Genomic DNA, 55,766 nt, shown 5'->3' with positions numbered 1-55,766 from the left:
CATCCATGGGGGCTCGTCGGCGCCATCCATGGCGCCAACGGTCCCGAAAGGGCCCCGCCCCCGCAGACCCCACAGATCACCACGACCGGACGACAACATCCAAAGCCGCGCACCCCAAGCGCGCCGCCCGCCCACTCCTCTACTGGAGCGGCATCAGCCGCGACCGGAAGAGCAAAGGCAAGATGAAATTTGGAGAGATGAAGAAGGATCAGAGCAAGGCTTTTGCTTTTGCTCTTCTCCCTTCCAACTCTCCGCGCGTGCCTATCGAAGTGGGATCAATGATGCGCCTAGCGCCGGGCTGGCCTATAGGGGCGTCAGCGGGCCATGGATGGCCCGCGTGCGGCGAGTCAGACAGGATGTCTGCCCGAGCCGTGACGACCCTATAGGCCAGCCCGGTGCCCGCACCGTAAGGCAACACAACTGACCGCACACCCCGACCGCACCACCAAAAAAATCCAAACCGCCATCCATCAGAGCCGACATAAAAGGCAGGAACCTAGATCACGCGCCCCCCCGCCGCCCATCCCTCGCATACCGCTGCGCCACCACCGCACACACGATCAGCTGTATCTGGTGATAGATCATGATCGGCAACACGATCGCCCCCAAACTCCCCGCCGAAAACATCACCTTTGCCATCGGCACGCCCGTCGCCAGGCTCTTCTTCGACCCGCAGAACACGATCGGAATCTCGTCCTCGCGCGAAAAACCCAACCGCCGCGCTATCCACGTGATCAACGTCATGGCCACGGCGAGCAGCGTCACCGCAAACCCCGCCACCGCCAGCAGCGCCGGCACCGGCGTCTTGTGCCACAACCCCTCGTTCACCGCCGCGCTGAAAGCCGTATAGACCACCAGCAGGATCGTGCCCTGGTCGGTATAGCGCAGGATCGCCCGCCGCCGCTCCACCCAACCGCCGATCCACGGCCGCAACAGGTGGCCCGCCACGAACGGCACCAGCAGCTGCAGCAGGATTTTGCCGATCGCCTCCAGCGGATGCGCCATGCCGCCCTGCGCACCCACCAGCACGCCCATGATCAGCGGCGTCAGGAACACACCCAGCAGGCTCGACAACGAAGCGCTCACCACCGCCGCAGGCACGTTGCCACCCGCCATCGAAGTGAAGGCGATCGACGACTGCACCGTCGACGGCAACGCGCACAGGAACAGCACGCCGATGAACAGCTCCGGCGTCAGCAGCGAATGCGCGAGCGGCTTCGTCAGCAGCCCCAGCAGGGGATACAGCACGAACGTGCAGGCCAGGATCGTCAGGTGCAGGCGCCAATGCAGCGCGCCGGCGCGCACCGCTTCGCGCGAGAGGCGCGCGCCGTGCAGGAAGAACAGGGCGGCGATCGCCAGGTCGGTCGCGTCGTCCATCACCGCGGCGGCACCGCCGCGCACGGGCAGCAGGGAGGCGAGGGTAATGGTGCCGAGCAGGGCGAGGGTAAACGGATCCAGGCGCAGGCGCGCCAGCCATGACTTCATCGTGATACCAGCAGCGTGGGGGAAAAGAACATCTAGATGACTATCGGCGCGCGTCTTGCAGCTGCGCGCGCACCGCCGGTTCCAGTGAGCCCAGGCCGGCGGCGTGGCCTTCGGCCAAGGCTTCTTCGTCACTGGCGCCGCGCGCGTGCGCCGAGAGCGCCAGCAGCGCGCCGACCCGGTTGCCCGACGCGCAGTGCAGCAGCACCGGGCCTTGCGCGGCATCAAGCGCGTGTTGAAGCGCGGCGGCCTTGGCGGGCGTGATGTCCTGCGCGCCCGTCACCGGCAGCGCGACATAGTGCAGTCCCAGTTGGCGGGCGGTGTCCGCTTCCGCATAGCCACGCGCTTCATCCGCGCCACGCAGGTCGATCACCGTCGTCACGCCCTGCGCAGCCAGTGCGCGCAGTTGCGCTTCATCCGGTTGGCCGCCGGCGTACAGTCCGGGGCGCAGTAGTTGCACTTCTGCACAAGCGCCGACTTGATGTGCGACAGAAAGGAGAATGGCAAGAAGGAGTCTGGGCACTATAGCGGTCATCTCTACGTCCGCTTGCGTGTGGCGCCGGGCGCGGCCTTCAGAAGTTCACGCAATTCAAATCGCGCTACTGGGTCAAGCTCGCTCCAAGGCTTGGATTTCAGTTCCTCGATGCGTTGTTGCACAAGCTGTTCCTCCAGCTGCACGGCGACGTCATGCAGCTCCTGCGCCCAGATCTGTGCATCGCCCGGCAGTTCCTGCGCGGCCAGCTTGTGCAGCGCCGCCTGCTCCTCGCGCTCGGCGTAGTGTTCGAGCAGGGCGCCGGTGGTGATCTCCGGGCGCTGGCGCACCAGTTCGATCAGCTCCAGCAGCAGCTCCACGCCCGGCAGGCGCAGGCCGGCGAAGTCGTGGTGGTTCTCGATGCCGGCGGCGAGCGAGGGCTGCTGCAGCAGGATCGCGATGGCACTGCGCACCAGGCTGCGCTTGTGGGTGGGCGTGACGGGGCGCGGCGGCGCGGCCACGGCCGCCGGGCTGTTGGACGCGCCCGCACCCACGCCGGTCATCCGGGCCAGCTGCTGGCGCATCAGGTCGCCGAAGGCGCCATCGGGAATCTGCGCCAGCATCGGGCGCGCGCGCTCGGCCAGCCGCGCGCGGCCGTCGAGCGTGTTGAGGTTGATCTCCTTCGACATCTCGTCGAAGAAGAACTGCGACAGCGGCGTGGCCTGCTTCAGGCGCGCGTCGAACGCTTCGGCGCCTTCCTTGCGCACGATGGTGTCCGGGTCCTCGCCGTCGGGCAGGAACAGGAAGAACGCCTGCCGACCATCCTTCATGCGTGGCAGCACCGATTCGAGCGCGCGCCAGCCGGCCTTGCGGCCCGCGTTGTCGCCGTCGAAGCAGAAGTAGACGTCCGGGGCATTGCGGAACAGCAGTTCGGCATGCTCCGGCGTGGTCGCCGTGCCCAGCGTCGCCACCGCCTGGGTGACGCCGAACTGGAACAGCGACACCACGTCCATGTAACCCTCGACGACGATCAGCCGCTCGATCTTCTGGTGCGCCTGGCGCACCTGCCACAGGCCGTACAGTTCGCGGCCCTTGTGGAACAGCGCGGTTTCCGGCGAGTTGAGGTACTTCGGGCCGTCGTCCTTCTCCAGCACGCGGCCGCCGAAGGCGATGACGCGACCACGGCGGTCGAAGATCGGGAACATCACCCGGTCGCGGAACTTGTCGTAGACGTGGCCGCGGTCGTTCTTGGAGAACAGGCCGGCGCGGTCCAGCAGCTTCATGCGGCGCTCGTCGGTGCCCAGCGCGTCCTTGAGCGCGCTGTAGCCGTCCGGCGCGTAGCCGATGGAGAAGCGCGCGCGGTTGTCGGCATCCACGCCGCGGCCATCGAGGTACTCGCGCGCCTTGGCATTGCCTTCCAGGTGCTTCTGGAAAAAGCGCGTGGCGGCATCGAGGGCGGCGTAGAGGTCGCGGCTGTCGTCCTGCTGGGCGGCGTTGCGCTGCTGGGTATCGCGCGGCACTTCCATGCCGGCGCGCTTGGCCAGTTCGTCCACCGCATCGAGGAACTCGAGGCGGTCGTAGTTCATCAGGAAGCTGATCGCCGTGCCGTGCGCGCCACAACCGAAGCAGTGGTAGAACTGCTTGGTCGGCGAGACGGTGAACGAGGCCGAGCGCTCGTCATGGAACGGGCAGCGTGCCGAGTATTCCTTGCCCTGGCGCTTGAGCGGCACCCGACCGCTGATCACCTCGACGATGTCCGTCCGGGCAAGCAGGTCGTCGATGAAAGCGTCGGGAATGCGGGCCATCCGCATAGGATGCCACGGGCGGCGCGCGCGGGGCGGGCCGGGGGCTTCAGGTTTCCGGCGAAGGGCGGTGTGGCGCGGGTACGGTGGCCGGGTCGATGCCGGCGGCGGCGAGCTTGTAGCGGGCCCGCGTGCGTTCGTCGATGACGGCGGTGATCAGCGCGCCCACGAAGAACACCACGCTGGCGTAGTACATCCATACGAGCAGCACGACCAGCGCGCCCATCGAGCCATACGCACTGCCCGGCGCGGCTTCGCTGATGTACAGGCCGATGCCGTAGCGGCCCAGCGCGAACAACGCGGCGGTGATGATGCCGCCCAGGATCGCCTGCCGCCATGACACCAGCCGGTCAGGCAGGTAGCGGTAGAGGAAGGCGAAGGCCAGCACGTACACCAGCAGCGTGGTCACGTAGCCCACCGCCGGCAGTACCGAGGGCAGGCGCGCGAAGGCGACCTGCAGCGCGGTGGTGGCGATCATCGACACCAGCAGCAGGAAGCCCAGCGCCAGCACCACGCCGAAGGAGAACACGCGCTTCTTCAGCCACGGCACGATGCCGGCCAGGCGCTGGCGGTCGGTGTGGAAGATCAGGTTCAGCGCGTTCTGCAACTGCGCGAACACCGCCGTGGCGCCGACGAACAGCAGCAGCGTGCTCCAGCTGCCGGCCATGGTGCCCATGCCCGGTTGCGCGGTGGCGTTGTCGATCACCGTCTGCGCCACCATGGCCGAGCTGCCACCGGCCAACTGGCCCACCTGCGTCACCAATGCCTCCTGCGCCGGCGGGTACAGCGAGGCGGTGAGCCACAGCAGCAGCACCAGCAGCGGTGCCAGCGAGAGCAGGGCATAGAACGACAGCGAGGCGGCCTGGGTCATCACGTCGATCTCGACGAAACGGTTCGCCAGGGCCATCGGCAGGCTGTGCTGCACACGGTCGATGTATTTGCGCAGGTGCGGGTCAAGATCCATGTGGGGGCGTTATCATCGGCTCGGGGATCATCCGAGGGAAAGACAGCCCGCGCAGGCGCGGGCCGTGGCGGATGGGCTTTCGGAGTCAATTAACGCAAAGGAGATGTGATCGTGAAGAGAACTCTGTTGGCGGCCGTGTGCCTGGGAATGGCGTGGACGGCGCAGGCAGCGCCCACGTGCGAGGACAACTTCAAGTCCGTCGGCGATCCGCGCAACGGCCAGGCGTTCCTTTCCAGCGTGACGGTTGCCGGCCTCACGCCGCGCAGCGCGCTGGGCCAGGTGCGTCGCTACGCCAAGGACGAAGGTTTCGAAACTGGTGGCGAGGTCTACGACGCCAAGGGCAATGGCGAATTCTTCTACGTGCAGACCGGGCTGCGCTTGCCGCTGGTGTTCATGGCCAATGCCGAGAACGGCGGCAATGTCGCCATCACCGTGAAGCTGGCCCGCGGCCAGGCGGTGAAGGAAGAGGACGCGCGCAAGGGACTGTGCGACATCCTGGGCAAGGTCAAGGGCGGCAAGGAAGGCGAGTCGATCGCCAACGCCGCGCGCGAGGCCGATGGCGTGGACCGCTACGAGAGCGTGGACGCCACCGAGCTGTCGGCCAAGCTGGAGAAGGAAGCCAGGAAGACCGCCTCGGCCGGTGCGGGCACGCTGTCGTTCAAGGACATGATGCTGGGCGGCAGTTCGAGCCGTGAATCGAGCGAGCAGGTCGCGCAGGCGCTGCTGCCGTTCTACGCGCGCTACATCGGCAAGAAGTACCGCGTCGACGGCCAGCTTTATACGGTCTCGCACAACCAGTACAGCGGCGCCGACCAGGTGGCGTACCTGGTGACCAAGAGCCGCGGCATCTTCAACGTGCGCGACGGCGCGGACATGAACGGTGCGCGCTTCCAGATCCAGTGCAACCTGGCGCCGGACCAGAAGGCGTTCTTCAGCACCTTGAAGTCGCAGGACTACGCCACGCTCGAGGGCACGGTGATGAACGTCACCGGGAGCAGCATCGAGATGAAGGACTGCCGCCAGGCGCGTCGCTGAGCGCCTGACGGGGAGCGGTCGGGCGATCGATGATCGCCCGGCCTGCCGGATCAGCCGGCGAGCTGCTGCTTCACCAGCGTGGACACCAGGCCCATGTCGGCCTGGCCGGCGAGCTTGGGCTTGAGCACGCCCATCAGCTTGCCCATGTCGGCCGGGCCCTTGGCACCGGTTTGCGCGATGGCGGCCTGGATCGCGGCGACGATCTCCGCCTCGCCCATCTTGGCCGGCAGGTAGCGCTCGATCACCACGATCTCCTCGCGCTCGACCGAGGCCAGGTCTTCACGGTTGGCGGCCTCGTACTGGGTCACCGAGTCCTTGCGCTGCTTGACCATCTTGTCGAGCACGCCGACCACGGCGGTGTCGTCCAGCTCCACGCGCTCGTCGACTTCCTTCTGCTTGATGGCGGCGTTGATCAGCCGGATCACGCCCAGGCTGTGCTTGTCGCCCGCCTTCATGGCGGCCTTCATGTCTTCGGTGAGCTGCTGCTTGAGGGTCATGGAGCACCTGATTGGATGAATGGGCGGGGCATCCCGCCGGGGAAGGGCGCCGGTGAGGGCGTCCAAAGCAAAAAGCCGGCGACGCTCGCGCGTGCCGGCTTCAGGCCCTGCAACCCAAGCCGCGCCAGAGGCGCCGCCCGGGTCAGGTGAAAAGCGCTATCAGTACAGGCGCTGACGCTTGGTGACGTCGCGCGACGAACGGCGCAGCTGGCGCTTCACCGCAGCGGCGGCCTTGCGCTTGCGCTCCTGGGTCGGCTTTTCGTAGAACTCGCGCTTGCGGGTCTCGGCCAGCACGCCGGCCTTCTCGCAGGTGCGCTTGAAACGGCGGAGCGCAAACTCGAAGGGCTCGTTCTCGCGGACTTTGACGCTGGGCATGGAATCTCCGGGACTATGATGACCGGGTTCGTTCCCGGTGAGCCGCGCATTATAACGGCTTGCCGACGACGCGCAACCCCCGGGCTTGCCTCCTGCGCTGGCGGGGCCACAATGGGCCCCATGAAAGTCCTTGGCATCGAATCGTCCTGCGACGAGACCGGCGTGGCCGTGTACGACACGGGCCTTGCGCCGGACCAGGCCCTGCGCGCCCACCACGTCTACAGCCAGATCGCTCTGCACGCCGAATATGGCGGCGTGGTGCCCGAGCTGGCCAGCCGCGACCACGTGCGCAAGCTCCTGCCGCTGGTCCGCCAGACCCTGGCCGACGCCGGCCTGGCGCCCGGCGAGCTGGACGGCGTGGCCTACACCGCCGGCCCCGGGCTGGTCGGCGCGCTGCTGGTCGGCGCCGGCGTGGCCCGTTCGCTGGCCTGGGCGCTGGATGTCCCGGCCATCGGCGTCCACCACATGGAAGGCCACCTGCTGGCCCCGCTGATGGAAGACGACCCGCCCGAGCCGCCGTTCGTGGCCCTGCTGGTCTCCGGCGGGCATACCCAGCTGGTCGCGGTGGACCGCATCGGCGCCTACCGCCTGCTGGGCGAGACGCTGGACGACGCCGCCGGCGAAGCCTTCGACAAGACCGCCAAGCTGATGGGCCTGCCGTACCCCGGTGGCCCGCAGCTGGCCAAGCTGGCCGAGCAGGGCACCCCGGGGCGATTCCGTTTCGCCCGCCCGATGACCGACCGCCCCGGCCTGGATTTCAGCTTCTCCGGCCTGAAGACCCAGGTGCTGCTGGCCTGGCGCGACAGCGACCAGAGCGAGACCACCCGCGCCGATATCGCCCGCGGCTTCGAGGACGCGGTGGTCGACACCCTGGCCATCAAGTGCGAACGCGCGCTGGACGCGGCCGGCTGCGACACCCTGGTGGTGGCCGGCGGCGTCGGCGCCAACCGCCGCCTGCGCGCCAAGCTGCAGGAAATGGCGCAGCGCCGTGGCGGGCGGGTCTGCTTCCCGCGGCCGTCGCTGTGCACCGACAACGGCGCGATGATCGCCTTCGCCGGCGCCCTGCGCCTGGAAGCCGGCCAGCACGACGACGCCTCCGTGCACGTCACCCCGCGCTGGGACATGGCCACGCTGGCCCCGCTGGCACCGGACAAGGGAGCCCCCGCGGCCCATGGATAAGGTTTTCATCGAAGGGCTGGAGATCGACGCCCTGATCGGCATCTACGACTGGGAACGGCGGATCCGCCAGACCCTGCGCTTCGACCTGGAAATGGGCTTCGACAACCGCCGCCCCGCCGCCAGCGACGACATCGCCGATACCCTCAACTACAAGGCCGTGAGCAAGCGGCTGGTGGAGTTCGTGGGTCAATCCGATTTCGGGCTGGTCGAGACGCTGGCCGAACGCTGCGCGCAGATCGTGCTGGACGAGTTCGGCGTGCGCTGGCTGCGGCTCAAGCTCAGCAAGCCCGGCGCGGTGCGCGGCGCGCGCGCGGTGGGCGTGATCATCGAGCGCAGCCGCGACTGACCTTCCCGCGGGCGTGATCCGCTTTCCCGACCAGGAGACCCCTCGCCTGATGACCGCTTTCGCCATCGACACGTCCCTCCGGAACCTGCAGCGGGTCCTCGACCCGTATCCCTGGGCCTACGACGTGCTGGTGGTGGCGGGGCTGGTGCTGGCGGCCTGGCTGGCGAATTTCCTGACCAAGCGCGTGCTGCTGCGCGGCCTGCGCCGCGTGCTGCGGGCCAGCCCGCTCGGCGGGGTGCAGCACGATCACGAGGTCAAGCTCACCGTCATCCCCCGGCTGGCCAACGTGATCCCGGCGCTGGTGTTGTACTGGGGCGCGGCGGCGGTGCCGCACCTGCCGGCGGAGATCGTCGCCGGCATTCGCGCGATCTGCCTGTCCTTCATGGTGCTGACCGTGGCGCTGGCGATCGGCCGCGCGCTGGACCTGGTCAATTACGTCTACGAGCGGCGCCCGGAGGCCGGCAGCCGGCCGATCAAGGGCTACCTGCAGCTGCTGAAGATCATCATCGGCGTGATCGCCGTGGTGCTGGTCATCTCCGTGCTGGTCAATCGTTCGCCGCTGCTGCTGCTCTCCGGCGTGGGCGCGATCATGGCGGTGCTGATCCTGGTGTTCCAGGACACCCTGCTGTCGCTGGTGGCCAGCGTGACCATCGCCTCCAACGACATGGTGCGGGTGGGCGACTGGATCGAGATGCCGCAGCAGAACGCCGACGGCGAGGTGATCGACATCGCGCTGCATACGGTGAAGGTGCAGAACTGGGACAAGACCATCAGCACCATCCCGACGAAGAAGCTGATCAGCGATTCGTTCAAGAACTGGCGCGGCATGAGCGACGCCGGCGGGCGCCGCATCAAGCGCTCGATCTACCTGGACCAGCACAGCGTGCGCTTCCTGGAGGAGGCGGAGGTCCAGCGCATCGGCCAGTTCACGGTGCTGCGCGACTACCTGGACGACAAGCACCGCGAGATCGCCGAATGGAACCGCGGCCTGGCCGAGCGTGGCATCGCGCCGGTCAACGGGCGCCGGGTGACCAACCTGGGCACGTTCCGGGCCTACGTGGAGCAGTACCTGCGCGCCAATCCGCGCATCCACCCCGGCATGACGCTGCTCGTGCGCCAGCTGCAGCCCACCTCCACCGGCCTGCCGCTGGAAATCTACTGCTTCACCAACGACATCCGCTGGGCCGCCTACGAACAGATCCAGGCCGACATCTTCGACCACCTGCTCGCCACCCTGCCGGTGTTCGACCTGCGGGTGTTCCAGGAATCCAGCGACGCCATGCTCATGGCCGGGGCCCGCGTCGGCGGGTCGCCGGCACCGGAGCCGTCCGCCGCCGGCTGAGCGGCCGCCGGGCCGCCGTTGCCTCGATTCGCTGGCGAATGGAGAATGCCCACTTCACCCTGGACGGCCCGTCGGAAGCTATGATGGGCGGCCATGTAAACGTTTTCTCAAGGACTCCATGGCCGCCGACCGCCTCTCCGACCTGATCGCCCGCATGACCCTCGAGGAGAAGGTCGGCCAGCTGGGCGTCTTCGCCGACATGGTCCGGCCCTTCGCCCCCGACGTGAACCCCGACGCGAACGTGCGCAATGCCGAAGAGGTGCTGGCGCAGGTGCGTTCGGGCCGGGTCGGCACGCTGTTCAACGGCGTGGGTGCCGCCCTGGGCCGGCAGATCCAGCAGGTGGCGGTGGAGGAAAGCCGGCTCGGCATCCCGGTGCTGCTGGCCGCCGACGTCATCCACGGCATGCGCACCGTGTTCCCGATTCCGCTGGGCGAGGCCGCCAGCTTCGAGCCGGACCTGGCCGAGCGCACCGCGCGCGTGACCGCCATCGAGGCCACCGCCGCCGGCCTGCACTGGACCTTCGCCCCGGCCGTGGACATCGCCCGCGACCAGCGCTGGGGCCGTGGCGCCGAGGGCGCCGGCGAGGACGTGGTGCTGGGCTGCGCGTTCGCCGCCGCCCGCGTGCGCGGCTTCCAGGGCGCCGACCTGAAGGCCGCCGACAGCCTGCTCGCCACGCCCAAGCACTTCGCCGCCTACGGCGCGGTGGCCGCCGGCATGGAATACAACTACGTCGAACTCGCCCCGCAGACCCTGCGCGACGTGCACCTGCCGCCGTTCAAGGCGGCCTTCGAGGCCGGCGCGCTCACCGTGATGTCCTCCTTCAACGACATCAACGGCGTGCCGGCCAGCGCCAACCACGAACTGCTGACCGGGATCCTGCGCGGCGAATGGCAGTTCCCCGGCGTGGTGATCTCCGACTACACCGCCGACATGGAGCTGGTTGCGCACGGCTATGCCGCCGATGACCGCGACGCCACCAAGAAGGCTTTCCTCGCCGGCCTGGACCTGAGCATGCAGAGCGGCTTCTACGCCGCGCACCTGCCGGACCTGGTGGAAAGCGGCGAGGTGCCGATGGCCGTGGTCGACGCCGCCGTGCGTCGCATCCTCGAACTGAAGGAGGCGATCGGCCTGTTCGACGACCCGTACCGTTCGCTCGACCCGGCGCGCGAAGCCGATACCTCGCAGCTGGCCGCGCACGATGCACTGTCGCGCGAGGCGGCGCGGCGTTCGATCGTGCTGTTGCGCAACGAGGGCCACGTGCTGCCGCTGCGCAAGCAGGGGCAGAAGATCGCGCTCATCGGCCCGTTCGCGCGTGACCGCGACAACATCGAAGGCTGCTGGACGCTGTTCGGCGACAAGTCGCGTTACGTCGCGTTCGATGACGGCCTGCGCGGCGCGCTGGCCGATCCGGCTTCGCTGGTGGTCGTGGACGGCTGCCAGCTGGAAGCGCCGCTGGAAGGCGGCATCGAGGCGGCCGTGGCGGCCGCGCGCGCCGCCGACGTGGTGGTGCTGGCCGTGGGCGAGCCGCAACGCTTCAGCGGCGAGGCGCAGTCGCGCACGGAGATCGTGCTGCCGCCCGCGCAGCAGGCGCTCGCCGAAGCCGTGGCCGCCACCGGCACGCCGGTCGTGGTGCTGTTGCGCAACGGCCGCGCGCTGGCGCTGCAGGGCGCGGTGCGCAACGCGCAGGCGGTGCTGGTGACCTGGTTCCTCGGCACCCAGACCGGTACCGCGGTGGCCGATGTGCTGTTCGGCGACTACAACCCGTCCGCGCGCCTGCCGGTGAGCTTCCCGCAGGTGAGTGGGCAGCAGCCGTATTTCTACAACCACCCGCGCACCGGACGGCCGGAGCTGCCGACGATGTCGGAGTTCAAGGCGCGCTGGCGCGAGATCCCGAACGAGGCGCTGTATCCGTTCGGCTTCGGCCTGAGCTACACCACGTTCGCCTACGAGGCGCCGCGCCTGGATACGCCGGCGCTGGGCTGGGACGACACGCTGACCATTCGCACGACCGTGCGCAACACCGGTGCGGTGGCGGGCGAGGAAGTGGTGCAGCTGTACGTGCACGATCGCGTCGCCAGCCGCGTGCGGCCGGTGCGCGAACTGAAGGGCTTCCGCAAGATCGCGCTGTCGCCGGGCGAAAGCGCCGAGGTGGTGTTCACGCTGGACCGCGAAGCGCTGGCGTTCACCAACCCGCGCGGGGAATTCGGCGCCGAGCCGGGGCTGTTCGATGTGTGGGTGTGCGCGAACGCGACCGCCGGTGAGGCGGTGCAGTTCGAGCTGTTGGCGCGTTGAGGGGGTTGGCGCCCCACCTTGCCGGTCGCCGCTGAAGCCGCTCCCGCAGGGTGGGGTTACGCAGGGGTGGGTTTGACGGGCGTGGCCGCCTGCTTGCCCACCACCGTCGTCCAGGGGCGCACCTTCCATTCGCGCACCAGGCCGGCACGCACGTACGGGTCGTTGCGCGCGAACTCTTCGGCCACCGAGGCGTCCTCGCCCTGGAACAACAACACCGCGCCATCTACCGGCGCATCGAGCGCGCCGCCCAGCACCAGTTCGCCACGCGCGGCCGCCGCCCAGGCCAGCCGCAGGTGCTCGTCACGGAAATCGCCCCGCCGCTGCAGGTAATCCGGCGCGGCGTCGTAGAACAGCAGGAAATGCGCCATCGTCGTGTGCCCCTCAGGTGCGCGGCGCGAGCCGCAGCAGGCGGCCGGCGCCCGCGTCCTTGCCATCTTCCAGCAGCCAGATGGCGCCATCCGGGCCTTGCTCCACCTCGCGGATGCGCTCGCCCATGTCGTAGCGTTCCACTTCGCGCGCCTGCTCGCCCTCGAGTGCCACCCGCACCAGCGTGTGCGACGACAGCCCGCCGATGAAGCCATTGCCGCGCCACGCCGGAAACTGATTTCCGCTGTAGATGATGAAGCCCGCCGGCGAGATGACCGGGTTCCAGGTGATCTTCGGTGCAGCGAATTCCGGCCGCGTGTCGTGGTCGGGAATCGGCGTGCCGTCGTAGTGGTCGCCGTTGGAGACGATGGGGTAGCCGTAATTCGCGCCGCGCTCGATGAGGTTGAGTTCGTCGCCGCCCTTCGGGCCCATCTCGTGTTCCCACAGCCGGCCCTGCGCATCGAAGGCGATGCCCAGCGCGTTGCGATGGCCCAGCGTCCACGCCTGCGCCGCCACGCCACCCTGTTTCGCGAACGGGTTGTCGGCCGGCACGCTGCCGTCGTCGTTGAGGCGAATGATCTTGCCGAGGTTGCTGGCCATGTCCTGCGCGGGGTCGAACTTCTGCCGCTCGCTGGAGGTGATCCACAGCTTGCCGCCCGGCCCGAACGCGAGCCGGTGCCCGTAATGCCCGCGCCCGCTGACCTTGGGCACCTGCCGCCAGATCACCTGCACGTCCGACAGCGCGCCGCCGCCGCGCGTATCGAGCACCAGTTTCGCGCGCGCCACCGCGCCGCCGCGCGTATCACCTTCACCGGCTTCGGCGTAGCTCAGGTAGACCCAACCGTTGCGGGCGAAATCCGGATGCGGCAACACATCGCCGAAACCGCCCTGGCCGCCGTAGTCCACCCTCGGTACGCCGGAAACGCGGCCCTTCCGCCCGGTGCGCGTATCGATGCGCTGCAGTTCGCCGCGCTTCTCGCTCACCAGCGCGGTGCCATCCGGCAGGAAGGCCATCGCCCACGGCTCGTCGAACTTCGCCACCTCGGTGGCGGTGAACGGCCAATCCGCGCGCTTCAATGCGGCGGGTGCATCGGCCGCCAGCGCGGGCAACGGCAGGGCCAGCGCCAGCGCGATGGCGGAAGCCCACCAGGTGCGGGCCGGACGATGGAAGGACATGGGCGAACTCCTTGGATCGTGGTCCCGCACCTTAACCCGGGAAAGGATCAGCCGTTCTGGCGGCCCCAATGGCCGGCGCTTTCCCAGGCGCGGCGCACCGCATGGCGCGCCTTGCTCCAGGCCAGGCTGTCGCTGCCCTTGTCCGTTTCCCAGCGCTGCCGCAGCTCGGCTTCGACCTGTTCGTAGGCCTGCTCGAAGTTGCGCACGCGCGCCTCGTGGCCGGCGAGGTAGGCCGGCTCGTAATCCTCGTAACGCTCGCCTTCGGCGTAATACGGCTCTTCCGGGAACTGGTCGCGCCAGTAGCGCGATACCGCGTCGCGCTCGTTCTCTTCCGGCGCGCGCCCGGGAATCTGGTAACTCACGTTCATGCTGTCGCCTCCTCTTGGACGCCCCCACCGTAGGCCGCGGGCCGTTAAGGGCGGCGGCAGGCGCGGTGACGGCGCCATTAACGCGGCGTGTGCTTGCGGTTACGATCCAGCTTCCATCCAGGGGGAATGCCGCATGGCCGTGCAGACGCTGTCGCCGTTGATGCCCTATCTCACCGCCGCCGGCATGGGGCTGCTCTATTACCGGCGCATGCGGCGTTACTTCGGTCGCCAGCCCTGGCAGCCCAAGCGCACGATCGCGCGGGTGGTGTTCCTGTCGATCATCGCCGCGATGCTCGTGCTGCTGGCCTGCGTGGTGCCGCACGTGGCGCTGGGCATGGCCGGCGGTGGCGTGGCCGGCGTCGCGCTGGGTTTGTTCGCGCTGCACCACACGCGCATCGAACTGGATGACGGCGTGGCCAGCTACACGCCCAATCCGTGGATTGGCGGCGGCCTGGCCGTGCTGCTGGTGGCGCGGCTGGCCTGGCGCTGGAGCCAGGGCGCGTTCTCTTCGGGCATGGGCCAGACCACGCAGCAGGCCAGCCCGCTCACGTTGGCGATCGCCGCGGCGCTGGTGCTGTATTCGCTCACCCAGGGCGTGGGGCTGATCCTGCGGATGCGCGCGCTGCACGCCCGCACGTAAGGCATCAAGTGGCGGCGCTGGTCGCCTCGTAAGGCAGCGGCACCGCACCGGTCGCGAGGATCGCGTGGTCGGCCCGCGACAGCTCGGGCTCTTCGGCGTCGAGGACCAGCAGCACGCGGCCGGCCGCGATTTCGTCCTCGAAACGCCTGCGCACGGGATCCGGCACGCTGGCGCCCACCAGTGCCGACGACCACGAGCCCACCAGCGCCCCGGCCAGCGTCGTCACTGCCACGCCGGCGAGGGTGATGCCGAGCGGCGGTATGGCCACGGCAATCAGTCCACCGAGCAGGCCCGCCGCGCCGCCGCCGGCTGCACCGCGTGCGATGGCGGGCAGGAAATCGGTCTTCGCTTCCTTGCGGTCGTCGGGAATATCCTGCAGCTCGATGTCCGAGCGTGCGATCAGCGACAGGTCGTCGTTGTCCACGCCGCTGTCGCGCGCGGCCTGCAGCGCGCGCTGGGCATCTTCCACGTGCAGGGTGCTGTAGACATGACGCGTCTTCATCTTCGCTCCGGGCCGACGAGTGTGCGGCCCAGCGTCGGCAGCCGGCGGTTATGCGCCGGTGAGCAGGGTGAGAACCCGGCGCGAATGCCTACCGGCGCTCGCGCGGGAACAGGTAGATGCCCGCGCCGATCAGCAGCGCCACGCCGGTCGCGGCGAGGTTCTGCCAGCTGGCGCTGGCCAGCAGGGCCAGCGAGAGCAGCAGCGCCGCCAGCGGGATGAGCGGGCCGCCGGGCAGGCGCAGCACGTCCGGGCGGTCGCGGAAGCGGCGCGCCAGCACGAGCACCGCCGCCGCCGTGCCGATATAGGCCAGCAGGCGCGTCACCATCGACAGCAGCGCCAGCTGCACGAACGAACCGGAGAGCGCCAGCGCCAGCGAGATCACCCCCTGCGTCAGCACCGCCGCGGCGGGCGTGTGGTAGCGCGGGTGCACCTGGGCGAGGAACGCCGGGCCGTAGCCGTCGCGCGCCAGCGCATAGAGGAAGCGCGGCCCGAGCATCACGGTGTTGCTCGTGGTGCCCAGGATGGAGATCGTCGCGCCGACGGTGAGCACCAGCGCGAGGAACTCGCCGCCGAACCGGCTGGCCGCGTCCGCCAACGGCGCCTGCGAGGTCGCGATGCCCGGCAGGTTGCCCTGCGCCACCAGTTGCACCAGCGCGTAGATCAGGGTGACGGTGATGATCATCGTGGCCAGCGCGAACGGCAGGTCGCGGCGCGGGTTGTGGTACTCGCTGGCGGCGGCCGGGATGTTTTCGAAGCCGGCGTAGGCGAACAGCAGCAGCAATGCGGCCTGGCCGAGGTTGCTGGCGTTGTGCAGGTCCGGCGCCTGGCCGGAGAACGCCCACGACCAGTCGATGTAGAACACGCCGATGCCGATGAACAACAGCAGCGGCACCAGCTTGCCGATCGCCAGCGCCACGCCGGTGCGCGCGGCCGAGCGCACGCCGATGACATTGATGCCGGTGAGCAGGGCCAGCGAGCCGGCCACCACGGCCACGCGCGCCAGCCCCTCGCTGCCGGCGGCCGGCCAGAAGCGCGCCACCGCGTCGGCCAGGCCGTTGCTCAGCGCCGCCGCCGAGCTGATGCGGGTCAGCCAGATCATCCAGCCGATCTCGAAGCCGATGAACGGGCCGAACGCTTCGCGTGCGTAGAGATAGCTGCCGCCGGGCTGGTCGAAGCAGCTGGCCGCCTGCGCGTAACAGGCCACCAGCAGCGCCACCACGATGCCGGCCAGCACCACCGCCCACAGGCTCATCGGCCCGAGCAGCGCGGCGGTGGCGGCGGGCAGCAGGTAGATGCCGCTGCCGATGACGTCGTTGATCGACAGGCCGACCAGCTGCCAGCGGCCGACCGCGCGGATCAGTTTGGGTTGCGGTGCGCTCATTTCGCCTCCGGCAGCTGCCAGTCGGCCTGCAGGCGCGCGTACTCGGCACGCGGCAGCAGCACGAATTGCGGATGGGCGTCCGGCCGCAGCCAGCGCAGCAGCCGCTGCATGTCGGCCGGCGCCATCGCGGTGCAGCCGGCGGTGGTTTCGCCGGGCGTGCGCCACAGGTGGGCGAAGATGCAGCTGCCAGCCTGCGGCACGTTGCCCGGGTTGTTCTGGATGACGAAGCCTTCGCGGTAGCGGCGGTCGCCGTCGTGGTGCAGGTCCAGGCGCATCGCTTCGGTGGAACCCTTCACCGCGTCGGCCCCGACCTCGCGGGCGTCGACGATGCGGTTGTAGAGCGGCGAGGCCGGCACGTCGATGCACCAGCTGTCGGCCTGCATCTGCTGGTAGGGCATCGCGCTGTCGATGCGGGCCTCGTAGCCGAACGCCGGCCCGATGGCGAACATGCCGGCCGGGCTGCGGCCATCGCCCTCGTGCTTGCGCGGCTCGCCTTCGCTGCTGGCCAGGCCCGTGCCCCATGCGCTCCCGTTGCGGCCAATGGCCACGGCAAAGCCCGGCCCGCTGGGCTGCCAGCCTTTCTGCGTGCGTGCGTAGGCCTGCAGGTGGCCCTGGTTGGCGTCCCAGCCCTCGGTGACGACGACCACGAGCTGGTCGGCCGTGGCGGTCGCGGCGGGCGCGGCATGTGCGCCGCCGGCAAGCGCGAGCGCGGCGAGCAGGACGGTAGCGGTTCGGAAGGACACGGGCGGGCTCCGGGATCAGGACGCGAGCAGGTGCTGCACCCGCTCCAGGTTATGCGCGAGCTGTCGATGCCGTTCCGGATTGCTCTGGCACAGCAGCACGAAGACGAAATCGAGCAGGTACTGCAGGGAGGAGCGGTAGAGCAGCTGCTCGATGTGCGGCGCCGGGTCGTGCGCGGAGATCGCCAGCGAGGCGTCGGCCATCGCGCGCAGCGGGTTGGCGGTATGGCGGGTGATCGACACCAGCTTGCCGCCGGCGCCCTGGAATTCGCGTGCCGCATGCCCGAGCTGAGGCATCTGCCCGAACTCGGAGAACATCAGCAGCACGTCGCCGGGCCGCACCGCCGAGAGGTTGGAGATCAGCAGGATCGGGTCGGCATGGTGCACCGTGAGCACGCCCAGCAGCGAGAGCCGCATCGCGAACTCGCGTGCGTACACGCCGTCATCGCCCAGCCCGCAGACGAACACCTTGGGGGCCTGGTCGAGCAGGCCGACGATGGTTTCCACGTCCGCGCGCGGATTGAGCAGGCGCGTTTCCTCTTCGGCGGCCGCCTTGCTGGCGCGCAACGACGCGTCCAGCGCGGCGTAGGCGTCGTCGCCGGCCGCGGGCTGGCGCGCGGCTTCGGCCTGGCCATTGCCCGCGCGCGCCACCGCTTCGCCCACCGAGTATTTCAGGTCCGGGTAGCCCTTGAAGCCGAGCTTCTGGCTGAACTTCACCACCGAGGACTGGCTGATCCCCAGCGCGCTGGCCAGCTGCTGCGAGGAGTAGTCGCGCAGCAGGTGGGCGTTGTCGAGGATGAAGTCGGCGATGCGGCGTTCGATGGCCGACATGCTGTCGCGTTCGGAGCGGATCTTCAGCAGGGGCGGCATGGAGGGCGGTGCTGGGCCTGTGGGTGCTTTCGGTGGAATCTAGGACGCGCCGGACGACAAAGCAAAGGCTTACAGGTCGAGCAGCTCGAGCCCGCGGATTTCGCGGATGCCCAGCCCCGGCGCGTCGGTGATGGTGATCTCCGATTCGTTGAAGATCACCCCCCCCTCGACCGGGTTGAACAGGCCCAGCGAGGGGCCGTCCAGGTCCACCTTGGTGATGGCGTCCGACTTGGCCACCGCCAGGTGCACCGCGGCGGCCACGCTGATGCTCGACTCGATCATGCAGCCGATCATGCACGGCACGCCATACAGCTGGGCGATGTCGGCGATGCGGATCGCGTTGGCGATGCCGCCGGTCTTCATCAGCTTGATGTTGATGATGTCCGCGGCGCGGCGCTGGATCAGGTCGAACACCTGCGAGGGCGCGAACACGCTCTCGTCGGCCATCACCGGCGTGTTGACGCGGTCGGTGACGTACTTCAATCCGTCGATGTCGGAGGCCTTGACCGGCTGCTCCAGCAGTTCGAGCACCACGCCGGCTTCTTCCAGCGTGCGCATCGCGTGCACCGCCTGCTTGGCGGTCCAGCCCTGGTTGGCATCCAGGCGCAGCAGCGCGCGGCCCTCGACGGCGGCGTGGATCGCCTTGACCCGCTCGATGTCCAGCCCGATGTCCTTGCCCACCTTGATCTTCAGCGACTCGAAGCCGCGGTCGATGGCCGAAAGCGAATCGGCCACCATCTTGTCGATGTAGTCCACGCTGATGGTGATGTCGGTGGTGATCACCGGGTCGCCGCCGCCGAGCATCTGGTAGAGCGGCGCGTCGTGCAGCTGCGCCCACAGGTCGTAGACGGCGATTTCCACCGCCGCCTTGGCGCTCGTGTTGCGCTCCATCGAGGACTGGATGAGCGTGCTGAGGCGGTTGAGGTTGGCCACGTCTTGGCCGATCAGGCGCGGGCCGATGAAACGGTGGATCGCCTCGATGATCGAGCCGAGGGTGTCGCCGGTGATCGGCGCGGTGGCCGGCGCCTCGCCGTAGCCGGTGTGGCCGGTGTCGGTATGGATCAGCACCACCACGTCCTCCACCGTCTCCACGGTGCGCAGCGCGGTCTTGAACGGGGTCTTCAACGGCACGCGCAGCATGCCGAGCTGAATATCGGTGATCTTCATTCGGGTTTCCGCGGGCGGATGCGCTGGATGTTGGTGATGCGGTCGACGTAGGTGACGGTGTCGCTGGCGAGCATCGGCTCCAGCGGCGTGACCGACACGCCGTTGAGGTGGGCCGACAGGCGCTTGCCGTCCGGGCCGGCCCAGCCGCCGCCGGCGGTGTCGTGGATCATGTAGGCCAGGCCCTGGTCGTGGCCCAGCGTCACCATGACGTGGCCGGGGATGTAGACCAGGTCGCCGACCTGCAGTTCGCGCACGGCGGCCAGCCGCCTGGCCGCGCTGTCGCCCTTGTCGAAGGCGATGCGGTCCAGCGCCGGGCTCACCGCCTGCGCGCTGGTGTTGCGCGGCATCAGCACGCCGAAGCTGCGGTAGATCTCCGAGACGAAGCCGCTGCAGTCGCGGGTGTCATAAGAGTGCCCCCAGCCATAGCGCTCGCCGAGGAACTTGAAGGCCTGGGTGATGAGGTGGCGCGGGGTCAGCGGCAGGTAGTCCGACGCGGTGTCGGCGGTGCGCGGCAGCAGCGCCGGCACGAGGTCGAGGCTGCCGTCGGCCTTGCGGATCGGCAGCTGGATCACCCAGGCGGTGTACGGATGCTGGCCGTTCACCGCGTCGCTGGGTGGCCATTGGGCGAGCAGCGGCACGCGCACGCCCATGTCCAGTTGCAGGCGCGAGACCTGCGGCTGTTCCGGCGTGTAGGTGGTGAAGGCGGTGGCGCCGGTGACCACGCGATAAGGGCCGTGCGCGCCGTAACCGAACACCTGCTCGGCCGGCCCGGTGGCCACGGCGGTCTTCTCGATCCAGGCGTTGTAGCGCTCGCTGGCGACGAACAGCCAGTGGCCGTCCGCGCTTTCGTGCAGCACGGCGACCGCATCGCCCGGGAACAGCGCCGATTCCTGGAAGCGGTCGATGTCGGTGTCGTCAGTGCTGCTGAAGACGCGCGTATCGGTGGGGAAGGTGCGCAGCGCGGCGCGGCGCGTCACCAGTCCGTATTGCAGCGGGCGCTGGGCGGGGATCGCGCCGAGGGCGAGGTTGGCGCCGAAGGCGTCGAGCCGCGCGGCGTCGATCGGCTGGCCCTGCACGTCGTACAGCGGGCGCTGCGGGCGAACCGAAAGCTGGTCGATCTCCCCGCGCACGAAGCTGGCCGGCAGCGGCGAGGGCAGGGCGTGCAGGTCGTGGATCGCCTTGTCCTGCGCGCGCATCCGCGCGTTCTGCGCGGCGATGCCGGCGGTATCGAGGATCACGCGGTCCGGCTGCGACTGGCGGGCAATCCAGTAATCGGGCGAAAGCTGCTGCGGCTGCACGCCGACCACGCCGGTGACCGGGTCGGTGGCGACGACGGGCGGGGCGGCGAAGGCCCCCAGCGCGATGACGCACAGCGCCAGTACGGCGCCGGCACGCAGCGGCGCAAGGACACGACGCGCTGCGTCGCGCGGAAAGACACTCATCGGCGGACTCCCCGGAGAACGTTCAAGAATATTTATTCCTTTGGCTCGTCTTTGCAAGAATAAATTATTGACCCTCTGCCACCGGCGTGTTACACAGCGATGACCCACCTTCACCCGGGAAGTGTCGTTGTGGATGTGCGCCCTGACCAGCCTCGATCGCCTGACGCCAGCTTCGCCCGTCTCCATGTGGCGCGAAAGCCCGTGCGCGTGGCGGGCCTGCTGGTCGGGTGGCTGCTGACCTTTCCCGCCGCGGCGCAGGCCCCAGCGTCGGCCGCGCAGGTGGGTGCCGAAGTCGATGCGGGCCGGTTCCGCCAGGCCGAAGCCGACATCGCCGCCGCGCTCGCCGCGCCGGGTCTGGACGCCAGCACGCGCGAGGCCTACGCATTTGAACGCGAGCGCATGCGCCGCATGCGCCTGGACTTCAGCCTCGACGCCGAAGCCGCCCGACAGAAGCTGCGCCGCACGATCCCCGACCTGCGCGAAGACGAATTCGCTGCCTGGGATCAGGCCGGCCTGCTCGAACACCTCGACATCGACGGCACGCGCTACTACTTCAACCGCGCGCCTTCCAACCTGTTCCGCCTCAGCGCCGAGGCCGCCGCGCGCCAACGCCCCGGCACCCCGCCGCCGAAGGATGGCCCCTACGAGAACCTCGGCCCGCACCACCGCGCGGTGATCGCCGCCGCGCAGGCGCATCCGGGCCAGACCAGCCTGCTGCCGCATCGCGTGCGCATCACCCAGTCGCTCACCGTCAACGCCGATGCCGTGCCGGCCGGCGAGAGCGTGCAGGCGTGGATTCCCTATCCGCGTGCCATCCCCGGCCAGCAGGAAGACATCCGTTACCTGGGCAGCGTGCCGTCCGGCGCGCAGGTGGCGCCGCCTTCCACGCTGCAGCGCACCGCCCACCTCGCCCGCAAGGCCGTGGCCGGCAAGCCCACCGAGTTCTCGGTGAGCTACGAAGTGACGATCTACGCGCGCCATTTCGATATCGACCCCGCGCGCGTGCAGCCCACGCCGAATGATCCCGCGCTGGCGCCATACCTGGCCGAGCGCCCGCCGCACATCGCGTTCACCCCGGCGATGCGCGAATTCTCGCGGCAGGTGGTCGGTGACGAAACCAACCCGTACCGTATCGCCCGCAAGCTGTTCGCCGCGGTGGACCGCATCCCGTGGGGCGGCGCGCGCGAATACGCCACCATTCCCAACATCAGCGATTACGCCCTGCACGCCGGCCATGCCGATTGCGGCCAGCAGACCCTGCTGTTGATGACCCTGCTGCGCATGAACGGCATTCCCGCGCGCTGGCAGTCCGGCTGGACGTTCTCGGACAACGACGTCGGCTACGCCAACCTGCACGACTGGGGCTGGCTGTACCTGGCGCCGTACGGCTGGGTGCCGATGGACGTGACCACCGGCGCGCTCGACAGCAGCGAGCCGGCCCTGCGCGACTTCTACTTCGGCGGCCTCGACAGCTACCGCATCGTCTTCAACGACGACTACGCGCAGCCGCTGGTGCCGGCGAAACAGCATTTCCGCTCCGAGACGGTCGACTCGCAGCGCGGCGAAGCCGAATGGCGCGGCGGCAACCTCTACTTCGACCAATGGGACTACCACTTCGACTGGCAGATCCTGCCGGCCGCCGACCGCCGGGAGGGCGCGTCGAACGCCGCACGCCAGCCCTAGCGGATCCACCACCACTTCAACGAACTGCAGGAGAGAGCAGGGGATGAACGGCAAGCATGTGAGGAAGGCGGCGCTGTGCGTCGCGTTGGCGGCGTGTCTGGGATCGATCGCGCCGATGGCCCTGGCCCAGGATGGCGCCGTCACCGGCCGCCTGGTCACCGAGGGCGGGCAGAAGCTCAGCGGCGCCACGGTCACGGTACGCAACCCGCAGACCGGCTTCGCCCGCTCGACCACGGTCAATGCCGATGGCAGCTACCGCATCCCGCTGCTGTCGCCGGGCACCTACCAGATGGAGCTCAGCGTGGGCGGCGGTGCGCCGACCCCGGTCGGCGAGGTCGTCGTCACGCTGGGCAACGCCACCACGGTGAACGTGCCGGTGGGCGCGATCAACACGCTCGGCGCGGTGGAAGTACGCGCGCCGCAGGTGGTGTCGATGGTGGACGTCACCTCGACCGAGTCGGCGATGAACATCAGCCGCCAGGACCTGGCGCGCATGCCGGTGGACCAGGACCTGAAGTCGGTCGCGATGCTCGCGCCGGGCGTGGTCTCGGGCAAGTCGTCGCTGGGCGGCCAGGGCATCTCCTTCGGCGGCTCCTCGGTGGCCGAGAACGCGGTATACATCGACGGACTGAACGTCACCGACTTCTACAACCGCGTGGGCTTCTCCTCGGCGCCGTTCGCGTTCTTCCAGGAATTCCAGGTCAAGACCGGCGGCTACTCGGTCGAATATGGCCGCACTACCGGCGGCGTGATCAACGCGGTGACGCGCTCGGGTACCAACGAGTTCCATGCCGGTGCCGAACTCACCGCCGAGCCGAGTGCCTGGGGCGCGAGCGGCAAGGACTACTACCTCGCCAATGGCGACCCGTACATCATCTCCAGCCACGATGGCGGCACGCATAACAAGCTCAACGTCTGGGGTTCGGGCGCGATCGTGAAGGATCGGCTGTTCTTCTTCGGCATGTACGAGGCACGCGACAACCGCGCCTTCAGCACCAGCAACGACGGCTCCACGTTCAACAACGGCAAGGCCGATGACGGTTTCTGGGGCGGCAAGCTCGACTGGCAGATCACCGACAACCACAGCCTGTCGCTGCTCGGCTTCTCGGACAGCAACCAGAACGTCGCCGACGTCTACCGCTACGACTACCTCACCGGCACGCGCGGCAGCCAGACCAACACCATCTTCACCGATACCGGCGGCGACAACTACGCGCTGACCTACAACGGCCACCTCACCGATACCTTCGCCATGAAGGCGATGATCGGCCGCAACACGCGCGACTACGCCAACTACAGCCAGACCGACATCGAGTGCAACCGCGTGGTCTCCGAGGCCGGCATTGCGCCGGCGGGCATCCCGCTGGGCTGCACCACCAACTCGGCGGTGGAATCGCGCGAGGACGAACGCAAGGCCGGCCGCCTGGACTTCGAATGGACCCTGGGCGACCACCTGCTGCGCTTCGGCCTGGACCGCGAGGAGAACACCTCCGACTACGAGCGCATGTATCCCGGCCCGGGCGGCTACTACTACAACGTCTACAAGACCACGCCGGGCGCCACGCTGGTCAACGGCGGCCAGGTGCCGGCCGGCACCACCGCCTACGTGCGCGCGCGCCGCTACGAGATCGCCGGCACGTTCGAAACCGACAACTCGGCCTATTACCTGGAAGACAACTGGTCGGTCACCCCGAACCTGCTGCTCAACCTCGGCCTGCGCCTGGAAGCGTTCGACAACAAGGATTCGGAAGGCCGCAGCTACATCAAGATGGACGACATGGTGGCCCCGCGCTTCGGCGCCTCGTGGGACATCAAGGGCGACGGCACGATGAAGCTGTTCGGCAACGTCGGCCGTTACTTCCTGCCGGTGGCCAACGTCATCAACATCAAGCAGGCCGGCGGCCTGCTCGACGAGCGCACCTATTACGCGCTGGCCGGCTGGGAAACGCGCGAACTCAACGGCTCGCAGTACCAGGTGCCGGTGCTCGGCGCGCAGATCGGCCCGGTGGACGACTCGCAGGGCGACGGCACGGTCGGCGACCTGCGTTCGGAAGTGGACCGCGACATGGACCCGGTGTACCAGGACGAGGCGATCCTGGGCTTCCAGCAGTCGATCAACGAAGCCTGGTCGTACGGCGTGCGCGGCATCTACCGCAAGCTGCACAACGCCATCGACGACATGGAGATCAGCGCCACCGGTGCTTGCGGGCCGGACGGCTACATCGGCTGGGTGATGGCCAACCCGGGCAAGAAGGTCACCGTGTGGGGCGACACCAACTGCGACGGCGACGCCGATGGCTGGGTCACCGTGGACACCGCGAAGGAAGGCTGGGCGATGTACCGCCAGGACGGCGTGGATGCCGATGGCGACCCGATCATGACCTACATCGGCCAGCGTGGCTGGGAGAAGCCCAAGCGCGACTACAAGGCGCTGGAGCTGCAGCTGGACCGCGCGTGGGACGGCAAGTGGTCGATGAACGCCTCCTACACCCTGGCCTACGGCCGCGGTAACGCCGAAGGCCCGGTGAACTCGGACACCGACTTCTCCGATACCGGCCGCACCGAGAACTTCGACGACCCGTGGGTGAACTACAACGGCTACGGCTACCTCGCCAACGACCGTCGCCACCAGGTCAAGCTGCGCGGCGCCTACGCCATCACCGACAACTGGCTGGTCGGCGCCACGCTCGATGCGCGCTCGGGCGGGCCGATCACCGGCTTCGGCGTCGGCAACCCGTATGACGCCACCGCCTACCACAGCTACTACGTGTGCGTGGAGAACTGCGATTCCGAATTCTCCGGCGAACGCGTCTACGCGCACAACTCGCGCGGTGGCTATGGCCGTCTGCCGTGGAGCTACGAGCTCGGTGCGAGCGTGACGTGGCTGAAGTCCTTCAACGAGACGAACCTGAAGGTGAAGTTCGCCGTGTACAACCTGACCAACCAGCAGAAGAAGCTGTCGGTGAACCAGGAGTACGAAGGGGCCATCGGCAGCCCGAACGACCTGTTCCTGTATCCGGAAAGCTTCCAGGCGCCGCGTTACGCGCAGCTGGTGGTTTCGCTGGACTACTGATGGGGACGCGGGGCCGGCGGGCGCGTTATCGTCCGCCGGCCCTGCCTTTGTCGCGGAGATCGCGTTGAAACTGTCCGCTCGCGCCGCCTGGCTGGCGCTGCTCGTGATGCCCCTCGCGCATGCCGCGGCGCCGGCGGGCGATACCGCCGCCTACGACCACCTGTTCGAGCAGGCAATGGCGCAGTACCACCTGCCCGGCCTGGCGGTGGGCGTGATCGAGGATGGCCAGGTGGTGTACCGGCGCGCGGCCGGCGAACGCAGCGCCGGCAGCGGCGAGGCGATCGACGCCGATACGCTGTTCAAGATCGCCTCCAACAGCAAGGCGATGACCACCGGCCTGCTCGCGCGGCTGGTGGACCAGGGCAAGCTCGCCTGGGATGACCCGGTGACGAAGTACCTGCCGGCGTTCCGCATGTACGACCCGTGGGTGACGCGCAACATCCAGGTGCGCGACCTGCTGGTCCACAACAGCGGCCTGGGCCTGGGCGCCGGCGACCTCATGCTGTGGCCCGAACCGAACGATTTCACCCGCGCCGACATCATCGCCGGCCTGGCGTATCTCAAGCCGACCCACAGCTTTCGCGCGCATTACGCCTACGACAACCTGCTGTACGTGGTGGCCGGCGAAGTCGCCGCGCGCGCGAGCGGCAAGCCTTACGACCAGCTCGTGCGCGAGCAGGTCTTCGCGCCGCTGGGCATGGCCCGTTGCCAGGTCGGCGCATGGCGGCCACGGGAGGTCGGCAACATCGCCCAGCCGCACATGCGCCAGGACGGCGGCAACGTGCCGGTGCGCGAGGATGGCGAGCGCGTGGCCGATGTGCCCTCGATGGCCGCCGGCGGCATCCGCTGCAGCCTGGACGACATGCTGCGCTGGATGGACCGCGCGTGGCTGCAGCCCGATCCGAAGCAGCCGTGGCTGTCGGAAGCACAGCGCCGCGCGGTGTGGTCGCTGCACACGCCGATGCCGATCAGCCAGCGCATGCGCGATTGGGACGGCACCCGCCTGTATGGCTACGGTTACGGCTGGCGCCTGTCCGACGTGGACGGGCAGTGGAAGGTCGCGCATACCGGCACGCTGATGGGAATGTATTCCTCGCTGGTGTTGCTGCCGGATCGCCGCAGCGGCTTCGTCATCCTGATCAACGGCGAAGGCGAGGCCGCGCGCACCGCGCTGGGCGAGGCCTTGCAGAAACACCTGCTTGGCGCCGATCCGAAGTTCGACGTGGCGTACTACGCCGCCGCGATGGCGCGCGACGAGGCCAAGCCCAAGCCGCCCGCCGCGCGCAAGCCCGATACGTCCCGTCGCCAGCCGGTGGCGTCGCAGGCGGCTGCCGCGCGCAGTGGCGTCTATCAGGACCCGTGGTTCGGCGAAGTGCGGCTGTGCCCGGTCGATGGCGCCCTGGCCTTCACCGTTGCGCGCTCCCCGCTGCTGCGCGGCAAGGTGATGCAGTCCGGCGGGCGCTGGCTGGTGGACTGGGACGATGCCAGCGTCGATGCCGAACCCTGGCTCGATTTCGCGCCCGATGCGCAGGGGCATGCGACGATGCGCCTGAAGGCGATCGATCCCGATGCCGACTTCAGCTACGACTATGGCGACCTGGCATTCCTTCGCAGCGGCGACTGCCCTTAGCCTCGCCGCGGCATCGGCCCTTGCGGCGGCGCCGGCGGTGTCGCCCGCGCGCGATCCCGGCGAAGCGGGCATGGTGGATGTCGCCACGCTCGCGCCCGGCATCGAGATCGACATGCGCTACGCGGGCGCGGACAACTTCACCGGTCATCCGGTCGAGGGTTACGACGCACCCAGCTGCCTGCTGTTACGCCCGGTGGCCGAAGCGCTGGCGCGCGTCCAGGCCAGGCTGCATGCAGAGGGCTACACGCTGCACGTCTACGACTGCTACCGCCCGGTGCGCGCCGTGCAGGCGTTCGTCGCCTGGGCCGGCGACCTGCAGGACCAGTCCACCAAGGCGGTGCACTATCCGCGCGTGGAGAAGTTCGCGCTGATCCCGGATTACATCGCCGATCATTCGGGCCACAGCCGCGGCGCCACGATCGACCTCACGCTGGCCCAATGCCGCGCCAGCGCCTGCAAGCCGCTGGACATGGGCACCGATTTCGACCTCTTCGACACCCGCGCCCATACCGATTCGCCCGAGGCCACGCCCGCGCAGCGCGCCCATCGCCAGCGCCTGCGCGACGCGATGGCGGCGGAGGGCTTCGCCAACTACCCGATGGAATGGTGGCACTTCACTTTCCGTCCGGAGCCCACGCCTGATACTGCGTACGACTTCCCGGTGAGGTAGCGGCGTGAGCGACCTGCAGCATTTCGTCGATATCCCTTGCCCGTATTGCGGCGAGTGGATCGGCATCGTGGTGGACGGCTCGGTGGACCAGCAGTCCTACGTGGAGGACTGCCAGGTGTGCTGCCGGCCGATCCAGATCCACGTCAGCGTGGGCGAGGATGGCGAGCCCGAGGTACGCGCGCTGTCGCAGGACGAGGGCTGAGCCGGCGGCGGGCCGCGCCACGGCCCGTCTAGAATGAAGGGACCCCATCGCCCTTGGAGCCCCATGAACCTCCCGCTGCATTTCGGCCTGCTCGGCTCGCTCGAAGCCGGATTGATCGCCCTGCTGGTCGGCCTGGGGGTCTACTGGGTCTCGCAGGCGCTGTGCCGCCGGGCGGGCCTGTCGCTGGGGCATGCGATCGGCTGGGCCTGCCTGGCCGGTGTCGCCCTCGGCGCGGGCTGGGATATCTGGAATCTTTTCTATACGAGCATCGTGCGGCTGGAGTCGCCGCTGTATGCGCGCCTGGCGCTGCAAAGCATCCACGATCCGGACCAGTTGGGGGGCCGTGTCGTGCTCGAAGTGGCCGGTGCACTCGCCGGCGTCGGCCTGGGTTGGCGTTTGTTCAGCGCCGAACACGCGGCCGACGACGTTGCCGAATCGTAAAGCGGCGAACGCAGTTCTCGCTTTTCCACGCCGCTGAACCGATGCCTTACAGGCTCGTGATGTCGCGTTAATCAATGCCAAGCGCGTCTGGACGCGGCGTAGGTTAACGCCGCGTTGCGTGTGCGATTGCGGGGCAATCGCGGTTCATCCGCGCGGACTAGGGTGGCTTCCGTGCGCGGCGATACCGCGTATTTCCCCGAATCAGGAGAACCACCCCATGAAGAACCGCAAGCCCCTGGTGATCGTGTCCACTGTCCTGGCCGCCGCGCTCGCGCTGCCGGCCTTCGCCCAGAGCGCCCAGTCCGGCGCTGCCGCACAGCAGGGCGGGGGCGGCGGTGGACAGACGTGGGCCAGCGTGGACACCGACAGCGATGGTTCGATCAGCAAGCAGGAGGCGCAGGTCAACGCCGGCCTCTCGCAGATCTTCGATGCGGCCGACGGCAATGCCGACGGCAAGCTGACCCCGGACGAGTACAAGGCGTTCGTCGCCAAGCAGCAGGATGGCGCCAACAGCGCCGCCCCGCAGCAGCAGAACTGAGCCCCCCGCCGCGACGCGCCTGTCGCGGCATCCCGGGCGGGAGCCTTCGGGCTCCCGCCTTTCCTTTGCCCGCTACAATGCGGGCATGGCTACTCCGCATACACGCGACACCGGCATCGGCCTGGTGGGTTTCGACGGCGACGACACCCTCTGGAAGAGCGAAGACTATTACCGCGCGGCCGAGACCGAATTCGAATCCATCGTCGGGCGCTACATCGACCTGGCCGACCCGCGCACCCTCGGCCACCTGCTCACCGTGCAGCGGCGCAACCTGAAGATCTTCGGGTATGGCGTGAAGGGCATGGTGCTGTCGATGATCGAGGCCGCCATCGAGATGACCGACCGCCGCGTCGAGGTGCGGGACATCGAGCGCATCGTGGAGATCGGCCGAGACACCCTGCAGCACCCCGTGGACGTGCTCGGCGGCGTGCGCGAGGCGGTGGAGGAGATCGCCCGCGACTACCACGTGGTACTGATCACCAAGGGCGACCTGTTCCACCAGGAACGCAAGATCGCCCAGTCCGGCCTGGCCGACCTGTTCCCGCGCATCGAGATCGTCTCGGAGAAGGACCCGGGCACCTACGCGCGCGTGCTCGCCGAGTTCGACCTGCCGGCCTCGCGTTTCGCGATGGTCGGCAATTCGCTGCGCTCGGATGTCGAGCCGGTGCTGGCGCTGGGCGGCTGGGGCATCCACACCCCCTACGCGCTGACCTGGGCGCACGAGGCCGAGCACGGCGTGGATGCCGATTCGCCGCGCCTGCGCGAGGTCGCGCATCCGCGCGACTGGCCGCAGGCGGTGCGCGCGCTGGACCAGCTCGCGCGCGGCGCGGCGGCCTGAGCGATGCGCGCGGCGGCCATCCTGTGCTTGGCATGGCTGGCCAGCGCGCCGGCCATGGCGCAGGCGCCGGCTTCGCCCGAGGCCGCCACTGCCCCCGCCTATGCCACGGGTGATGCCTGGATAGACCGCCAGCTCGACGACATCGACGCCTATGCGCGGCGCTACCCCGCCAGTTTCGTCGATGAACTCTCGCGCTATCTCGGCGTGCGCCGCGGCTATGCCGAAGCGGTGCTGAAGGCGCCCGGCTGGCGCGCGGGCGACCTGTACTTCGCCTGCGCGTGGGCCCAGGCCACCGACCAGCCGTGCCGCGCGATCGTGCGCGAACGCAGCGGCGATGCGAGCCGCGCCTGGCAGGCCGTGCTGGCCGCGCAGGGCGAGCCGGACAACCTGGCCTATCGCGAAGTGCGCCACGCCATCGTGGCCAGCTACGACCGCTGGGAGCGGCCCATCGTGCTCGATGCCCGCCTGCGCGAGCAGCTCGGCGATGCGGCGCAGCGGCTGGAACGTGCCCGTGCCGCGCATGCGCCGGCCCAGGACGCGCCGTCTCCCTGAATCTCCGCCGCCGGTTTTGCTGCTGTGCGGCTGGCCGGCGCGGGGCTGGCTCGGCGAAAATGCCGGGGCCGGCGACGGGCCGGTGCTTCGTTCGCGCATGCCATGACCGGTAAGTCCTTCGTCAGTTCCGACCAGATCCGCAGCCGCTTCGCCCAGGCCATGTCCGACATGTACCGGCAGGAGGTGCCGCTGTATGGCGAGCTGATGTCGCTGGTGGCGCAGGTCAACGCGCAGGTGCTGGCCGACGACCCCGCGCTGGCGCAGCGGCTGGACCGCAACGACGAACGCGCGCGCCTGGACCTGGAACGCCATGGCGCGATCCGCGTGGGCAGCGCGGAAGAGCTGTCGATGCTGCGGCGCCTGTTCGCGGTGATGGGCATGTACCCGGTGGGCTATTACGACCTCTCGGTGGCCGGCGTGCCGGTGCATTCCACCGCGTTCCGCCCGGTGGAGGCGGCCGCGTTGGCGCGCAACCCGTTCCGCGTGTTCACTTCGCTGCTGCGGATGGAGCTGATCGACGATGCCGCGCTGCGCGCGCAGGCGGCCGGGATTCTTGCCCGCCGCGACATCTTCACCGCCGGCGCGCGTGCGCTGATCGAACAGGCCGAGCGCGAGGGCGGCCTGGATGAAGCGGATGCCGAACGCTTCGTGGCCGAAGCCCTGGAAACCTTCCGCTGGCACAGCGACGCCACCGTGCCGCTGCCCACCTACCATGCGCTGCACGACGCGCACCGGCTGATCGCCGACGTGGTGAGCTTCCACGGCCCGCACATCAACCACCTCACGCCACGCACGCTGGATATCGATGCGGCGCAGCTGCAGATGCAGGAACGCGGCATGGCCGCCAAGGCGGTGATCGAAGGGCCGCCGCGCCGGCAGTGCCCCATCCTGCTGCGCCAGACCAGCTTCAAGGCGCTGGAAGAGGCGGTGCGTTTCCCCGCTGGCAACGGCAGCGCCGAGGCCGGCAGCCACACCGCGCGCTTCGGCGAGATCGAGCAGCGCGGCCTGGCGCTGACGCCCAAGGGCCGCACGCTGTACGACGCGCTGCTGGCGCAGGCCCGCGAAAGCGAGGGCGCGGGCAGCACCGGCGCGGACTACGGCACGCGGCTGCAGGCGGCGTTCGCCGGCTTCCCGGACGACTACGACACCCTGCGCCAGGAAGGATTGGGCTATTTCCGCTATGGCCTCACCGAGGCAGGCCGCGCGAGCCCGGACCATGCAGCCACGTTGCCGACCGAAGCGGCGATCGCCGCCGGGCTGGTGAGCGCCGATCCCATCGTCTACGAGGACTTCCTGCCGGTGAGCGCGGCGGGCATCTTCCAGTCGAACCTGGGCGGTACCGAGCAACGTGCCTATGCCGCCCATTCGCACCAGGCCGCGTTCGAGCAGGCGCTGGGCGCGCCGGTGCGCGACGAGTTCGCGCTGTACGCGGCGATCGAACGCGATTCGCTGGCCGAGCTGGTGTAAGCCGTCCTACAAGGAAGCGGCGCGCGCCTCCAGCAGCGCCTTCTCGCGCGCATTGCGCGCCAGCGCCGCGGCCTGCTCGAACGCCGCGCGCGCTTCCTCGCGCCGACCCAGCTTTTCCAGCAGGTCGCCGCGCACCGTCGGCAGCAGGTGGTACTGCCGCATCGCCGGATGGTCGACCAGGGCCTCCACCAGCGGCAACGCCGCCGCGGGCCCCTCCGCCATCGAGACCGCCACCGCGCGGTTCAACGCCACCACCGGCGAGGGCATGCGTTCGGCCAGGCGGGCGTAGAGCGTGGAAATCTCCGCCCAGTCGGTGTCGTCGAAGCGCCGCGCCTTGGCGTGGCATGCCGCAATCGCCGCCTGCAACGCATAGACACCGTCGCCGCCCTCCAGCGCACGGGCGCGCGCCAGCGCGGTCAAGCCATGCCGGATCAGCAGCCGGTCCCAGCGCCCGCGGTCCTGGTCGGCCAACAGCACCGGTGCGCCCTCCGCGTCCACGCGCGCGCGCTGCCGCGAGGCCTGCAAGGCCATCAACGCCAGCAAGCCATGCACCTCGGGGTCGCGTGGCGCCAACCGGGCCAGCACACGGCACAGCCGCAGCGCTTCATCGCACAGCTGCGGCCGCATCAGGTCGTCGCCGGCGGTCGCCGCATAGCCTTCGTTGAAGATCAGGTACAGCACTTCCAGCACCGAACCCAGCCGCGCGTCGCGCTCTTCGCCGCGCGGCACCTCGAACGGCACCTCGCGTTCGCTCAGCGTGCGCTTGGCACGCACGATGCGCTGCGCGACCGTCGGCTCCGGCACCAGGAAGGCGCGGGCGATTTCGTCCGTCGCCAGCCCGCCCAGCATGCGCAGGGTCAGGGCGACGCGCGCGTCGGTGCCCAGCGCGGGATGGCAGGCGACGAACATCAGCCGCAGCAGGTCGTCGCCGATGTCGTCGTCCGGGTCCACCTGCTGCGCGGCCTGCATGGCCTGCTGTTCGCGCTCGATCTCGTAGCCCAGCGCATCACGCTTGCGCCGCTGCAGTTGCGCGTGGCGCAGGCGGTCGATGGCGCGGTTGCGGGCGGTGGTCATCAGCCAGGCGCCGGGGTTGTCGGGAATGCCGTCCGTGGGCCAGCGCTCGAGCGCGGCGACGAGCGCGTCCTGCGCCAGTTCCTCGGCCAGGCCGACATCGCGGACCTGGCGCGCGAGCGCGGCGATGATCTTCGCCGCTTCCATGCGCCAGACCGCGTTGAGGGTGGAGTGGACATCGCGTGCGCCCATGGCCGGCGATCAGACCATCGCCGGCGCGGGGGAGCAAGCTGCGCCGCAACCACGGCCGCGTCTCCGCCTCATGCCGGCGGCGGCTCGCCGCTGGCGTGGAAGACCTCCCACAGGTGGCCGTCCGGGTCCTCGAAGCCGTGCTGGTACATGAACCCGTAATCCTTGGGCTCGCCGGAGACCACGCCGCCCGCCTGCGCGGCGCGCGCGACGAGGGTGTCGACCTCGGCGCGGCTGTCCACCGCCAGCGCGGTGATCACCTCGGCGGCCTTGGCCGTGTCGCATACCTGGCGCGTCATGAAGCCCTCGAAGAACGGCTTCACCAGCAGCATGGCGAAGATGTTCTCGCCGAGGATGAGGCAGGTGGCGTTCTCGTCGGTGTATTTCGGGTCGAACGAGAAGCCCAGCGCGGTGAAGAATTCCACCGCGCGCGGCAGCGATTCCACGGGAAGGTTGACGAAGATCTGCTTGACCATGATGTGCGGGTTCCTTTCGCTCAGGGCTGCTTGTAGATGCCGTTGATCAGCCAAGGCGTGCCGAAACGGTCGATGACCATACCGAAGCGCTCGGCCCAGAACGTCTCGGCCATCGGCATCTGCACGGTGCCGCCTTCGGCCAGCGCCTTGAACACGCGCTCGGCCTCGGCGTTGTCGTCGCAGTTCACCGCCACCGAGATGCCGCCGGGCTTCTTCTCCATGCCGGGCGGCATGTCCGAGCCCATCAGGAACGCTTCCTGCCCGTGGGCGAGGGTGACGTGCATGATGCGGTCGGCGGCCGCGGACAGGTCGCCGCAGCCTTCCGGCGGCGGGGGCGCGTCGGCCGGCGGCGGCGGGGCTTCGCCGTAGGTCATCTGGAAGGTGTCGCCACCGAAGATCTGCTTGTAGCGCTCGAAGGCCTGGCGGCAGTCGCCATTGAAGCTGAGGTAGGGCGTGGTTTTCATCGGGTGTTCCTCCGGGTCAGGGCTGGCGGTCGATGCGGGCGCGCAGATGGTCTTCCTGGGCACGCAATTCGGGAGTGAAGGCGTCGCCGAAGTCGTCGGCCTCGAACACCGGCCGCAGCTCGACTTCGAATACGTCGCCCTCGGGGTTGGGAATGCGCCGGGCCCATTCGACGGCCTCGGCGAAGGAGCGCACCTGCAGCAGCCAGAAGCCGGCGGCCAGTTCCTTCGTCTCGGCAAACGGGCCATCGACCACTTGCGGGACAGCGCCGCCGAAACGAACCCGCGCGCCGCGGGCGCTGGGGTGCAGGCCTTCGCCGGCCAGCAGCACGCCGGCATCGACCAGCTGCTCGTTGTAGGCGCCCATGGCCGCCAGGACGGCCTCGGCGGGCATCTGCCCGGCCTCGGAGGCGGGGGTCGCCTTCATGATCATCATCACGCGCATGTCGCTTCCTTCGGTACGAAGGCCGGGGCAGTCCCGGCCGCTTGTACAGGCGACGGACGGACAGGCGCCGGATCGACATGGGGTGCGACGGGATTTCGGCCTCCGCCGCACGGCGCCCCAAAAGCGGACGGGGCCGCAAGCGGCCCCGTCGTCTCTTAGTGCTGCGGCTTCACCACCGCCTGCGCCGCGGCCCGTTTGGCCGCCTTCTTCTCGCGCCGCCGCGCGCGCCAGCTTTTCCAGTGGTCGGCCAGGCAGGAGAAGATCACGTACAGCGCCGGCGTGCTGAGCAGGGTCAGGCTCTGCGAGATCAGCAGGCCGCCGATCATCGCGATGCCCAGCGGCCTGCGCAGCTCCGACCCCTCGCCCAGGCCGATGGCCAGCGGCAGCGCGGCCAGGATGGCCACCATCGTGGTCATCATGATCGGGCGGAAGCGCACCACCGAGGCCTCGCGCGCGGCCTCGCGCGGCGACTTGCCGTGCTCGCGCTGCGCCACCAGCGCGAAGTCGATCATCATGATCGCGTTCTTCTTCACGATGCCGATCAGCAGCACCAGCGCGATCATCGAGATCACCGACAGCTCGGTGTTGGTCACGAACAGCGCCAGCAGCGCGCCCATGCCGGCGGCCGGCAGCGTGGAGAGGATCGTCACCGGGTGGATCAGGCTCTCGTAGAGCATGCCCAGCACTATGTACACGGTGAGGATGGCCGCCAGCAGCAGCACGATCATCGAGGTCGGGTTGAGCTGCACGTTGAAGCCGCCGCCGTCGCTGATGCGGATGCCGTCGGGCATGCGCAGGCCCTTCACCGCCGCGGCGATGATCGCGTCCGCCTCGCCCGTGCTCACGCCGGGGGCGAGGTTGTAGCTCAGGTCCATCGTCGTGTACTGGTTGTCGTGCGTGATCTGCGGCGGCGCCAGGCCGGGCACCTGGTAGGCCACCGCGGTGATCGGGATCATCTCGCCCGACTTGCTCTGCACGTACACCTCGTCCAGCGCCGCCGGGGTGGCGGTCTGCGAGGGCAGGGCGTTGACCACCACCGAGTACTGGTTGAGGTCGGAGTAGATGGTGGAGATCGAACGCTGGCCGAAGGCACCGTACAGCGCGCCGTCGATGGTGCCGATGGACACGCCCAGCCGCGCGGCCTTGGCGCGGTCGATGACGATGTTCTGGCGCAGGCCGGCGGTATCCACGTCGGTGCCGACGTCGCGCAGCTTCGGGTTCTGCTTGAGCACTGCCTGCAGCTTGGGCAGCCATTCCTGCAGCTGGGCCAGGTCGTTGCCCTGCAGCGACACCTTGTACTGCGCGCCCTGGCTGGTGCCGCCGCCGCCGTCGCTGGGCAGGTCCTGGATGGCGCGCAGGCGCAGCTCCAGGTCCGGGTAGCGGTCGGCCTTGGCGCTGAGGCGGGCGAGCACCTGGTCGGTGGTCTCGCGGCGGCCCTCGTCGCGGGTCTTCAGCTCGATGTTGAACGAGGCGCTGGAACCCTGGCGGCTGGAACCCAGGCGCGCGCCGACGATCTTCACCGCCGGGTCGGCCATCAGCATGTCGGTGATGCGGCGCTGGCGCTCGATCATGTCGTTGAACGAGACCGTCGCGCTGGAACTGGCGCGGCCCCAGATCAGGCCGGTGTCCTGCGGCGGGAAATTGCCCTTCTTCACCGCGCCGGCCAGGAAGATCGTCGCCACGATCAGCAGCAGCGGGGTGATCGACATCAGCAGCGCGTGGCGCAGCGAGAAGTCCAGCGCCTTGCTGTAGATGCGCAGGCTGCGCTCGTGCATGCGCTCCAGAAACGCACCGACGCGGCCGGGCTTTTCCGGTTCGGCGTGGCCGGACAGGAAGCGGCTGCACAGCGCGGGCGTGAGCGTGAGCGAGACCAGCATCGAGACCACGATCGCCGCCACCAGGGTGACGGTGAACTCGCGGAAGAACGCGCCGATCATGCCGCTGGCGAACAGCAGCGGGATGAACACCGCCACCAGCGAGGCGGTGATCGAGACGATGGTGAAGCCGATCTCGCGCGCGCCGGCCAGCGCCGCGTCCATGCGCGACATGCCCTCGTCGAGGTGGCGCATGATGTTTTCGATCACCACGATGGCATCGTCCACCACGAAGCCGATCGCGATCACCAGCGCCAGCAGGCTCAGGTTGTTGAGGGTGAAGCCGAGCACGTACATCACCAGCGCCGAGCCGGCCAGCGACAGCGGCACGGTGACCGCGGCGATCAGCGTGGGTGCCAGCCGGCGCAGGAACAGCGCCATGGTCAGCACCACCATCGCCAGCGAGATCAGCAGGGTGATCTGCACTTCGGCCAGCGAGGCGCGGATGGTCGGGGTGCGGTCGAAGTACGCGGTCATCCGCGTGCCGGGGTGCAGGTAGGTGCGCAGCTCGGGAATCGCGCCCTTCACCCGGTCCACCGTCTCGACGATGTTGGCGCCGGCGCGGGTGAACACGTACATCACCACGGCGGGTTTGCCGTCGAACCAGGCGGCCTGGTAGGCGTCCTGCTGGCCGTCGTAGACGTTGGCCACGTCGCTCAAGCGAATCACCCGCCCGTTGGACTGGGTGGCGATGGCGAGCTGGGCGAAGTCGGCGGCCTTGGAGACCGAATCGTTGGCGATGATCGCCATCGTGGTCTTGCCGTCGGACAGGAAGCCGGTCGGCGAGGTCACGTTGGCCGCGCGCACCGCGTTGCGCAGGTCGTCCGGGGTCAGGCCGAGCGCGTTGAGCGCGCGCATGTCCACGTCCACGCGCACGGCGGGGGTGGAAGCGCCGGCGATGTCCACCGAGGCCACGCCGTCGATCTGGCGCAGGCGCTGGGCCAGCAGCGAGTCGGCGACGTTGTACAGCTCGTCGGCCGACTGCGTCTGCGAGGTCAGCGCGATGGCGATGACCGGGTCGTCGTTCGGGTTCGCCTTCTGGTACATGGGCGTGCCCAGGCCCGAGGGCAGGTCGGCCTGCGCGGCGTTGATCGCGGTCTGCACGTCCTGCGCGGCCGAGTCGATGTCCACGTTGCTCTGGAACACCATGAACACCATGCTGCTGTTCTCCGAACTGGAGGAGCGCATGCGGTCGATGCCCGGCACCTGGCCGAGGTGGCGTTCCAGCGGCGCGGTGACCGTGGAGGCCATCGTGCTGGCATCCGTGCCGGACTGCGTGGCATGGACGAAGATCACCGGGATCTGGATGTTCGGCAGCGCCGCCACGCCCAGGCGCAGGTAGCACATCAGGCCGATCACGAACAGGCCGCACGCCAGCAGCGTGGTGCCGATGGGACGCTTGATGAAGGGGGCGGAGATGTTCATGGGCGCCGCTCCATTGCCTGCGTCTTCATGCCTGCTCCGTCGCCGGCTTGCCGCCGTGCTTCGCCGCGCGCTGCGCGCGCCAGGCGTTCAGGCGGTCGGACATGCGTTCCATGTACAGGTAGATCACCGGCGTGGTGTACAGCGTCACCAGCTGCGAGAGCAGCAGGCCGCCGACGATGGAGATGCCCAGCGGACGGCGCAGCTCCGAACCGATGCCGGTGCCCAGCGCCAGCGGCAGCGCGCCGAGCATGGCGGCCGCGGTGGTCATCATGATCGGGCGGAAGCGCAGCAGGCAGGCGCGGCGGATCGCGTCGTGCGCGCTGGCGCCGGCGCGGCGGGCCTCGATGGCGAAGTCGATCATCATGATCGCGTTCTTCTTCACGATGCCGATCAGCAGCACGATGCCCACGATGCCGTCCACCGACAGGCTCAGCCCGCACATCATCAGCGCCAGCAGCGCGCCCACGCCGGCCGGCGGCAGGGTCGAGATGATCGTCAGCGGGTGGATGTAGCTCTCGTACAGCACGCCCAGCACGATGTAGATCAGCACGATGGAGGCCAGCAGCAGCCACACCACGTCGGTCTGGCTGCCGGTGAACTCGGCGGCCTTGCCGATGAACTGCGCATGCACCTGCGAAGGCACCTGCTGCTCGGCGGCGACGCGGTTGATCGCGTCCACCGCCTGCGACAGCGAGTAGCCCGGCGCCAGGTTGAAGGAGATCGTGATCGCCGGCAGCTGCTGCTGGTGGCTCACCACCAGCGGCGTGTTGGTGACCTTGGCCTCGGCCAGCGCCGAGAGCGGGATGATGCTGCCCGCGCCGACGGTGATGCCGGTGTTCTGGTTGCCGATGCCGGTGGCGGTGGAGGAGTTGGACGAGGTCACCTGGCCGAAGCTGGTGGCGTTGGTGCCGGTCAGCGCGCCGCTGCCGTTGCTGGCCACGGCCAGCTGGTTCATCAGCGCGGTGCTGGTGCGGAACTCCGGCGCCACTTCCAGCACCACGCGGTACTGGTTGAGCTCGGTGAAGATGGTGGAGATCTGGCGCTGGCCGAAGCTGTCGTAGAGCGTGTCGTCGATGGTCTGCATCGGCACGCCCAGCATGCTGGCCTTGTCGCGGTCGATGTTGATCTCCAGCGCCCGGCCCTCGTTGGCCAGGTTGTTGTCGACATCGGCCAGCTCGGGCAGCTGGCGCAGCGCCTCGGTCATCTTCGTCGCCCACTGCGACAGCTCGGCGCTGTCCACGCTGGACATCGAGTACTGGTACTCGGTGGCGGCCACGCGGGTATCGAGCGTCACGTCCTGCACCGGCTTGAGGTACAGCGCCACGCCCGGGATGCCGGACACGGCCTTCTGCAGGCGCGGCAGGATGTCCTCCAGGGAGTCGCGGTCGCTGCGCGTCTTCAGCACGATCGACAGCTGGCCCTGGTTGAGCGTCGGGTTCATCGTGCCGGCGCCGATGAAGGCGGCCACGCCGGTCACCGCCGGATCCTTGCGCAGCGCCTCGGCCACGGCCTGGGTGCGCTGCTCCATCTGCGGGAAGGCGACGTTCTGGTCGGCCTGCACCACGCCGGTGATCAGGCCGGTGTCCTGTTCGGGCAGCAGGCCCTTGGGAATGACGACGTACAGGATGACTGTCAGCGCGACCGCGCCGACCGCCACGCCCAGTGTCAGCGGCTGGTGGTCGAGCACCCAGTCCAGCGTTCGCTCGTACAGCGCGACCGTGCGCGTCCACAGGTTGGTCTTGCCGGCGGCCGCCGCGCGCTCGTGCGCGTCCTCGCCCTCGGGCAGGGCGTCGGGCTTGAGCAGGTAGGCGCACATCATGGGGGTCAGCGTCAGCGAGACCACCATCGAGATGACCACCGCGATCGACAGCACCCAGGCGAACTCATGGAACAGGCGCCCGGTCACGCCCGGCATCAGGATCAGCGGCAGGAACACCGCCACCAGCGAGACGGTCAGCGAGAGCACGGTGAAGCCGATCTGGCGCGCGCCGGTCTCGGCCGCTTCCTGGCCGTCCATGCCCTGCTCGATGTAGCGCACGATGTTCTCGATCATCACGATCGCGTCGTCCACCACGAAGCCTGTCGCCACCACCAGCGCCATCAGCGAGAGGTTGTCCAGCGACATGCCGGCGAAGGCCATCACGCCGAACGTGCCGGCCAGCGACAGCGGCACCGCGACCGACGGGATGATCGTGGCCCACAACCGGCGCAGGAACACGAAGATCACCGCCACCACCAGGCCGATGGTCAGGATCAGGGTGAACTTCACCTCATGCACGGAGGCGCGGATGGTCTCGGTGCGGTCGGAGAAGACCTCCAGGTGCACGTCGGCCGGCAGCACGGCCTGCAGCTGCGGCAGGATCGCGCGCACCTGCTCGACGGTCTGCACGATGTTGGCGCCCGGCTGGCGGCGGATCTCCAGCAGCACCGCCTGCTTGCCGTCGGCCCAGGCTGAAAGCTGGTCGTTCTCCACCCCGTCCACCACCGCGGCCACGTCGCGCAGCCGCACCGGCGCGCCGTTCTGGTAGCTGATGATGGTGTCCTGGTACTCGGCGGCGTTGGTGAGCTGGTCGTTGGTGCCGATGCTGTAGGACTGGGTCTTGCCGTTGAGCGAGCCCTTCGGCGCCGACACGTTGGTCTGCGTCAGCGCGCTGCGCAGCGACTCCATGGTCAGGCCCATGTTCGACAGCTGCGCCGGGTTGACCTGGATGCGCACGGCCGGGCGCACGTTGCCGGCGATGGACACCAGGCCCACGCCCTGCACCTGCGACAGGCGCTGGGCCAGGATCGCGTCCGCATAGCGGTTGATCTCGCGCAGCGGCAGCGTGTCGGAGGTGAGCTTGAGGGTGATGATCGCCGCGTCGGCCGGGTTCACCCGGTTGTAGACCGGCTGGTAGGGCAGCGAGGAGGGCAGGGTGGCCTGGCGGATCGCCGCCTGCACGTCCTGCGCGGCGATGTCGATGTCCTTGTCAGTGGAGAACTGCAGGATGATCGTGGACAGGCCCGCCGAGGAGTCGGAGGTCATCATGTCCAGGCCGGAGATCTGGCCGAACTGGCGCTCCAGCGGCGTGGTGACCAGCGAGGCCATCGTCGAGGCGTTGGCGCCCGGGTACTGGGTGGTGACCACCAGGCTGGGGGCGTCGATTTCCGGCAGCGCCGAGACGGGCAGCTGGCGGTAGCCGAGGATGCCCAGCAGCAACACGCCCGCCATCAGCAGCGAGGTGGCGATGGGGCGGCGGATGAAGATCGTCGAGAAGCCCACGCGGCTCTCCTGCTGTGGTTCGGTGTCGGTGGAACAGACCGGCGCCCGGTGGGCGCCGGCGAGGCGGGGACGACGGCGGGCCGTCGTCCCGGTCGATCAATGGATCAGCGCGGACCGCCGCCGCGGCGACCGCCGCCACCGCCGCGGTTCTTGCCCGCCGCGGCCTTCAGCTCGGCCTCGGTCGGCGGGGCGGGGGTCTCGCCCGGCGCCAGCGCCTGCACCTTGCTGCCCGGCTTGAGGCGGAACTGGCCTTCGGTCACCACCTTCTGGCCGGCCTTCAGGCCGCTGGCGATCTGCACGTGGCTGTCGTCCACTTCCACGCCCTGCTTGACCGTCTGCATCTGCACGGTGCTGTCGGCCTGCACCACGTAGACGTAATCGCCGTCCGGGCCGCGCTGCACGGCCTGCGCCGGCACCACGATGCCGCCCGGGATGGTGCGCAGCTGCAGGCGCACGTTGACGAACTGGCCCGGCCACAGCGCGTTGTCGGCGTTGTCGAAGATCGCGCGCGCGCCGAAGGTGCCGCTGTCGGCGGAGATGCGGTTGTCGATGACGTCCAGCTTGCCGGCGCCGCTGATCACGTGGGCGTCGCCGCGGTCCAGCGCGGCCACGGGCAGCGGCGCCTGCGCCTGGCCTTCACGCACCGCGGTGAGCTGGCGCTCGGGCAGGTTGAAGGACACGTAGATCGGGTGGATCTGGGTCAGGGTGACGATCGCCGTGCTGGTGCTGACGATGTTGCCCACGTCCACGCCGCGGATGCCGGCGATGCCGTCGATCGGCGCGGTGATGCGGGTGTACTGCAGCTGCACCTGCGCGGCGCGCATGGAGGCATCGTTGGCGGCCACCGCCGCTTCGTACTGCGACACCTGGTTGCGCTGGGTGTCCAGGTCGGTCTTGGAGACGTACTGCTGGTACTCCGGCGCGCTGGAGCGGGCGAAGTTGGAACGGGCGGTGGCCAGCAGCGCCTGGTTCTGGCGCTTGGCCGCGGCGGCCTCGTCATAGCTGGCCTGCAGGGTGCGCGGGTCGATCTGCGCGAGCAGCTCGCCCTTCTTCACTTCCTGGCCTTCCTTGAAATTGATGCTCAGCAGCTGGCCGCCGACCTGCGGGCTCACCGTGACCGTGTTCAACGCGGTCACCGTGCCCAGCGCGTTGGCATAAACCGGCACGTCCTGGGTGGTCGCCGGCACCGCGGTGACCGGCACCGGGCCGTTGTCCTGGCTGGCGTCGCCGCCCTGCGCCGCATTCGGCCCCCCCTGCCCGCCGCGTCCCTCGTGCCCTCCCCGCAGCATGCGGGCGCCAATGGCCAGCACCACGACCACTGCCACCACGAGCAGCGAGATCTTCCAGAAACGCGACATTCGACAACTCCTGATGCGGTAGGGGGCGGGGGGCTACCCGGCAAGCCGGCAAGCTTATCGCCGGATCGTGGCGATTGGACCATGACTGACGGGCCAGTCAGACCGTGGCCGAACGCTTTGGTTCATGCCGCCGATACCCCCTGCAACGCACGGGGAGGCGTTTGGTTGACCGGTTTGGCGTGTACGCCGGGCCACGCTGCATTAGATTGTGGGTTTCCACCCCTTCGAGGATTCGTGATGCCCCACCCGCGTGTCTGGGCCGGTGCCCTGCTGCTGACGCTCCCCTGGATGGCCGTGGCCGCCCCCGGCGAACGCCCCGAGGTCACCGCCGCCGCCGCCAAGCTGCAGGCCCAGGTGGTGAGCTGGCGCCGCGACTTCCACGAGCATCCGGAACTGTCCAACCGCGAGGAGCGCACCTCGGCCCAGGTCGCCGCGCACCTGCGCAAGCTCGGCCTGAAGCCGCGCGTGGGCATCGCCCACCATGGCGTGGTGGCGATCATCGAAGGCGGCCTGCCCGGCCCGAAGATCGCCCTGCGCGCGGACATGGACGCCCTGCCGGTGACCGAGCAGACCGGCCTGCCGTTCGCCTCCAAGGTGAAGGCCGAATACCGCGGCGAGCCGGTGGGCGTGATGCACGCCTGCGGCCACGATGCGCACACCGCCATCCTGCTCGGCGTGGCCGACGCGCTGGTGGCGATGAAGGCGCAGCTGCCGGGCCAGGTGATGCTGATCTTCCAGCCCTCGGAGGAAGGCGCGCCGGGCAACGAGGAAGGCGGCGCCTCGCTGATGCTCAAGGAAGGCCTGTTCGCCGACTTCAAGCCGGAGGCGGTGTTCGGTCTGCATGTGTTCTCCAGCGTCCAGGCCGGGCAGATCGCCGTGCGCGGCGGCCCGCTGATGGCCGCCTCGGACCGCTTCAACATCAAGGTGATCGGCCGCCAGACCCACGGCTCGGCGCCGTGGAACGGCATCGACCCGATCGTCGCCAGCGCCGACCTGATCAGCGCCGCGCAGACGGTGGTCAGCCGCCAGGCCAACATCGCCAAGCAGCCGGCGGTGGTGAGCTTCGGGGCGATCAAGGGCGGCATCCGCTACAACATCATCCCCGACGAGGTGGAGATGGTCGGCACCATCCGCACCTTCGACGAGGAGATGCGGCAGAAGATCTTCGCCGACCTGAAGAACGTGGCCGAGCACACCGCCGCCGCGCACGGCGCCCGCGCCGAGGCGCAGGTGCCCGACCAGGACGGCAACCCGGCCACCATCAACGACCCCGCCCTGACCGCCAAGATGCTGCCCAGCCTGCAGGCCGTGGTCGGCGCCGGCAACGTCTACGAGCCGCCGCTGCAGATGGGCGCGGAGGACTTCTCCTTCTATGCGCGCGAGGTGCCGGGGATGTTCTTCTTCGTCGGTTCCACCAGCGTCGGCATCGACCCGGCCACCGCGCCCAGCAACCACTCGCCGAAGTTCCTGCTCGACGAGAAGTCGCTGGACATCGGCCTGCGCGCGCTGCTGCAGGTATCGCTGGATTACCTGCACGGCGGGCCGCAGGGCTGAATACCCGTCCGGCCGGGCGCCGCCGTGCGCCCGGCCCGGCCCGCCCGCGGCGACGGGGGATTCAGCGCCCGCGGCGTAAAATGCCGCCATGAACACCCCCGCCGATTCCAGCCTCGGGCGCGAGGTCGCTTACCCGACCCGCTACGACCCCTCGCTGCTGTTCCCGATCCCGCGCCTGCCCAGCCGCGAGTCGATCGGCATTGATCCCGCCGCGCTGCCGTTCGTCGGCCTGGACCGCTGGCATGCCTATGAAATCGGCTGGCTCGACGCCCAGGGCAAGCCGTGCGTGGCCACCGCCACGCTGCACGTGCCGAGCGATTCGCCGAACCTGGTCGAATCCAAGTCGCTCAAGCTCTATCTCAACTCGCTCAACAGCACGCGCTTCAACAGCCCGGCGGCGGTGCGCGAGTGCATCGCCACCGACCTGTCCGCGCGCGCCGGCGCGCCGGTCAGCGTGGAGTTCGGCCTGCCGCCGGTCCTCGATGACGCCGCCGAGCACAGCATCGACGGCCTGGATGTCAGCATCGACGACTACGGCCCGCCCAACGCCAGCCACCTGCGCACGCGGCCCGGTGAGGCGGTGGAGGAAACGCTGGCCTCGGCGCTGCTGAAATCCAACTGCCCGGTGACCGGCCAGCCGGACTGGGCGAACGTGACGCTGCGCTATCGCGGTGCGCCGATCGATGTCGAAGGCCTGCTGCGGTATCTGGTCAGCTATCGCGACCACGCCGAATTCCACGAGCAATGCGTGGAGCGCATCTTCCACGACGTCTCGCGCTGCTGCCAGCCGCAATGGCTGGTGGTGGAGGCGCGCTACACCCGCCGTGGCGGGCTGGACATCAACCCGTGGCGCGCCACGCCGGGCGCCCCGGCGCCTGTCGCACGCCGCGACGCGCGACAGTAACAGCCGCAACCGATGGCATGCGCCGGCTTCACGCTGGCGCGATCCACTCTTAACACGGGCCGTGCAACCGTGATCCCACGATGTGGCATCACGGACCCTGCCCATGACCAGCAACGACAAGAAGGCCGATTTCTCCGGCGTCACCGCCAAGGTCGACAGCACTGCGGAGGTCGTGCCCAAGGCCGATTTCTCCGGTGTGACCGCCACGGTGGACAGCACCGCGGAGATCGTCGGCGAGCAGTCCTACACCGTGCAGAAGGGCGATTCGCTCTCCAAGATCGCCAAGCAGCACTACGGCGACGCCAATGCCTGGCAGAAGATCTTCCAGGCCAACCGCGACGTGCTGGATGACCCGGACAAGATTTTCCCCGGGCAGACCCTGCGCCTGCCAGCCAAATCCTGAGCCGTCCATCGAACAGCGCCTCGCGCACGCCATCGAACCCGGAGGATTTCATGTCCAACGCCAAGACCCTTTCCCGCACGCTGATCATCGGCCTGGCTGCCAGCCTGGCCCTGGCGGGCTGCAAGAAGAAGGAAGACACCAGCGAGATGGCGGCACCGCCGCCGCCGGCCGCCGAACCGGCCGCCACCACGCCACCGCCGGCCACCGCGCCTGCCGCGGCCGCGGTCACCGTCAGCGGCATCACCGTGGGCAACACCGCTGCCGCCGACAAGAGCGTGGCACCGCTCGCCACGCTGGGCAGCAAGGACAAGATCATCGTCTCGGTGAAGACCGAGGGCACGGCCACCGGCGCCAACCTCGGCGTCAAGCTGACCTTCCAGGACGGCCAGGTGGCCGGCGAGCAGAGCGCCACGCTCAATACCACCGGCGCGGAAACGACCAATGTCGAGTTCACCAACGCCAACGGCTGGCCGGCGGGTACCTATACCGCGCAGGCCAGCGTCGACGGACAAGCGGCTGGAATGCCGCAGACGTTCGAAGTGAAGTAAGCAGGGCAAGCGCGCCCGCCGACTCTCTCCCGGCGGGACGGTGCATGTGGGGCGCAGCGCAAGCTGCGCCTCTTTTTATTGGGGAAATCGTTCGCCTGGAAACCATCCCGATGCCGGGCCCACCGTGCGCCCGCGTATCGCCGTGGGACACAGCGGCCCGTACCGCCCGGCTTTGCCCGGGCGCCGCCAAACGGCGACAATGCAGCGATTGCCCGGTATTTCCCGACGTCGTTTCCCGGCATGAGCGCGCAGCGGACAGTGATGCTTCGCGCCTGCCTTCGTCCGGCCCCGGTGCCCCCTCCCGAAGCAGAACCGAGTCACGCTGATCATGTCGAATACCCCGAAGATCCTCTACACCCTCACGGACGAGGCGCCGTACCTCGCGACCCAGTCCCTGCTGCCGATCATCGACGCCTACACCGACACCGCCGGCATCGTGGTGGAAACGCGCGACATCTCGCTGGCCGCGCGCATCCTCTCGCAGTTCCCGGACTTCCTCGACGCCGCGCACAAGACCGCCGACGACCTGGCCGAGCTGGGCGAGCTGGCGACCACGCCGGAAGCCAACATCATCAAGCTGCCGAACATCAGCGCCTCGGTGCCGCAGCTGCTGGCCGCGATCAAGGAACTGCAGGCGCAGGGCTTCAAGCTGCCGGAGTATCCGGACGCGCCGAAGGACGACAAGGAGCGCGACATCAAGGCGCGCTACGACCGCGTCAAGGGCAGCGCGGTGAACCCGGTACTGCGCGAAGGCAATTCGGACCGCCGCGCGCCGCTGTCGGTGAAGAACTACGCGCGCAAGCATCCGCACCGCATGGGCAAGTGGAGCAGCGAATCGAAGTCGCACGTCTCGCACATGGACGGTGGTGACTTCTTCGGCAGCGAGAAGTCGGCCACCGTGCCGGCCGCCGGCGCGCTGAAGATCGTGCTGGTCGGCAACGACGGCCAGACCACCGTGCTCAAGGACAAGGTGGCGGTGAAGGCCGGCGAGATCGTCGATGCCGCGCTGATGAGCCGCAAGGCGCTGGCCACCTTCATCGATGCACAGATCGCCGATGCCAGGTCGCAGGGCGTGCTGTTCTCGCTGCACCTGAAGGCGACCATGATGAAGGTCTCCGACCCGGTGATGTTCGGCATCGTGGTGGGCGAGTTCTACCGCGACGTGCTGGCCAAGCATGCCGAGGCGCTGAAGTCGGTCGGCTTCGACGCCAACAACGGCATCGGCGACCTGTACGCGCGCATCGGCAGCCTGCCGGCGGACCAGCAGGCGCAGATCAAGGCCGACATCGCCGCCGAGTACGCGCAGCGCCCGGGCGTGGCGATGGTCAATTCGGACAAGGGCATCACCAACCTGCACGTGCCGAGCGACGTGATCGTCGACGCCTCGATGCCGGCGATGATCCGCGACTCCGGCCAGATGTGGAATGCCGAAGGCAAGCTGCAGGACACCAAGGCGGTGATCCCGGACCGCTGCTATGCCGGCGTGTACCAGGCCGTCATCGAGGACTGCAAGGCGCACGGCGCGTTCGACCCGGCGACCATGGGCAGTGTGCCGAACGTGGGCCTGATGGCGCAGAAGGCCGAGGAATACGGCTCGCACGACAAGACCTTCATCCTGCCCACCGCCGGCACCGTGCAGGTGCTCGACGAGCAGGGCAAGGTGGTGTTCGAGCATGCGGTGGAAGCCGGCGACATCTGGCGCATGTGCCAGACCAAGGACGCGCCGATCCAGGACTGGGTGAAGCTCGCCGTCGAGCGTGCCCGCCTGAGCGCCACCCCGGCGGTGTTCTGGCTGGACAAGGCGCGCGCGCATGACGCGCAGGTGATCGCCAAGGTCGAGCAGTACCTGAAGGACCACGACACGAACGGCCTGGACATCCGCATCCTGCCGCCGGTGGAAGCGACGAAGGTGTCGCTGGAGCGCATCCGCAAGGGCGAGGACACCATCTCCGTCACCGGCAACGTGCTGCGCGACTACCTCACCGACCTGTTCCCGATCATGGAGCTGGGCACCAGCGCCAAGATGCTCTCCATCGTGCCGCTGATGGCCGGTGGCGGCCTGTTCGAGACCGGCGCGGGCGGTTCGGCGCCCAAGCACGTGCAGCAGTTCACCGAAGAGGATTACCTGCGCTGGGATTCGCTGGGCGAGTTCCTGGCGCTGGCCGCGTCGCTGGAGCACCTGGGCAACCGCTACGACAACGCATCGGCCAAGGTGCTGGCCAAGGCGCTGGACGTGGCCAACGGCCAGCTCCTGGACAACAACAAGTCGCCGGCGCGCAAGATCGGCGAGATCGACAACCGCGGCAGCCACTTCTACCTCGCCCTGTACTGGGCGCAGGCGCTGGCGAACCAGGACGAGGACGCCGCGCTGAAGGCCAAGTTCGCCCCGCTCGCCAAGCGGCTGGCCGATGACGAGCAGAAGATCGTCGCCGAGCTCAACGGCGCGCAGGGCAAGCCGGTCGACATCGGCGGCTACTATCGCCCGGACCTGGGCAAGGTCGCCGCGGCGATGCGCCCGAGCCAGACCTTCAACGACGCACTGGCGACGTTGAAGGCCTGAGCGATGGCGGCGTGAGCCGCGTCGTCCATTCATGAAGCGCCCCGTGTCGAAGGACACGGGGCGTTTTCTTTTGCGCGCCCGTAATCCATATGCAATTCCGGCAAGAAGCCGGGCGATGTGCAATCGATCACTCTTGGCGCGTGCGGCCGTGCCGTAGCCTCGCGCTAAGTCTGAGCGATTCATCACGACAGGGGGCGGGCACATGGCCAGAGTACTGGTCGTGGGAGCGGACGTGCGCGCCGAGCGTGCGTTGCTGGAACGTTTGCAACGATTGGCCGGGCTGCCCGAAGGGCGGCTGAGCAGTTGCCGCGGGCTCGACGAATGCGACCTGCTGGTGGTGCGCGACACGCCGGGCCTGCGCCACGCCGCGTTGCGCATGGCGCTGCAGCGGCCGGGCATGCCGTTCTGGATCGAACACGAGGACGGCGGGTTGGTCGACGGCCACGCGCGCGAAGACATCGTGTTGGAAGACCGGCACATCGAGCGCGTGCTCTGCGCGATCTCCACGGTGTCGCCCGGCGCCGCGGCGGCACACGACAGCGAATGCCTCGCACGCGGCGCCAAGGCCGTGACGCGCGAACTGCGCCGCCGCCTGCGTGATCGCCAGGGCCGCACGCGGCTGGTGCTCGGCAACGGCCAGGACCTGCTGTTGGATTTCGGCGCCGACATCGTCGCCGTGCCCGGTGCGCCCGATGCACGCGAACTTCCCGCATGGCTGGGCACCGGGCTGGACCAGGCACGCCTCGAAATTCCCGCGCCGCCCGCCCCAGAAAATGCGCCGCGCCTGCCGCTGCGCACGCTGCTCTGGCAGGCCGGCCAGCATGGCGACCATTGGCGCGACCTCGACGCAAAACTCGACGGCGGCGCGGTGGTGCGCCTGTCGCGCTGGCCGGACTTCCGCGTGATCGCCCGCCAGCCCGAAGGCTTCCGCCTGTGTTCGCTGCTGCTCAAGCGCCCAGCCAGCCTGCGCGAGTGCGCCAGCATGCTCGGGTTGGAAAGCGAGCTCGTGCGCCACTTCGTGCATTCGGCCTACCTGTGCGGCTACGCCAGCCTGCAAGCGCGGGAAGGGGCCGCCGCGCCGTCGCCGGCGACGCCGCGCGACACCGGCGGCGCCACGATGCTGGCGCGCGTGTGGCGCAGCCTGCGCCAGGCGAGGCATTGAGCATGCAAGAACACAAGATCGTCGTGCTGGGGTCGCCCGGCGCGGGCAAATCGACCCTGGTGCGGGCGATCGCCGATGGCGTGGTGATCGATACCGACGTGGCCAACACCGATGCCGACCTCGGCAAGGCGGCCACCACGGTGGCGATGGATTACGCCGATGTCGCGCTGCCCAATGGCGACCGTTTGCGCCTGTACGGCACGCCGGGCCAGCAGCGCTTCGGCTTCATCTGGCCCATCCTGTTGCAGGGCGCCAGCGGCGCGGTGCTGCTGGCCGATGCGAGCCAGCCTGATCCGGTCGAGGCGCTCGCGGGTCATCTCTACACGCTGCGCACGCATGCGCCGCGGTTGCCGGCGGTGGTGGGGCTTTCCAAGCCGGACCTGGCGCCGCACCTGGACCTGGAACGTTGCGCGGACCTGGTCGCCGCGCGCCTGCGCGCGCTGCCCATCGTGCCGCTGGATGCGCGTGACGGCGAGCAGGTGATGTGGCTGATGGATGCCCTGATGGGCGAGATCGAGGCGCAAGCCTGGGTGGATGTGGATGGCTGACGGACGCCCCGGCGCGATGCTCGCGCCGACCCAACACGCGCTGATCGATGCGCAGCTGCGCGCCTTCGTCGAGGCGATCGACGGCGTGCGCACCGCGGTGCTCGCCACCGTGGACGGCTTCGCGCTGGTGCAGCAGCCGGCCACCGCCAGCGGCGAGCGGCTGGCGGCGATGACCAGCGCGATGCTCGCCCTGGCCGCCGCGGTGGGCCGCGAGCTGGCGCTCGGCGACCTGGAAGTGCTGATGCTCGAAGCGGGCGAGGGCAAGGTGCTGATGCTGGCCCTGCCCGCGCCCGGCGCCCCGCTGTTGCTGATGGCCGCCTGCGATACCCGCAGCGTCATCGGCAACGTGCTGTGGAGCGCGAAGGAATGTGGCCAGAAGATCCTGGCCGGACTCGGCGATTGAGGGCCTGGACGCCGGGGCACACCACAGGCTCTTTCCACTCTTAGGGGAACACCATGGCGGGACTGAAGGATTCGCTCAACGAACTGATGACCATCGACGGCGCGCAGGCGGTGGCGCTGGTCGATTACGAAAGCGGCATGCTGCTGGGCGAGGCCGGCTCGGGCGTGGACATGGAAGTCGCCGCCGCCGGCAACACCGAAGTGATCCGCGCCAAGATGAAAACGGCCGCCTCGCTCAACCTCAACGACACCATCGAGGACATCCTGATCTCGCTGGGCCGCGCGTACCACATCATGCGCCCGGTCGGCACGCGCAAGGGCCTGTTCTTCTACGTGGTGCTGGACCGCAACAAGTCCAACCTCGCGCTGGCCCGCCGCAAGGTGCTGGAAGTCGAAAGCACCCTGGCCATCTGAGCCACCCCGGGGGCGCGGCGGCTCGCCGCGCCCCACCGCATCAGCGGAACGGCGACAGCGCCGTCAGCACTCGCACCAGCCTGGCCTGCCGCGCGCGCACCTGCGCGCGCGGATGCTTGTGCGGATGGGTCGCGCCGCGGGCTTCCGGCGGCGGCGGGAACGCATCGCCGGGCGCCAGCTTGCGGGCCAGTTCCTCATTCGTGACGAAGCCGTGGTGGAACAACAGGTCGTTGAAGATGCGCATGTCCGTGCCTCCACTTGAGTGGAATTGATGTTGGGCGCAATCTGGCGGGGCGAAAAGCGAGTGTTTCGCAAGCCAGGGTTGAATCCAGTTCAAGGCAGGCACCATGTCCAGACCGCCGTTGCACGCCCTGCAGGGCTTCGTTACCGCCGCGCGGCTGGGCAACCTGTCGCGTGCCGCCGAAGCCATGCACCTGACGGTGAGTGCGCTCAGCCACCAGATGCGCACGCTGGAGGAGCGGCTGGGCTATCCGCTGCTGCGCCGCCATCCGCGCGGCGTGGTGCCCACGCCGGAAGGGCAGCGCCTGCTGGAGCGCATCGCGCCACACCTGGATGCCATCGCGCGCGAGGTGCAGCCCTTCGCCGCGCGGCGCGACGACGTGCTCACGCTCAGCCTCACGCCTTCGATGGCCTCGGCGTGGCTGGTGCCGCGGCTGGGGCAGTTCTTCGCCGCGCATCCGAAAGTGGAGATCAGCCTGCTCTCCAGCGAGCGGGTGGTGGATTTCGAGCGCGAGCTGCAGGTGGATGCGGCGATGCGCGTGGGCCATGGGCAATGGCCGGGCGTCATCGCCGAGCCGCTGTTCGACGAATGGCTGGTGCCGATGGCCAGCCCCGCGCTGGTGGCGCGCATGGGTGGCGTGGCGGCCAAGCCGTTGTCGCAATGGCCGCTGCTGGGCGACCCGGACGGGCAGTGGAACAGCTGGTTCGAACTGGCTGGTGAAACGCCGCCCAGCCGCTATGTCGCCTTCCTCGATGATTCCGAATCCCACCACCGCGCCGCACTCGACGGCGTGGGCGTCGCGCTGGGGCGGGTGACGCGCGCGCGGCTGCTCATCGACTCCGGCCAGCTGGTGCCGCTGTCCGCACACCGGCTCAAGACGCACTACTCGCACTACCTCGTGCATCCGGCGCGCTCGGCCACGCATCGCGGCTTCGGCCAGTTCCGCGCGTGGCTGCTGGAACAGGCCGCCGCGCACGTGCGCGATACCGACAAGGCGCTGGCCTTGCCCGCGGCCGGCCGAACACGCCGCGCCCCGCGCCAGCGCTGAGTACACTGCCGGCATGTCCACCGCCTTGCCGTCGCCGCAATCCGAACGCCGTGCCGAGGCCATCGGCCGGTCGATCTTCGACGCATTCGAGGATTACCACGCACGCTTTGCCGAGATTACCCGCCGCGCCAGGCTGCGTTTTGAAACCCGCGACTGGAGCGCCGCGCGCGAGGATGCGGTGGCGCGCATCGCGCTGTACGACCAGTGCATCGGCGAGTGCATGCTGCGCCTGCGCGCGGTGCTGATGGGGCAGGCGCATGACCGCGCGCTGTGGATCCGCGCGCGCGAGCACTACGCGGCACTGCTGTCAGGCCTGATCGACCAGGAGCTGTACAAGACCTTCTACAACACGCTGACGCGGCGGTACTTCCGCACGCAGGGCGTGGACGCGGGCATCGAATTCGTCGCGCTCGACATCGAGCCCACCGATGCCATCACCCATCCGGTGGCGCGCCACAGCTATGCCGTCTCGCCCGGCCGGCTGACCGAGGTGTTGATGCGGGTATTGGGCGACTATCCGTTCGCCGTGCCGTACGCGCATCGCACCCGCTGCGCCGCGGCGATTGCCGTGCGCCTGCACGACGACCTCGCGCACTGGGGCGAGCATGCGGTGCGTGGCATCGAGCTGCTCGATACCGTGTTCTACCGCGAGCGCCGCGCCTACCTGATCGGCCGCGTGTTCGGAGAGCATCGCTTCTCGCCCTGCGTGATCGCCCTGGTCAACGATGAGGCCGGCCTGCGGGCCGAAGCGGTGCTCACCCGGCGCAGCGACGTGGCGCAGCTTTTCAGCAATTCGCGCAGCTATTTCCAGGCCGACCTGCCGACCGTGGGCGACGCGGTGGTGTTCTTGCGCAGCCTGTTGACGCACAAGCCGATCGACGAGCTGTACACCATGCTCGGCCGCGCCAAGCAGGGCAAGACCGAGCGCTACCGCACGTTCTTCCGCCACTTCGAGGCGCAGCCGAACGAACAGCTGGTGCAGGCCGAGGGCACGCCGGGCATGGTGATGGCGGTGTTCACCCTGCCGAGCTATCCGCTGGTGTTCAAGCTGATCCGCGACCGCTTCGCCTACCCGAAGAAGATGAGCCGCGCCGAGGTGGAGGGGAAGTACGAGCTGGTGTTCCAGCTCGACCGCGTCGGCCGCCTGCTCGATGCACAGCCGTACCGCTTCCTGCGCTTCCCGCGCGAGCGCTTCGCCGAGCCACTGCTGCGCGAGCTTCGCGAAACCTGCGCGCTCAGCGTGATCGAGGAGGGCGAGGACCTGATCTTCGACCTGTGCTATATCCAGCGCCGGCTGCGCCCGCTCAACCTTTACCTGCGCGAACAGCTGCCGGAGCCGGCGCGCGCGGCCGCGCTGGATTACGCGCAAGCGATCCGCGACATGGCGCGCAACAACATCTTCCCCGGCGACATGCTGCTGAAGAACTTCGGCATCACCCGCCACCAGCGCGCCGTGTTCTACGACTACGACGAGCTGTGCCTGGTTACCGACTGCGAGTTCCGCGACTGGCCGAAGGCGACCACGTATGAGGAGCAGATGGCGGCCGAGCCCTGGTTCCATGTCGGGCCGCACGACGTGTTCCCCGAGCGGTTCCCGCTGTTCATGGGCCTGCCGGCGCAGATGCTGGAAGCCGTGCGCGTGCATCACGGTGAACTGTTCGACCCGCAATGGTGGCGCGATTTGCAGGCGCGGCTGCGCGAGGACGATTATCCGGATACGCCGCCTTACGCGGACCGGCTGCGGCTGGCGTGAAGATTTGCGCGTGGCCCGGGCCTGCGATGTAATCGGCGCACGGCAACCCCAAGGAGTGTGGTGATGGCGATGAAGGGAATTCGCAGGCTGGCGCTGGTACTCGCACTGGGTGGCGCGCTGGCGCCGTCGATGGCGATGGCCGGTACTGGCGCAGGCCCGGGCAGCGTGCGCAAGCAGATCGAGTCGAGCCTGGTGGTGGCGGGCGATGTCTATATCGAGACCGATGGGTCGGTGTCGCGGCTGGATATCGACCAGGAAGAGAAGCTGCCCAGCGGCGTCGTGAAACTGGTGCGCGACAACGCACTGCAATGGAAATTCCAGCCGGTGGTGCGCGAAGGCCACGCGGTGAAGGCGATCGCACCGATGCGCCTGCGCGTGGTGGCCAAGAAGCTCGACGGCGACCGATACGAGATCGCGCTGCGGGGCGTGAGTTTCGAGCGCTACGATGCCAAGGACCCGCAATCCGTGGCCTATCTGAAACTGGATGCGCCGAAGTACCCCACCGACGCCTTCCGCTCCAATGCGGCCGGTACTGTCTATCTGGTGGTGAAGGTGGGGCGCGATGGCAAAGTCGAGGACGTCGTGGCCGAGCAGGTCAACCTGCGCGTGATCGGCAGCGAAGGCGAGATGGCCCAATTCCGCAAGTTGTTTGCCGACAGCGCCATCCTGGCGTCCAAGCGCTGGACGTTCCGCGTGCCGACCGAGGGCGAGGCTGCGTCCCAGCCCTACTGGAGCGTGCGTATCCCGGTCAGCTATTCGCTCAACCGCGATCCGAGCGAAGGGCAGACCTACGGGCAATGGATCAGTTACGTGCCGGGTCCGCGCCAGGTTGCGCCGTGGAGCAGCACCTCTGACTCAGCCAACTTCGCGCCAGACACCCTGGTGGACGGCGGCGTCTACATGGCCGACAGCCGTACGCCGAAGCTGCTGACCCCGCTGCAAGGCGGCTGAGCCGCGCCCTCGCCAAAAAAAAGAACGCCCCGCGAAAGCGGGGCGTTCCATGTGGCCAGGTCCTGCCGACTCAGCGCTTCATCGAATTGAAGAACTCGTCGTTGGACTTCGTGCTCTTCATCTTGTCGAGCAGGAATTCCATCGCGGCGATTTCGTCCATCGGGTGCAGCAGCTTGCGCAGGATCCAGATCTTCTGCAGCAGCTCCGGCTCGATGAGCAGGTCCTCGCGGCGCGTGCCCGAACGGTTGATGTCGATCGCCGGGTAGACGCGCTTCTCGGTGATGCGGCGGTTCAAATGCACTTCGCTGTTGCCGGTGCCCTTGAACTCTTCGTAGATCACCTCGTCCATCTTCGAGCCGGTCTCGACCAGCGCGGTGGCGATGATGGTCAGCGAACCGCCTTCCTCGACGTTACGCGCCGCGCCGAAGAAGCGCTTCGGGCGGTGCAGGGCGTTGGCGTCCACGCCGCCGGTCAGCACCTTGCCGGAGCTGGGCACGACGTTGTTGTACGCGCGCGCCAAGCGGGTGATCGAATCGAGCAGGATCACCACGTCCTTCTTGTGCTCGACCAGGCGCTTGGCGCGCTCGATCACCATTTCGGCGACCTGCACGTGGCGCGCGGCCGGCTCGTCGAAGGTCGAGCTGATGACCTCGCCGCGCACGGTGCGCTGCATTTCCGTCACTTCTTCCGGACGCTCGTCGATGAGCAGCACGATCATGTGCACGTCCGGGTGGTTGGTCGTGATCGCCGTGGCGATCTGCTGCATCATCATCGTCTTGCCGGCCTTGGGCGGCGAGACGATCAGCGCGCGCTGTCCCTTGCCCTGCGGGGCCATCAGGTCGAGGATGCGGCCGGCGATGTCTTCCGAGGAACCGTTGCCGCGTTCCAGCGTGAAGCGCTTGCGCGGGAACAGGGGGGTCAGGTTCTCGAACAGCACCTTGTTCTTCGACGCTTCCAGCGGCTCGCCGTTGATCGTGTCGATCGTGGACAGCGCGAAGTAGCGCTCGCCGTCCTTCGGGAAGCGGATGCGCCCGGAGAGGTAGTCGCCGGTACGCAGGTTGAAGCGGCGGATCTGGCTGGGCGAGATGTAGGTGTCGTCCGGGCCGGCCAGGTAGCTGGCCTCGGCCGCGCGCAGGAAGCCGAAGCCGTCCGGCAGGATTTCCAGCACGCCGTCGGCGGCGACG

The 55,766-nt window shown here is 68.9% G+C and carries 52 protein-coding genes; 28 read left to right on the top strand and 24 right to left on the bottom strand.

The window, feature by feature from the left end:
* Nucleotides 1-501: 501 nt before the first annotated feature.
* The 4 genes from ARC20_RS16165 to ARC20_RS16150 are packed head-to-tail and all read right to left on the bottom strand — an operon-like array spanning nucleotide 502 to nucleotide 4,720.
* Complete coding sequence (locus tag ARC20_RS16165) at nucleotides 502-1,485, bottom strand: bile acid:sodium symporter family protein (RefSeq protein WP_057648978.1); 984 nt, start codon at nucleotides 1,483-1,485, stop codon at nucleotides 502-504.
* A 40-nt stretch (nucleotides 1,486-1,525) separates the two neighbouring features.
* The gene (locus ARC20_RS16160; protein ID WP_108143520.1) at nucleotides 1,526-2,017 is read right to left on the bottom strand and encodes a protein tyrosine phosphatase family protein; all 492 of its coding nucleotides are present in this window, start codon (nucleotides 2,015-2,017) and stop codon (nucleotides 1,526-1,528) included.
* Nucleotides 2,018-2,019: 2 nt separating this feature from the next.
* Nucleotides 2,020-3,759, bottom strand: a complete 1,740-nt coding sequence (gene dnaG, locus ARC20_RS16155; protein ID WP_057648975.1) for a DNA primase — start codon at nucleotides 3,757-3,759, stop codon at nucleotides 2,020-2,022.
* 46 nt (nucleotides 3,760-3,805) lie between these two features.
* Nucleotides 3,806-4,720: a YihY/virulence factor BrkB family protein gene (locus tag ARC20_RS16150; RefSeq protein WP_057648973.1), complete on the bottom strand. Its 915-nt coding sequence runs from the start codon at nucleotides 4,718-4,720 to the stop codon at nucleotides 3,806-3,808.
* Nucleotides 4,721-4,831: 111 nt separating this feature from the next.
* On the opposite strand from ARC20_RS16150, the gene ARC20_RS16145 reads away from it, so the two are divergent.
* Complete coding sequence (locus ARC20_RS16145; RefSeq protein WP_146165866.1) at nucleotides 4,832-5,755, top strand: hypothetical protein; 924 nt, start codon at nucleotides 4,832-4,834, stop codon at nucleotides 5,753-5,755.
* Nucleotides 5,756-5,805: 50 nt separating this feature from the next.
* Here ARC20_RS16145 and ARC20_RS16140 read toward each other — a convergent pair whose 3' ends face one another.
* Nucleotides 5,806-6,252, bottom strand: a complete 447-nt coding sequence (locus ARC20_RS16140; protein ID WP_057648969.1) for a GatB/YqeY domain-containing protein — start codon at nucleotides 6,250-6,252, stop codon at nucleotides 5,806-5,808.
* 159 nt (nucleotides 6,253-6,411) lie between these two features.
* Nucleotides 6,412-6,627: a 30S ribosomal protein S21 gene (rpsU, locus tag ARC20_RS16135; protein ID WP_002808376.1), complete on the bottom strand. Its 216-nt coding sequence runs from the start codon at nucleotides 6,625-6,627 to the stop codon at nucleotides 6,412-6,414.
* 120 nt (nucleotides 6,628-6,747) lie between these two features.
* Here rpsU and tsaD point away from each other — a divergent pair, with 120 nt between their 5' ends.
* The 4 genes from tsaD to ARC20_RS16115 all read left to right on the top strand — a co-directional run bounded on the left by tsaD (nucleotide 6,748) and on the right by ARC20_RS16115 (nucleotide 11,787).
* On the top strand, nucleotides 6,748-7,806 hold the full coding sequence (gene tsaD, locus ARC20_RS16130) for a tRNA (adenosine(37)-N6)-threonylcarbamoyltransferase complex transferase subunit TsaD (RefSeq protein WP_057648967.1): 1,059 nt from the start codon (nucleotides 6,748-6,750) through the stop codon (nucleotides 7,804-7,806).
* The gene (folB, locus tag ARC20_RS16125; RefSeq protein WP_057648965.1) at nucleotides 7,799-8,152 is read left to right on the top strand and encodes a dihydroneopterin aldolase; all 354 of its coding nucleotides are present in this window, start codon (nucleotides 7,799-7,801) and stop codon (nucleotides 8,150-8,152) included. The genes tsaD and folB overlap by 8 nt, the downstream gene beginning before the upstream one ends.
* 49 nt (nucleotides 8,153-8,201) lie before the next feature.
* Entirely contained in the window at nucleotides 8,202-9,494 is a 1,293-nt protein-coding gene (locus ARC20_RS16120; RefSeq protein WP_057648963.1) for a mechanosensitive ion channel family protein, read from the top strand.
* 118 nt (nucleotides 9,495-9,612) lie between these two features.
* Nucleotides 9,613-11,787, top strand: coding sequence for a glycoside hydrolase family 3 N-terminal domain-containing protein (locus ARC20_RS16115; protein WP_057648961.1), 2,175 nt, complete (start codon nucleotides 9,613-9,615; stop codon nucleotides 11,785-11,787).
* Between the two features lie 56 nt (nucleotides 11,788-11,843).
* Here ARC20_RS16115 and ARC20_RS16110 read toward each other — a convergent pair whose 3' ends face one another.
* The 3 genes from ARC20_RS16110 to ARC20_RS16100 are packed head-to-tail and all read right to left on the bottom strand — an operon-like array spanning nucleotide 11,844 to nucleotide 13,697.
* Nucleotides 11,844-12,155, bottom strand: a complete 312-nt coding sequence (locus ARC20_RS16110) for a YciI-like protein (RefSeq protein WP_057648959.1) — start codon at nucleotides 12,153-12,155, stop codon at nucleotides 11,844-11,846.
* A 13-nt stretch (nucleotides 12,156-12,168) separates the two neighbouring features.
* Nucleotides 12,169-13,329 carry a PQQ-dependent sugar dehydrogenase gene (locus tag ARC20_RS16105; protein ID WP_057648957.1) on the bottom strand — a complete coding sequence of 387 codons (1,161 nt, stop codon included), beginning with the start codon at nucleotides 13,327-13,329 and terminating at the stop codon, nucleotides 12,169-12,171.
* Between the two features lie 47 nt (nucleotides 13,330-13,376).
* Nucleotides 13,377-13,697, bottom strand: coding sequence for a hypothetical protein (locus tag ARC20_RS16100; RefSeq protein WP_057648955.1), 321 nt, complete (start codon nucleotides 13,695-13,697; stop codon nucleotides 13,377-13,379).
* A 133-nt stretch (nucleotides 13,698-13,830) separates the two neighbouring features.
* On the opposite strand from ARC20_RS16100, the gene ARC20_RS16095 reads away from it, so the two are divergent.
* Entirely contained in the window at nucleotides 13,831-14,337 is a 507-nt protein-coding gene (locus ARC20_RS16095; protein ID WP_057648953.1) for a CcdC protein domain-containing protein, read from the top strand.
* A gap of 4 nt (nucleotides 14,338-14,341) precedes the next feature.
* On the opposite strand, the gene ARC20_RS16090 is transcribed toward ARC20_RS16095, so the two are convergent.
* The 6 genes from ARC20_RS16090 to ARC20_RS16065 all read right to left on the bottom strand — a co-directional run bounded on the left by ARC20_RS16090 (nucleotide 14,342) and on the right by ARC20_RS16065 (nucleotide 20,439).
* The gene (locus ARC20_RS16090; RefSeq protein ID WP_057648952.1) at nucleotides 14,342-14,839 is read right to left on the bottom strand and encodes a hypothetical protein; all 498 of its coding nucleotides are present in this window, start codon (nucleotides 14,837-14,839) and stop codon (nucleotides 14,342-14,344) included.
* An 88-nt stretch (nucleotides 14,840-14,927) separates the two neighbouring features.
* Complete coding sequence (locus tag ARC20_RS16085) at nucleotides 14,928-16,220, bottom strand: APC family permease (RefSeq protein WP_057648950.1); 1,293 nt, start codon at nucleotides 16,218-16,220, stop codon at nucleotides 14,928-14,930.
* Entirely contained in the window at nucleotides 16,217-16,963 is a 747-nt protein-coding gene (locus ARC20_RS16080; protein ID WP_057648947.1) for a L,D-transpeptidase family protein, read from the bottom strand. Before ARC20_RS16080 ends, ARC20_RS16085 begins: the two co-directional genes overlap by 4 nt.
* A 15-nt stretch (nucleotides 16,964-16,978) precedes the next feature.
* Nucleotides 16,979-17,830: a MurR/RpiR family transcriptional regulator gene (locus tag ARC20_RS16075; protein WP_057648945.1), complete on the bottom strand. Its 852-nt coding sequence runs from the start codon at nucleotides 17,828-17,830 to the stop codon at nucleotides 16,979-16,981.
* A 69-nt stretch (nucleotides 17,831-17,899) separates the two neighbouring features.
* On the bottom strand, nucleotides 17,900-18,997 hold the full coding sequence (locus ARC20_RS16070; protein WP_057648943.1) for a dipeptide epimerase: 1,098 nt from the start codon (nucleotides 18,995-18,997) through the stop codon (nucleotides 17,900-17,902).
* Entirely contained in the window at nucleotides 18,994-20,439 is a 1,446-nt protein-coding gene (locus tag ARC20_RS16065) for a C40 family peptidase (protein WP_057648941.1), read from the bottom strand. Before ARC20_RS16065 ends, ARC20_RS16070 begins: the two co-directional genes overlap by 4 nt.
* Before the next feature lie 201 nt (nucleotides 20,440-20,640).
* Here ARC20_RS16065 and ARC20_RS16060 point away from each other — a divergent pair, with 201 nt between their 5' ends.
* From ARC20_RS16060 to hglS, 10 genes are all read left to right on the top strand, one after another.
* On the top strand, nucleotides 20,641-22,122 hold the full coding sequence (locus ARC20_RS16060; RefSeq protein WP_425478516.1) for a transglutaminase-like domain-containing protein: 1,482 nt from the start codon (nucleotides 20,641-20,643) through the stop codon (nucleotides 22,120-22,122).
* Nucleotides 22,123-22,165: 43 nt separating this feature from the next.
* Nucleotides 22,166-25,195: a TonB-dependent receptor gene (locus tag ARC20_RS16055; protein WP_057648939.1), complete on the top strand. Its 3,030-nt coding sequence runs from the start codon at nucleotides 22,166-22,168 to the stop codon at nucleotides 25,193-25,195.
* A gap of 106 nt (nucleotides 25,196-25,301) precedes the next feature.
* The gene (locus ARC20_RS16050; protein WP_057648983.1) at nucleotides 25,302-26,825 is read left to right on the top strand and encodes a serine hydrolase domain-containing protein; all 1,524 of its coding nucleotides are present in this window, start codon (nucleotides 25,302-25,304) and stop codon (nucleotides 26,823-26,825) included.
* Complete coding sequence (locus tag ARC20_RS16045; RefSeq protein WP_057648937.1) at nucleotides 26,785-27,495, top strand: M15 family metallopeptidase; 711 nt, start codon at nucleotides 26,785-26,787, stop codon at nucleotides 27,493-27,495. The genes ARC20_RS16050 and ARC20_RS16045 overlap by 41 nt, the downstream gene beginning before the upstream one ends.
* Before the next feature lie 4 nt (nucleotides 27,496-27,499).
* Nucleotides 27,500-27,697: a CPXCG motif-containing cysteine-rich protein gene (locus ARC20_RS16040; RefSeq protein WP_057648935.1), complete on the top strand. Its 198-nt coding sequence runs from the start codon at nucleotides 27,500-27,502 to the stop codon at nucleotides 27,695-27,697.
* Nucleotides 27,698-27,760: 63 nt separating this feature from the next.
* Nucleotides 27,761-28,138: a hypothetical protein gene (locus ARC20_RS16035; RefSeq protein ID WP_057648933.1), complete on the top strand. Its 378-nt coding sequence runs from the start codon at nucleotides 27,761-27,763 to the stop codon at nucleotides 28,136-28,138.
* A 217-nt stretch (nucleotides 28,139-28,355) separates the two neighbouring features.
* Nucleotides 28,356-28,676, top strand: a complete 321-nt coding sequence (locus ARC20_RS16030; protein ID WP_057648931.1) for an EF-hand domain-containing protein — start codon at nucleotides 28,356-28,358, stop codon at nucleotides 28,674-28,676.
* Between the two features lie 85 nt (nucleotides 28,677-28,761).
* A complete protein-coding gene (locus ARC20_RS16025) occupies nucleotides 28,762-29,514 on the top strand; it encodes an HAD family hydrolase (RefSeq protein ID WP_057648930.1) in 753 nt (250 codons plus the stop codon).
* A gap of 3 nt (nucleotides 29,515-29,517) precedes the next feature.
* Entirely contained in the window at nucleotides 29,518-30,066 is a 549-nt protein-coding gene (locus ARC20_RS16020) for a hypothetical protein (protein WP_057648928.1), read from the top strand.
* Between the two features lie 102 nt (nucleotides 30,067-30,168).
* Nucleotides 30,169-31,533 (top strand): 2-oxoadipate dioxygenase/decarboxylase HglS, encoded by a 1,365-nt coding sequence (gene hglS, locus ARC20_RS16015; protein WP_057648926.1) that lies wholly within the window; start codon nucleotides 30,169-30,171, stop codon nucleotides 31,531-31,533.
* A gap of 6 nt (nucleotides 31,534-31,539) precedes the next feature.
* Here the strand turns inward: hglS and ARC20_RS16010 are convergent, their stop codons facing one another.
* The 7 genes from ARC20_RS16010 to ARC20_RS15980 all read right to left on the bottom strand — a co-directional run bounded on the left by ARC20_RS16010 (nucleotide 31,540) and on the right by ARC20_RS15980 (nucleotide 42,094).
* Nucleotides 31,540-32,796, bottom strand: coding sequence for an RNA polymerase sigma factor (locus ARC20_RS16010; RefSeq protein WP_057648925.1), 1,257 nt, complete (start codon nucleotides 32,794-32,796; stop codon nucleotides 31,540-31,542).
* Nucleotides 32,797-32,864: 68 nt separating this feature from the next.
* Nucleotides 32,865-33,269: a VOC family protein gene (locus tag ARC20_RS16005; protein WP_237642612.1), complete on the bottom strand. Its 405-nt coding sequence runs from the start codon at nucleotides 33,267-33,269 to the stop codon at nucleotides 32,865-32,867.
* 20 nt (nucleotides 33,270-33,289) lie between these two features.
* A complete protein-coding gene (locus tag ARC20_RS16000) occupies nucleotides 33,290-33,733 on the bottom strand; it encodes a VOC family protein (protein WP_057648923.1) in 444 nt (147 codons plus the stop codon).
* Between the two features lie 16 nt (nucleotides 33,734-33,749).
* Nucleotides 33,750-34,175 carry a YciI family protein gene (locus tag ARC20_RS15995; RefSeq protein WP_057648921.1) on the bottom strand — a complete coding sequence of 142 codons (426 nt, stop codon included), beginning with the start codon at nucleotides 34,173-34,175 and terminating at the stop codon, nucleotides 33,750-33,752.
* Nucleotides 34,176-34,330: 155 nt separating this feature from the next.
* On the bottom strand, nucleotides 34,331-37,474 hold the full coding sequence (locus tag ARC20_RS15990) for an efflux RND transporter permease subunit (protein ID WP_057648919.1): 3,144 nt from the start codon (nucleotides 37,472-37,474) through the stop codon (nucleotides 34,331-34,333).
* A gap of 25 nt (nucleotides 37,475-37,499) precedes the next feature.
* Nucleotides 37,500-40,736: an efflux RND transporter permease subunit gene (locus tag ARC20_RS15985; protein ID WP_057648917.1), complete on the bottom strand. Its 3,237-nt coding sequence runs from the start codon at nucleotides 40,734-40,736 to the stop codon at nucleotides 37,500-37,502.
* Nucleotides 40,737-40,840: 104 nt separating this feature from the next.
* Nucleotides 40,841-42,094, bottom strand: a complete 1,254-nt coding sequence (locus tag ARC20_RS15980; RefSeq protein ID WP_057648916.1) for an efflux RND transporter periplasmic adaptor subunit — start codon at nucleotides 42,092-42,094, stop codon at nucleotides 40,841-40,843.
* 237 nt (nucleotides 42,095-42,331) lie between these two features.
* Between ARC20_RS15980 and ARC20_RS15975 the strand changes: the two genes are divergently transcribed.
* The 9 genes from ARC20_RS15975 to ARC20_RS15935 all read left to right on the top strand — a co-directional run bounded on the left by ARC20_RS15975 (nucleotide 42,332) and on the right by ARC20_RS15935 (nucleotide 50,589).
* On the top strand, nucleotides 42,332-43,648 hold the full coding sequence (locus tag ARC20_RS15975; RefSeq protein ID WP_057648913.1) for a M20 family metallopeptidase: 1,317 nt from the start codon (nucleotides 42,332-42,334) through the stop codon (nucleotides 43,646-43,648).
* An 88-nt stretch (nucleotides 43,649-43,736) separates the two neighbouring features.
* Entirely contained in the window at nucleotides 43,737-44,552 is an 816-nt protein-coding gene (gene queF / locus ARC20_RS15970; protein ID WP_057648911.1) for an NADPH-dependent 7-cyano-7-deazaguanine reductase QueF, read from the top strand.
* A 103-nt stretch (nucleotides 44,553-44,655) separates the two neighbouring features.
* On the top strand, nucleotides 44,656-44,955 hold the full coding sequence (locus ARC20_RS15965; protein ID WP_057648910.1) for a LysM peptidoglycan-binding domain-containing protein: 300 nt from the start codon (nucleotides 44,656-44,658) through the stop codon (nucleotides 44,953-44,955).
* A gap of 50 nt (nucleotides 44,956-45,005) precedes the next feature.
* Entirely contained in the window at nucleotides 45,006-45,503 is a 498-nt protein-coding gene (locus ARC20_RS15960; RefSeq protein WP_057648908.1) for a hypothetical protein, read from the top strand.
* Between the two features lie 328 nt (nucleotides 45,504-45,831).
* A complete protein-coding gene (locus ARC20_RS15955; RefSeq protein WP_057648905.1) occupies nucleotides 45,832-48,063 on the top strand; it encodes an NADP-dependent isocitrate dehydrogenase in 2,232 nt (743 codons plus the stop codon).
* Between the two features lie 202 nt (nucleotides 48,064-48,265).
* On the top strand, nucleotides 48,266-49,225 hold the full coding sequence (locus ARC20_RS15950) for a hypothetical protein (RefSeq protein WP_057648903.1): 960 nt from the start codon (nucleotides 48,266-48,268) through the stop codon (nucleotides 49,223-49,225).
* Between the two features lie 2 nt (nucleotides 49,226-49,227).
* Entirely contained in the window at nucleotides 49,228-49,773 is a 546-nt protein-coding gene (locus tag ARC20_RS15945) for a GTP-binding protein (RefSeq protein ID WP_057648900.1), read from the top strand.
* The gene (locus tag ARC20_RS15940) at nucleotides 49,766-50,176 is read left to right on the top strand and encodes a roadblock/LC7 domain-containing protein (protein ID WP_057648898.1); all 411 of its coding nucleotides are present in this window, start codon (nucleotides 49,766-49,768) and stop codon (nucleotides 50,174-50,176) included. The genes ARC20_RS15945 and ARC20_RS15940 overlap by 8 nt, the downstream gene beginning before the upstream one ends.
* A gap of 53 nt (nucleotides 50,177-50,229) precedes the next feature.
* The gene (locus tag ARC20_RS15935) at nucleotides 50,230-50,589 is read left to right on the top strand and encodes a hypothetical protein (RefSeq protein ID WP_057648896.1); all 360 of its coding nucleotides are present in this window, start codon (nucleotides 50,230-50,232) and stop codon (nucleotides 50,587-50,589) included.
* Nucleotides 50,590-50,629: 40 nt separating this feature from the next.
* Here ARC20_RS15935 and ARC20_RS15930 read toward each other — a convergent pair whose 3' ends face one another.
* Nucleotides 50,630-50,833 carry a hypothetical protein gene (locus ARC20_RS15930; protein WP_057648894.1) on the bottom strand — a complete coding sequence of 68 codons (204 nt, stop codon included), beginning with the start codon at nucleotides 50,831-50,833 and terminating at the stop codon, nucleotides 50,630-50,632.
* A 103-nt stretch (nucleotides 50,834-50,936) separates the two neighbouring features.
* On the opposite strand from ARC20_RS15930, the gene ARC20_RS15925 reads away from it, so the two are divergent.
* The 3 genes from ARC20_RS15925 (at nucleotide 50,937) to ARC20_RS15915 (ending at nucleotide 54,582) form a co-directional block, all read left to right on the top strand.
* Nucleotides 50,937-51,878 carry a LysR substrate-binding domain-containing protein gene (locus tag ARC20_RS15925; protein WP_057648892.1) on the top strand — a complete coding sequence of 314 codons (942 nt, stop codon included), beginning with the start codon at nucleotides 50,937-50,939 and terminating at the stop codon, nucleotides 51,876-51,878.
* 13 nt (nucleotides 51,879-51,891) lie between these two features.
* Nucleotides 51,892-53,631, top strand: coding sequence for a bifunctional isocitrate dehydrogenase kinase/phosphatase (aceK, locus tag ARC20_RS15920; RefSeq protein ID WP_057648890.1), 1,740 nt, complete (start codon nucleotides 51,892-51,894; stop codon nucleotides 53,629-53,631).
* Nucleotides 53,632-53,694: 63 nt separating this feature from the next.
* A complete protein-coding gene (locus ARC20_RS15915) occupies nucleotides 53,695-54,582 on the top strand; it encodes an energy transducer TonB (protein ID WP_057648889.1) in 888 nt (295 codons plus the stop codon).
* Nucleotides 54,583-54,652: 70 nt separating this feature from the next.
* Here ARC20_RS15915 and rho read toward each other — a convergent pair.
* The coding region (rho, locus tag ARC20_RS15910; RefSeq protein ID WP_081418234.1) for a transcription termination factor Rho at nucleotides 54,653-55,766 on the bottom strand (1,114 nt) is incomplete at its 5' end.

The organism is Stenotrophomonas panacihumi (assembly GCF_001431645.1).
GTDB lineage: Bacteria > Pseudomonadota > Gammaproteobacteria > Xanthomonadales > Xanthomonadaceae > Stenotrophomonas_A > Stenotrophomonas_A panacihumi.
This window is presented reverse-complemented; position numbering and strand designations above follow the sequence as displayed.

Bases quoted from the DNA above. Each gene is read 5' to 3' on its own strand.
- ARC20_RS16165 (WP_057648978.1), bottom strand. From the start codon at position 1,485: ATGAAGTCATGGCTGGCGCGCCTGCGCCTGGATCCGTTTACCCTCGCC.
- ARC20_RS16160 (WP_108143520.1), bottom strand. From the start codon at position 2,017: ATGACCGCTATAGTGCCCAGACTCCTTCTTGCCATTCTCCTTTCTGTC.
- dnaG (WP_057648975.1), bottom strand. From the start codon at position 3,759: ATGGCCCGCATTCCCGACGCTTTCATCGACGACCTGCTTGCCCGGACG.
- ARC20_RS16150 (WP_057648973.1), bottom strand. From the start codon at position 4,720: ATGGATCTTGACCCGCACCTGCGCAAATACATCGACCGTGTGCAGCAC.
- ARC20_RS16140 (WP_057648969.1), bottom strand. From the start codon at position 6,252: ATGACCCTCAAGCAGCAGCTCACCGAAGACATGAAGGCCGCCATGAAG.
- rpsU (WP_002808376.1), bottom strand. From the start codon at position 6,627: ATGCCCAGCGTCAAAGTCCGCGAGAACGAGCCCTTCGAGTTTGCGCTC.
- tsaD (WP_057648967.1), top strand. From the start codon at position 6,748: ATGAAAGTCCTTGGCATCGAATCGTCCTGCGACGAGACCGGCGTGGCC.
- folB (WP_057648965.1), top strand. From the start codon at position 7,799: ATGGATAAGGTTTTCATCGAAGGGCTGGAGATCGACGCCCTGATCGGC.
- ARC20_RS16120 (WP_057648963.1), top strand. From the start codon at position 8,202: ATGACCGCTTTCGCCATCGACACGTCCCTCCGGAACCTGCAGCGGGTC.
- ARC20_RS16115 (WP_057648961.1), top strand. From the start codon at position 9,613: ATGGCCGCCGACCGCCTCTCCGACCTGATCGCCCGCATGACCCTCGAG.
- ARC20_RS16110 (WP_057648959.1), bottom strand. From the start codon at position 12,155: ATGGCGCATTTCCTGCTGTTCTACGACGCCGCGCCGGATTACCTGCAG.
- ARC20_RS16105 (WP_057648957.1), bottom strand. From the start codon at position 13,329: ATGTCCTTCCATCGTCCGGCCCGCACCTGGTGGGCTTCCGCCATCGCG.
- ARC20_RS16100 (WP_057648955.1), bottom strand. From the start codon at position 13,697: ATGAACGTGAGTTACCAGATTCCCGGGCGCGCGCCGGAAGAGAACGAG.
- ARC20_RS16095 (WP_057648953.1), top strand. From the start codon at position 13,831: ATGGCCGTGCAGACGCTGTCGCCGTTGATGCCCTATCTCACCGCCGCC.
- ARC20_RS16090 (WP_057648952.1), bottom strand. From the start codon at position 14,839: ATGAAGACGCGTCATGTCTACAGCACCCTGCACGTGGAAGATGCCCAG.
- ARC20_RS16085 (WP_057648950.1), bottom strand. From the start codon at position 16,220: ATGAGCGCACCGCAACCCAAACTGATCCGCGCGGTCGGCCGCTGGCAG.
- ARC20_RS16075 (WP_057648945.1), bottom strand. From the start codon at position 17,830: ATGCCGCCCCTGCTGAAGATCCGCTCCGAACGCGACAGCATGTCGGCC.
- ARC20_RS16070 (WP_057648943.1), bottom strand. From the start codon at position 18,997: ATGAAGATCACCGATATTCAGCTCGGCATGCTGCGCGTGCCGTTGAAG.
- ARC20_RS16065 (WP_057648941.1), bottom strand. From the start codon at position 20,439: ATGAGTGTCTTTCCGCGCGACGCAGCGCGTCGTGTCCTTGCGCCGCTG.
- ARC20_RS16055 (WP_057648939.1), top strand. From the start codon at position 22,166: ATGAACGGCAAGCATGTGAGGAAGGCGGCGCTGTGCGTCGCGTTGGCG.
- ARC20_RS16050 (WP_057648983.1), top strand. From the start codon at position 25,302: ATGCCCCTCGCGCATGCCGCGGCGCCGGCGGGCGATACCGCCGCCTAC.
- ARC20_RS16045 (WP_057648937.1), top strand. From the start codon at position 26,785: ATGGCGACCTGGCATTCCTTCGCAGCGGCGACTGCCCTTAGCCTCGCC.
- ARC20_RS16035 (WP_057648933.1), top strand. From the start codon at position 27,761: ATGAACCTCCCGCTGCATTTCGGCCTGCTCGGCTCGCTCGAAGCCGGA.
- ARC20_RS16030 (WP_057648931.1), top strand. From the start codon at position 28,356: ATGAAGAACCGCAAGCCCCTGGTGATCGTGTCCACTGTCCTGGCCGCC.
- ARC20_RS16025 (WP_057648930.1), top strand. From the start codon at position 28,762: ATGGCTACTCCGCATACACGCGACACCGGCATCGGCCTGGTGGGTTTC.
- ARC20_RS16020 (WP_057648928.1), top strand. From the start codon at position 29,518: ATGCGCGCGGCGGCCATCCTGTGCTTGGCATGGCTGGCCAGCGCGCCG.
- hglS (WP_057648926.1), top strand. From the start codon at position 30,169: ATGACCGGTAAGTCCTTCGTCAGTTCCGACCAGATCCGCAGCCGCTTC.
- ARC20_RS16010 (WP_057648925.1), bottom strand. From the start codon at position 32,796: ATGGGCGCACGCGATGTCCACTCCACCCTCAACGCGGTCTGGCGCATG.
- ARC20_RS16005 (WP_237642612.1), bottom strand. From the start codon at position 33,269: ATGGTCAAGCAGATCTTCGTCAACCTTCCCGTGGAATCGCTGCCGCGC.
- ARC20_RS16000 (WP_057648923.1), bottom strand. From the start codon at position 33,733: ATGAAAACCACGCCCTACCTCAGCTTCAATGGCGACTGCCGCCAGGCC.
- ARC20_RS15995 (WP_057648921.1), bottom strand. From the start codon at position 34,175: ATGCGCGTGATGATGATCATGAAGGCGACCCCCGCCTCCGAGGCCGGG.
- ARC20_RS15990 (WP_057648919.1), bottom strand. From the start codon at position 37,474: ATGAACATCTCCGCCCCCTTCATCAAGCGTCCCATCGGCACCACGCTG.
- ARC20_RS15980 (WP_057648916.1), bottom strand. From the start codon at position 42,094: ATGTCGCGTTTCTGGAAGATCTCGCTGCTCGTGGTGGCAGTGGTCGTG.
- ARC20_RS15975 (WP_057648913.1), top strand. From the start codon at position 42,332: ATGCCCCACCCGCGTGTCTGGGCCGGTGCCCTGCTGCTGACGCTCCCC.
- queF (WP_057648911.1), top strand. From the start codon at position 43,737: ATGAACACCCCCGCCGATTCCAGCCTCGGGCGCGAGGTCGCTTACCCG.
- ARC20_RS15965 (WP_057648910.1), top strand. From the start codon at position 44,656: ATGACCAGCAACGACAAGAAGGCCGATTTCTCCGGCGTCACCGCCAAG.
- ARC20_RS15960 (WP_057648908.1), top strand. From the start codon at position 45,006: ATGTCCAACGCCAAGACCCTTTCCCGCACGCTGATCATCGGCCTGGCT.
- ARC20_RS15955 (WP_057648905.1), top strand. From the start codon at position 45,832: ATGTCGAATACCCCGAAGATCCTCTACACCCTCACGGACGAGGCGCCG.
- ARC20_RS15950 (WP_057648903.1), top strand. From the start codon at position 48,266: ATGGCCAGAGTACTGGTCGTGGGAGCGGACGTGCGCGCCGAGCGTGCG.
- ARC20_RS15945 (WP_057648900.1), top strand. From the start codon at position 49,228: ATGCAAGAACACAAGATCGTCGTGCTGGGGTCGCCCGGCGCGGGCAAA.
- ARC20_RS15940 (WP_057648898.1), top strand. From the start codon at position 49,766: ATGGCTGACGGACGCCCCGGCGCGATGCTCGCGCCGACCCAACACGCG.
- ARC20_RS15935 (WP_057648896.1), top strand. From the start codon at position 50,230: ATGGCGGGACTGAAGGATTCGCTCAACGAACTGATGACCATCGACGGC.
- ARC20_RS15930 (WP_057648894.1), bottom strand. From the start codon at position 50,833: ATGCGCATCTTCAACGACCTGTTGTTCCACCACGGCTTCGTCACGAAT.
- ARC20_RS15925 (WP_057648892.1), top strand. From the start codon at position 50,937: ATGTCCAGACCGCCGTTGCACGCCCTGCAGGGCTTCGTTACCGCCGCG.
- aceK (WP_057648890.1), top strand. From the start codon at position 51,892: ATGTCCACCGCCTTGCCGTCGCCGCAATCCGAACGCCGTGCCGAGGCC.
- ARC20_RS15915 (WP_057648889.1), top strand. From the start codon at position 53,695: ATGGCGATGAAGGGAATTCGCAGGCTGGCGCTGGTACTCGCACTGGGT.